Raw genomic sequence first — 48,433 nt, forward strand, 5'->3', positions numbered from 1 at the left:
CGGGCGCCCGGATGCGGGTCCGGCCGGGGTCAGGCGAGCGACCCCTCCCGGGTCCGCCGGACGAGCTCGGGCCGGGACCGGCGGGCCGGCGCGGCCGCCGCGACCAGGAGGGCCAGCTCCGCGACGGTGGGGGCGCGGAACAGGTCCTTGAGGGTGGGCTCGACCCCCAGCGCGGTGCGGATGCGGGCGGTGAGGCGGGCGGCGAGCAGGGAGTGCCCGCCCAGGTCGAAGAAGGAGTCGTCGATGGTCACCGACTCCAGCCCCAGGACCTCCGCGAACAGCCCGCACAGGGTCTTCTCCCGGTCGTCGCGCGGGGCACGCCCCTGCGACAGAGCACCGAAGTCCGGTTCCGGCAGCGCCCGCCGGTCCACCTTGCCGTTGGCGTTCAACGGCAGCGCCTCCAGGACCACCACCGCCGACGGCACCATGTGCTCGGGCAGGACGGCGGCCAGGGCGGCGCGCAGCGCGACGGGATCGGCCCGCCCCGCGTCGGCGGCGGGGACCGCGTAGGCGACCAGCCTCCGGTCGCCGGGGCGGTCCTCCCGGACGACGACGGTCCCGGCCGCGACCTCCGGCAGGCGGGTGAGCGCCTTGTCGACCTCGCCGGGCTCGATCCGGAAGCCGCGGATCTTGACCTGGTCGTCGGCCCGGCCGACCAGCACCAGTTCGCCGTCGCGGGTCCACCGCGCCAGGTCGCCGGTCCGGTACATGCGCTCGCCCGGCCCGCCGAAGGGGCCCGCGACGAACCTCTCGGCGGTGGCGCCGGGGCGGCCCGCGTACCCGTGGCCCAGGCCGACACCCGCCACGTACAGTTCGCCGGCCATGCCCACGGGCACGGGGCGCAGCCGTTCGTCCAGGACGAAGCAGCGCTTGTTGGCCAGCGGTCCGCCGACCGGGATCCGGCCCTCGGGGACCGCGGTGAGGGTCCGGGCGTGGGTGAAGATCATGGATTCGGCGGGTCCGTATCCGTGCACCAGCCGGACCTGCGGGAACCGCTCCAGGAACCGTTCCAGGTGCACCGCCGAGGGGGCTTCGCCGCCGGTCATCACCTGGCGGACCCCGGCGAACACGTCCGGGTGCTCGTCCAGCAGGAAGTTGAACAGCCCGGCCGACAGCCACAGGGTGGTCACCCCCTGGGCGGCCACCAGCTCCGCGATGCGCGCGGGCTCGGGCGAGCGCTCCGGCTGGAGCACGCAGGCCGCGCCCGAGAGCAGCGCGCCCCAGAACTCCAGCACGAACCCGTCCCACGACACCGGAGCGCACTGCAACCAGACATGGTCCGGTCCCAGGTCCACGTAGTCCTGGCCCAGGAACGTCCCCACCACCGCGCGGTGCGGGGCCAGCACCCCCTTGGGAGTACCGGTGGACCCCGACGTGAACATCACACACGCCACGTCGCCCGGGTCGACCTCCACCTCCGGGGGCGTGGCGGGCAGGGCCGCCACGTCCTCCGCCTCGGTGTCCACGCACACCACCGGCCCGGTGAGGGCGATCCGGTCCGCCCGGTCCTCGGTGGTGACCAGCGCACCCGCGGACGCCTCCCCGACCAGGGTGGCGAGCCGGTCGTCGGGGAAGCCCGGGTCCAGCAGCAGATAAGCGCCGCCCGCCTTCAGCACGGCCAGCACCGCCACCGCCAGCTCCACACCCCGGTCCAGCAACACACCCACCACGTCACCGCGCGCCACACCCGAGCCCGCCAGGTGCCGCGCCAGCCGGTCGGCCCGCGCCTCCAGCTCCCCGTAGGTCACCCGCTCGTCACCGAACACCACGGCCACCGCGCCGGGGGCGCGTTCGGCGTGCGCGGAGAAGGCCTGCGGGACGGTGAGGTCGGGCACCTCGCGGTCGGTCGCGTTCCACGCCTCAATCTGGAGCCGCCGGTCCCGCTCGTCGAGCAGGTCCACGGTGGAGAGCGCGGCCCGGGGGTCGGCGGCCATCCGACGCAGCACCCGGAGCAGGGCGTCGCCGATACCGCGCACGGTCTCCTCGTCGAAGAGCGCGGTGGCGTAGCCGATGCGGCCGCGCAGGTCCCCGTCGTCGGAGCGGCGCGCGAACGTCACGTCGAGGTCGAACTTGGCGGACGCGAACCCCGCCCCCAGTGCCGTTCCCACCCCGGCGCCGAACCGGCCGGCCGCGTGGAGGAGGTCGTGCTCCAGCCCGAGCACCACCTGGAAGAGGGGGTTGCGGCCCGCGGCGCGGGCGGGCCTGAGCACTTCGACAAGGTGGTCGAAGGGCACGTCCCGGTGTTCGAGGTCGGCGAGGGTGCGCTCGCGCACCCGCTCCAGCAGGTCGGCGAAGGTCGGGTCCCCGGAGGTGTCGGTGCGCAGCACCAGCGTGTTGACGAAGAACCCGACCAGGTCCGCCAGCGCCTCGTCGTCGCGCCCGGACACGGGGGCGCCCAGCGGGATGTCGGTGCCCGCGCCCATCCGGGTCAGCGTCGCGGCCAGCGCGGCCTGGAGCACCATGAACAGGGTGACGTGGTGGTCGCGCGCCAGCTCCAGGAGCGCCGCGTGCGTGGGGGCGTCCACCGTGAGCTCGACGGCCCCGCCGCCGGAGTCGGGCTGTGCGGGCCGGAGGCGGTCGTAGGGCAGGGGCAGCTCGTCGGGCAGTCCGGCCAGGGTCTCGCGCCAGTAGGAGGCCTGCCGGGTGATCGCCCCGTCCCCGTCCGGCCCGCCCTCCAGCAGCCGCCGCTGCCACAGGGTGTGGTCGGCGTACTGGACCGGCAGCGGCGCCCAGCCGGGCGCCTCGCCGCGCAGCCGCGCCTCATAGGCGTCGGAGAGGTCGCGCAGCAGCGGCGCCATCGACGCCCCGTCGCCCGCGATGTGGTGCACCACCAGGTGCAGCACCCCGCCGCCGTCGCCGTCCTCCACCAGGCGCGCCCGCAGCGGGAGGTCCCGGGTCAGGTCGAACCGGTGCTCGGCCAGGGACCCGTCCCCGTCCCGCCCGGCGCGCACGCGTTCCACCACCAGCGCGGCCCGCGCCCGGTCCGGCGCCACCACCGACTGCCACGGCTCCCCGCCCCGGGCGGGGAACACCGTGCGCAGCGCCTCGTGCCGCTCCACCACGTCGGCGAGCGCCGCGGCCAGCGCGTCGGCGTCCACGCCCGCCTCCAGGCGGATCGAGAGCGGGATGTTGTAGGCGGCGTTCGGGCCCTGCAACCGGTCCAGGAACCACAGCCCCCGCTGAGCGTGGGACAGCGGCGGCCGCTCCGGTCTCTCCACCGCCGCGGTGAGGGGGATCCGCTCGGTGCCGCCCGGGCCCTCGGCGGCGGCCAGGCGATCGGCCAGGCGGGCCGCCGTGGGCAGGGCGAAGAGGTCGCGCAGGGTGAGTTCGGCGCCGAAGACCGCCCCGATCCGGCCGAGCAGCCGGGCGGCGAGCAGGGAGTGACCGCCCAGGTCGAAGAAGGAGTCGTCGATCGTCACCGACTCCAGGCCCAGGACCTCCGCGAACAGCCCGCACAGGATCTCCTCGCGGGCATCACGCGGGGCACGGCCCTGCGACAGAGCGCCGAAGTCCGGCTCCGGCAGCGCCCGCCGGTCCACCTTGCCGTTGGCGTTCAACGGCAGCACGTCCAGGACCACCACCGCCGACGGCACCATGTGCTCGGGCAGCAGGTCCGCGGCCCCGTCGATCACCCCGCGGGGGGTGAGGTCGTGTCCCGCGACCGGGACGACGTGGCCGACCAGGCGGCGCTCACCGGCGGCGTCCCGGTGCACGGTCACGACCGCCCGGTCGACCCCGGGCACCGCGGCCAGCGCGTTCTCCACCTCGCCGGGCTCGATCCGGAAGCCGCGGATCTTGACCTGGTCGTCGGCCCGGCCGACCAGCACCAGTTCGCCGTCGCGGGTCCACCGCGCCAGGTCGCCGGTCCGGTACATGCGCTCGCCCGGCTCCCCGTACGGGTCCGGGAGGAAGCGCTCGGCGGTGGCGCCGGGGCGGCCCGCGTACCCGTGGCCCAGGCCGACACCCGCCACGTACAGCTCACCGACGGCACCGATCCCGACGGGCCGCAGCCGCGCGTCGAGGACGTAGCCCCGCTTGTTCGCGACCGGGCCGCCCACCGGGACGGGGCCGCCGCCCACGCCGTCCACGACGTGCGTGTGGGTGAAGATCATGGATTCGGCCGGCCCGTATCCGTGCACCAGCCGGACCCGGGGGAACGCCTCCCGGAACCGCTCCAGGTGGGCGACGGAGGGGGCCTCGCCGCCGGTCATCACCTGGCGCACTCCGGCGAACACGTCCGGGTGCTCGTCCAGCAGGAAGTTGAACAGCCCGGCCGACAGCCACAGGGTGGTCACCCCCTGGGCGGCCACCAGCTCCGCGATGCGCGCGGGCTCGGGCGAGCGCTCCGGCTGGAGCACGCAGGCCGCGCCCGAGAGCAGCGCGCCCCAGAACTCCAGCACGAACCCGTCCCACGACACCGGAGCGCACTGCAACCAGACATGGTCCGGTCCCAGGTCCACGTAGTCCTGGCCCAGGAACGTCCCCACCACCGCGCGGTGCGGGGCCAGCACCCCCTTGGGAGTACCGGTGGACCCCGACGTGAACATCACACACGCCACGTCGTCGGGGTGGGAGCGCACCCGCACCGGCGCCGCGCCGACGACGGGGGCGTCGTCGAGGTCGACCGTCCGGGCCGGGCCCCGCTCCCCCCAGGACACGGCCCGGGCCGCGCCCGCGCCCCGGGTGAGGACGGCGGCGGCCCCGGCCTCGCCGGTGAGGGTGGTCAGCCGGTCGTCGGGGAAGCCCGGGTCCAACAGCAGGTACGCACCCCCCGCCTTCAGCACGGCCAGCACCGCCACCGCCAGCTCCACACCCCGGTCCAGCAACACACCCACCACATCGCCGCGCGCCACACCCGAGTCCACCAGATGCCGCGCCGCGCGTTCCGCCCGCGCGTCCAGCTCCCCGTAGGTCACCCGCTCGTCACCGAACACCACGGCCACCGCGCCGGGGGTGAGGCGGGCGTGCTCGGCGAAGACCTCGTGCACGGTCAGCTCGGCCACCGGGGCGTAGGTGTCGTTCCAGTCCTCCACCACCAGCTCCCGCTCCGCCCCCGGCAGCGGGGAGACGCCGCCGACCGGTTCGCCTGTCCGCTCGCACAGGCCCTCCAACAGGGCGTCGAAGCGGTCGCGGTGCGCGTCCAGGTCCTCCTGGGAATACACGGCCGGGTTGCCGTCGAAGTGGATCTCCAGGGAACCGCCCGCGCTCTGCTGGAGGACGTTGACCCGCAGGTCCTCGACCTCCCCGCGGATGATCTGGCCGACCCGCCAGGGCAGCCCGGCGAAGGTCTCGCCGTGGTCGAACGACATGAGGTTGACGATGGGACCGAACTCGGCGCGCGCGTCCGCGGTCTGGCCCAGCAGGGGCCGGATACGGGCCACGGGGAAGCGCTGGTGGCGCAGGGCCTCGCGCATCCGGACCGATACGTGGGTGACCGTCTCGGCGAACGAGGCGTCCTCGGTGATCCGGCAGCGCAGCGGGACGATGTTCGACCGCATCCCGGGGACGGCGCGGCCCACCGCGGTGCGCCGGCCGGTCACGGGCAGAGTGAGCAGGACGTCCTCGCGGCCGGTGCAGCGCCCGGTGTAGACCGCGACGGTGGCGGTGAGCAGTTGCTGCCAGCCGGTGCGCAGGCCCCGGGCCGTGGCCGCGACACGGGTGGACCGCTCCCCGCCCACGTGCAGCACGCTGCGCAGGTGGGTGCGGGAGGCGGGGTGCCGCGTCCCGGTGAGCGTGGTGGACTCCGGCGCCCCGGCCAGCCGTTCCCGCCAGTACTCCTCGTCGGCGGCGCGGTCCTTCGACTCCAGGTAGGCGCGGTCGTCAGCGAGCAGGTCGTCGAAGGGCGGGAAGGGCGTGCCCTCGTCACCGCCGTCGCGCAGGGCCGCGTAGATGCGCTCGGTGCGGGCGGCCAGCAGGCTCACGGTGTAGCCGTCGGCGATGAGGTGGTGGACCCGGCGGTAGAGGACGTGGTGCCCGGGACCCAGGGCGATGAGGACGTTGCGCATGAGCTCGTCGGCCAGGACGTCCAGGGGGCGGGAGGCCTCCGCCTCCATCCACTCCAGGGCGGCCCGCCGGGGGTCGGCCGCCCCGGACAGGTCGAGCCGTTCCATGGGCGCTCCGGCGTCCGGGCGGACGTACTGGGCGGGGCCGTCCGGGGAGTGGACGAACCCCAGGCGCAGGGTCTGGGCCTCGGCCACCAGCCGGACGATCGCCTGTTCCAGGACGTCGGCGTCGAGGTCTCCCCGGAACTCGTAGAACTCCGCGTTGTTGAAAGCGGGGTCGGCCGGGTCCGCCTGCTGGGCGAACCAGATCCCGCTCTGCGCCTCGTTGAGCGGTCGGGTCTGGGCACTGCTGGGGGACATCGCACGGCTCCTCAGTTCGGGGTCACCTCGTCCGGGTTCGTGTGGAGAGCCTAGAAACGCGAAGGCCGCCGGACCGGCACGCGATCGCGGCAGCCCGGCGGCAGTTCGGGGGGAAGCGAGGGGGTCAGACCATCGGCGAGAAGAAGTAGGTGTCGCGGCGGTCGAAGCGGCCGTCGACGCCGGCACGGAAGAAGTCCGCGTAGCGCAGGTCGACGGAACGTCCGTCCTTGAGCACGCCGGTGAAGCGGCCCTGGACGGCGACCCGGCCGTCACCGTCCACCACGACCGAGTCGGGGACGTGGACGCCCTCCCTGATCACCCGGGCGGTGCGGTAGAAGCGCTCGAAGGCGTCGCGTCCCACGAGCGAGGGGTAGCCGGGGCGATCGTAGACGACGTCGTCGCTGAAGAGGTCGAGCAGGCCGTCGACGTCGCCCGCGTCGACGCGGGCGTAGACCTCGCGCACGCGGTCGCGCACGTCGGCGGGGGCGGCATGGGAGGTGCGGGTCTCGTCGATCACGGTCATGGCGGTGTCCTTCCGGTTCTCAGGGGGGTCGTGCGTCGGGTGGTCGTACGTCGGGGGGCCGTGTGCCGGGCGGGTCGTACACGGATGTCGGGGCGGGCCGTCAGGCGGGGAGCACCGTCCGGGTCCAGCCGCGGGGGTCGGGGGCGCGCCCCGTCTGGACGCCCAGCAGGGCGTCGCGCAGGGCCCGGGTCACCGGGCCGGGGACGCCGTCGCCGATCACCCAGTCGCCGTCGCGGTCGCACACCCGGGAGACCGGGGTGACCACGGCGGCCGTGCCGCAGGAGAACGCCTCGGTCATCTCGCCGGACGCGCACTCCTCCCGCCACCGCTCCAGGGACACCCGTTCCACGACGGGCTTGTGCCCCAGGTCCTCGGCCAGGTCGAGCACGCTGGCCCGGGTGATGGACGGCAGGACCGTGTCGGTGAGCTCGGGCGTCACCACCTGCGCGGCGTCGGGGCCGCCGCGCACGAAGAACAGGCTCATCGCCCCGGCCTCCTCCACCCAGCGGCGCTCCACCGGGTCGAGCCAGACCACCTGGTCGCAGCCGTGCTCCCGGGCCCGGAGCTGCGCCTGGTAGGTCGGCGCGTAGTTGCCCGCGACCTTGACGGCGCCGGTGCCGCCGGGCACGGCCCGGCTCTGGTCGTGGCAGACCCACACGCCGATCGAGTCGGCGTCGCCGAACAGGCCGCCGGTGGCGAAGGCCATGAGCAGGAAGGTGTACTCGCGGGCGGGCCGCAGCATGAGGTCGGGTTCGCTGGCGAACATCAGGGGCCGCAGGTAGAGGCTGCCGCCGTCCGCGGGTGCGAGGGCGCCGTCCGCGGCCACCAGGGCGTCGGCGGCGGCCAGGAAGAGGTCGTCGGGGAGTGCGGGCATGGCCAGCCGGGCGGCCGAGCGGCCGAACCGGCGGGCGTTCTCCTCCGGTCGGAAGAGCGCGACCGATCCGTCCAGCATCCGGTGGGCCTTGAGCCCTTCGAAGACGACCTGCCCGTAGTGGAGGCCGACCATGGCGGGGTGCATGGGGATGGGGGCGAAATCGGTGAGTTCGGGGGTCGTCCACCCGGTGTCGGGGGTCCAGCGGGCGGTGACCATGTGGGGGGTGAAGGCGTTGCCGTAGGCGGTGCTGCCCAGTCCCATGGGAGGCTCCTCGGTGTCGGGGGGTCAGCGGGCCACGGAATCGTAACGGCGCTCGACGTAGGACAGTGTCTCCAGGAGGTTCGCGGAGGTGACGGCGGAACGACGGGCGGGTGTACCGACGGCGGGCAGCGGGAGGCTCCCGGTGTCCGACCAGCGCAGCCGCCCCGTGTCGTCGATGTGGGAGCGGACCCGGCCGGCGTTGTCGGGGTGCAGGCAGTAGGGGATGTCCAGCAGGCCCCGGCGGAAGGCGCGGAGCAGGGCGGTACCCACGTCGTCGGACAGCTCCAGGACCGCGTCGACCAGGATGCGCGCCTCGCGGTAGGTCTCGCCCCCGTCGCCGGACGGCTCCGGCCGGGTCGCCCAGGCCGCGTCGGCCGCCGTCTCCAGGGCGCGCACGTTCTCCTCGATGGTGGGGATGCGGTGCGCCTCCGCCTCGGTCTTGACGATGACGCGGTCGGCCCCGGCGGCGACGGCGGTGTGCGCGGACCGGCGGAGCAGGGCGGAGGCCCCCGCGGGGGTCCGGGGGAACACGCCCATGTAGGTGTAGAGGACGACGTGCCAGTCCACCCCGGGCAGCAGCTCCCCGGCCAGGCGGCGCAGCGCCCGGACGGCCTCGCGGTCCTGCTCGGCGCTGGTCTGCTGGGCGTAACTCAGGGACAGGCTGGTGATGCCGTGGGCGGCGAAGAACATCCCCTCCAGGAGGGAGACGGCGATGAGCATGCTCGGCGGGCAGAGCTGGCCCAGCATGCACCCGCCGAAGCTCTCCAGGTGCGGGACCCGGCCGGGGCCGGCGCAGGAGGCGAGGATCTCGGTGCTCTCCCGCCAGTTCGCCAGGGAGCATTCCAGGGGGACCCGGCCGTAGGGCAGGCAGTAGGAGACGGGGCCGCCCTCGGTGGCGTCCAGGCCGACCTCGATCAGCGCCCGGAAGATGTCCTGCGGGGCGGCGGACCCGTGCCTGACCTGGACCGGGAAGTCGGGGGCGTGCAGGCCGCGCAGCAGCGCGCGGGTGTCGTCGCGGTCGCGGGCCACGATCGGGTAGCCGTTGAGGGCGGTGCCGCCCGCGGCGATGGCCCGGCGGGCCGACTCGTGGTCGCCGACGCGGGTGTAGCTGTCCAGGGTGAGCGTGCCGACCGTCGCGGCGCGGGCGGCGCGGGTGGCCGCCAGGCCCCGCCGCATGAGCGCCGGGTCGCCGAACCCCATGCGGGGCTGGACCACGAGTTCCCCGGCGGCGCGGGCGGCCGCGATGCGGGCGCCGAAGGGCGCGGGGGCGCTCACGACGCGACCCGGAGCTCGAAGCGGGACAGGTAGGAGACGAAGGCGTCGATGTCGGCGTCACCGAACACCGCGTCGAAGCCCGCGTCCGTCAGCTCCCGGACCCGGTCGGCGCCCAGGGGACCGTTCACCCCGAGCTTGCCCCCGATCACCACGGGGACCAGGGCCAGTTCCGGGCGGGAGCGCAGGGCCGTGACGGCCCGGAGCCCGTCCTGGTGGCCGTGCCCGTTGACGCTGCCCAGGACGATGAGCCGGGGGGACAGCTCCAGGGCCTCGTCGACGAGGAGCCGGTCGGGGACGCAGGGGCCGAGGTTGGCGACACGGTGCCCCGCCTCCTCCAGCAGCAGCTGGAGGAAGACGAGGTTCCACGTGTGCGCGTCGGACGAGGTTCCCGAGAGCAGGATCTCCGCTCGTTCGGGTACCGGGATGTCTCCCGTGATGGGGGATCTCATGACGTACCGCCAGGGTGTCGGGGTGTGTGTTCTCAACGGCTGTCGGAAAACTACGCCCGGCCCGGGTCCGGGGCCGGAAGTGTCGGGCGGAAGATGGGCGGCACCTCCGCGACGGGTCCGGGCCCGGCTCAGTCCGCGGGCACCGCCACCGGTTCCGGTCCGGCGGTGAGCACGGCCAGGGCGCCCGCGGCCTCCCGGGCCCGGGCGGCCGCCTCGGCGGCGTCGCGGCCGAGCGCGATGACGTGCCCGATCCGGTCGCGGAAGCTGTGGGTGATCTCGACGCGGTCGCCCTCCCGGGCGGTGATCACGGCGGACACGACCCCGGGCAGGTCGGCGGCGGCCCCGCTGAAGGCCGCCAGCACGGTGCCCGGTTCGGTGGCGAACAGGAAGCGGATGGCCGCCACCGCCGCCCGGTCCGGTGCGAGGTCGGGGCGGTGGCCGAGCACGCGGTCGATGACGGCCCCCACCAGGTCGACGCCGGTGGCGGCGCGGACCAGGGCGGGGATCATGCCGCCCGCCAGCCGGGGGTTGACCTCCACGATCACCGGGCCCGCCGCGGTCAGGCGGACCTCCACGTGGGCCGGGCCCCAGCCCAGTCCCAGCGCCGCCAGCGCGGCCAGGGCGGTCCCGGCCAGGGCCCGCTCACGGGCCGCGGGCAGCGGCGCCGGGTACTCGTGGCCGGTCTCCAGGAAGAGGGGGTGCGGACCCAGGTGTTTGGCGGTGATCCCGACGACCCGGTCGTCGAAGGTCTCCACCGAGTACTCCGACCCCTCCAGGTAGGACTCCACCAGGGCGCGGGCGCCGGTCCGGCCGCCCAGCAGGGGGGTGAGCGCGTGCTCCGCCTCCGCCGTGGAAGCGCACAGGCGCACGCCGTCGGAGCCGGAGCCCGACACGGGCTTGACCACCGCGCGGCCGGTCGCGGCGATGACCGCGCGGGCCGCCGCGACGCCCGCGGGCACCGAGTCCACCTCGTGGAAGGCGGGGACGGGGACCCCGGCGGCGGCCAGCGCCGCGCGCTGGCGGGCCTTGTCGCGGGTGCGGTCGATCGCGTCGGGGTCGGGGGCGGGCAGGTCCAGGGAGCGCGCCGCGGCGGCGGCGGTCGCCACAAAGTACTCGGAGCTGGAGGTCGCCCCGGCCACGGGGCCGGGCAGGCCGCGGCAGGCCCGCAGGACCGCCGCGAGGTCGGTGGTGTCGACGGTGATCGCGGTGACGCCGTCGCGGGCGACGTAGGGGTAGCGGTCGGGGTCGCGGGAGAGCAGGACCGGTTCGATGCCGCGGTCGCGGGCGGCGGCGCAGAACGCGCGCCCGGAGCCGGTGGTGTTGCTCTCGACCAGAACGAGGTGGGGGACGCCGGGACGGGGGATGTCGCGCATGGTGCTGCCTTCCTGGAGGGGTCTTCCTGGAGGAGGGGGTCAGGCGGGGACCGGGGGTGCGGGGGTGCCCAGGGCGCGCAGCGCCCCGTCGAGGCGGGCGCGGGCGGCGGTCCACCGCTCGGTGGCCCGGGCGTGCTCCCGGGCGCGGGCGCGCAGTTCGGCGCGCGCGGCGTCCAGGACGGGGGCGAGGGCGCCCGGACCGCCGCCGTAGGAGGTGGCGGCCACGGCCGCGGCCGGTGCGGACAGGTGGGCCGGGACGGGGAGGTCGACGCCGTCGACGGTGACCCGTTCCAGCAGCAGGCCGCCGCGGTCCAGGGTCTCGCGCACCGCGGCCCCGACGGCGTGGTGGGCGGCGCGGAACGCGGTGCCCTCGCGGACCAGGTGGTTGGCGACCGCGGTGGCGGTGGTGAACCCCTCGTCCGCGACGCGCGCCATGCGCCCGGGGACGGGGGCCGCGCCCAGCACCAGGACCTGGGCCAGGCGCAGGGCGTCGGCCGTCGCGTCCAGGCCCGGCTTGGAGACGGCGACGGCCTCGGTGCCCACCTCGATGGAGTTGGTGAACGGGGTGGAGGAGAGCGTCGTGGCGGTGGCGGTCCACGCCCCGATGACGGCGCCCGCCTTGGCCTTGAGGTGCTCCAGGAGGAACGCGTTGCGCTTCTGGGGCATGGCCGAGCTGCCGCCCACCAGGTGGTCGGGCATGTGGACGAACCCGAACTCACCGCTGCTCCACACCTGGAGGTCGGTGCCCAGGCGGCTCAGGGTGATGGCCAGGGAGGCGGCCGCGCCCAGGACGCGCAGCACGGCGTCGCGGGAGGCCACCGCGTCCACGGAGTGCCGGACCGGGCGGTCGAACCCCAGCAGGTCCGCGGTCAGGGCCGGGTCGATGGGCAGGTCGGTGCCGCCGACGGCCCCCGCGCCCAGGGGGCAGCGGTCCAGTCCGCGGGCGGCCGCCGCCAGGGCGTCGATGTCGCGCCCCAGCGCCTCCGCGATGCCGAGCAGGTAGTGGCCGTAGGTGATCGGCACCGCCGGCTGGAAGTGGGTGTGGACGGGCATCACGACGTCCGCGTGGGTGCGGGCCCGGCCCAGGAGCACGGCGTTGAGCCGCAGGGCCTGGGAGAGCAGGGCGGCGCAGCGGGAGCGCAGCCGCATCGCGGTGGTGGTGGCGTTGAGGTCGTTGCGGGAGCGGCCCGTGTGCAGGGCGCCGCCGACCTCGGGCCCCAGCACCCCGATGAGGTGTTCCTCGTAGGCCAGGTAGAGGCCGCGGGGCCGGGGGGCGTCGAGGAGGTCGGCGAACCCGTCGGCGCGCATCGCGCCGATCCGGTCGGCCAGGGCCGCCGCCCGGGCGCGGTCGACCAGGCCGGTGCGCTCCAGCATCACCAGGTGCGCCAGGTCGACCTCGCTGATGAGCAGCAGGTCGCCGGTCACGTCGGCGCCGGTCTCGAAGAGCATCCTGCGGGTACCGGGGTGCAGCCCGCGGGTGAGTCGTCCGGTGTCGCTCACAGCGCCATCTCCCGTCGCTCCTCGGTGCGGCCCTGGGTCCCGCGCACCGCGCGGACCAGGTTCAGGGCGTGGAAGCGGGACCGGGCGCCGTCCGGGAGGCGGCGGACCAGGCCGGCGGACACCAGGGACATCAGGGCCCGGCCGCAGTCGGCGAGGCCGAGCCCGGCGCGCTGGGCGAGCGTGTCCGCGGGCTCCCCGTCCGGGGTCTGGCACAGGACCTCCAGCACCGCCTCCTCGTGGGGGTCGCGGTCGGCCAGGGCGCGGCGGACGGCGGCCGCCAGGTCGTCGCCGCTCCCGGGGTCCAGCGGGGCCAGCAGGGGCAGCGGGTTCTCGCGCAGGCTCTCCAGGAGGGTGGCCGTCCCGTAGACGGCGGACCACGACGCCACCGTGCGCAGGGCGCCGGGCAGGTGGTCGAGCAGGGCGCAGATCCGGGCGGGGGCGGGGTCGCCGTCGGGGGTGTCGGCCCCGGCCGAGGCGAGGAGTCCGCGCAGCAGCTCCACGGCGTCCTCCTCCCGGAGCGGGTCGACGAGGAACACCTGCTCCCCGGGGACGCGGTGCGGGCGGTGCGCGGTGGACAGCACGCGCAGGCCCGGGCAGTCGGCGAGCAGTTCGGCCAGGGCCCGGGCGTCGGGCGCGGCCGGGCGGGGGGAGTCCAGGACCAGGAGCACCTCCCGGTCCCCGATGGCGCCGGTCAGGGCCCCCAGGTGTTCGCGGGCCTCCCGGCCGCCCGTCCCGTACAGGGCCTCCAGGACCGCGGGGTGCGCCGCGGTGGCGGCGCCGCCGGGGCCGCCGATCCACAGCACCGGCAGGTCCGAGCGGCGGTGCAGGCGGCCGGCGACCTCCATGGCCAGGGTGGTCTTGCCCGCCCCGGGGGCGCCGGTCAGGGTGACGACCCGGCGGCCCGCGGTGCCCAGGTCGGCGGTGAGGACGTCGGCCTCGTCGACCCGGCCGACCGGCACGGTGCCGGCCGGGGGCGGGACGGCCGCCCCGGGGGCGCCGATGCGCAGGTCGGTGCCGGCGGTCCGGCCGGCGGCCGCCTCCAGCCGGGCGCGGTCCCGGTCGTTGAGCCGCAGCGCGTCCGCGAGCAGGCGCACCGTGTCCCGCCGGGGCCGCTGCGCCCGGCCGTGTTCCAGGTCGCGGATGGCGCGAACGCTGATGGTGGAGAAATCGGCCAGTTCCTGCTGTGTCAGACCGGCTCTGGTCCGGTACCGCAGGACCAGGTGGTCGAAACCCCGGTCCTCTTCCAAGCCGTCCATCGGCGTTGTCCCTTCCGCTCCGCGCTGCTCTGCCGCCTACGAGAGCCATGGTGCGAAAGGGCGTTATCGCGGCCGTACCCGTGCGGCTAACCGGGTCGGGGACAGGGGATAGCGGCGTGATAGCGAGAGCAATCCGCGGGGATGCCGCCCGTTTCTAACTTCGGATTCATCGAAAGAACGGAACTTCCGGAGAGGACTCCCCCGATGAACACCATCCTCAAGAACCTGATCGCCGCCGCCGTCGCCGCCACCGCCCTGTTCGGCCCGATCGTCCTCACCGGCACCGCCGCCGCGGCCGAGACCACCCAGGCCACCGCCTGCGCGAGCACTCAGGCCGGCTGCACCGACAGCGACCCCTGGGACGCGTGACGATACGGATGGAACAACGGGGCCGCCTACGGGCGGCCCCGTTCCGCGTGTACGGGGATGAAGGCCGCCGCGCGCGCCTCCAGTTCGGCCGCCTGCTCGGTCTCCCCCAGGTCCGCCAGCAGCCGGGCCAGGTCCATGCTCACCTGGGCGCCGCCCTGGCGGTCCATGATCTGCTCGCGTACGGCCAGCGCCCGGCCCAGCATGCGGCGGGCCTCCTCGGTGCGGCCGAGCCGGGCGTTGGCCCGGCCCAGGTCGTGCAGGAGATAGCCCTCGCCGATCGGGTCGCCCAGGTCGCGCACCAGCTCGAACGCCTCGGTCAGGATGCGCAGCGCCCCGCGGTCGTCGCCGCGCGCCTGCGCCACCTGGCCCATCCGGCGCAGCACCTGGGCCCGGCTGCGGGGGTCGCCGGTCCGCTCGTACAGCTCCAGGGCGCGGGCCAGGTCGGCCTCCCCGGCGTCGACGGAGCCGGTGACCGTGTGGATGTGCCCGCTCAGGGTGAGGGCGCGCCCCATCCCCACCAGGTCGTCGATGGACTCGAAGTCGCGGAAGGCCCGCGCGCACAGGACGAGGGCGTTCTCGTAGGCCCCGTCGAACTGGTCCAGGTAGGCCAGTTCCCGGGTGCACTGGGCGCGGCCCTGCACGTCGCCCAGCTCCTCGAACGCGGCCAGCGCCTCCCGCATGGAGCGGCGGGCCTCGGCGAACTTGCGCTGGTCCAGGTAGAGGAAGCCGTAGGAGGAGGTCATCGCGGCGATCCCCGGGCGGTTGTCCGCGGCGCGGACCGCGGCCATGGCCCGCTCGTTGGTCCGCTCCCAGGCCTCGGAGTAGCCGCGCCGGTTGTACATCAGGACCAGGGCCATCGCCAGGTTCCAGCACAGCTCGTCCAGGCCGTGGTCGGCGGCCAGGCAGACGGCGGCGAACAGGTTGGTCTGCTCCGACTCCAGCCAGCCCATGGGGTCGCGCAGCATCGTCTCGGCCAGGGCCCCGGGAGGGTGCCAGCGCGGGCCGGTGCCGTGGTGGAAGAGGTGGTCGCCACCGCGGATGCGCAGGTTGGCGTCGTCCACCAGGGCCAGCCAGCCGCCGACCAGGCGGGCGGCCGCCGCGGTGCGCTCCGGCCCGGCCTCCTCCGCGGCCAGGCGTTCGCGGGCGAACAGGCGGATGACGTCGTGGAACCGGTAGCGGGGCTCGCCGCCAGCGTCGAACCCGGTGACGTCGAGCATCTGCACGTCGACCAGGGGCTCCAGCAGGTCCGAGGGGTAGCGCCGGCGGTCGTCCAGCAGGGCGCCGGCGATCCACCCCGGCTGGCTGGGGCCGTCGGCCAGGGCGAACAGGCGTAGCGCCCGGCGGGTGTCGGCGTCCATACCGTCGTAGCTCAGCGACAGGCTGGCGCGCACGGTGAGGTCGCCGTGGGACAGCTCGTCCAGGCGGTGGCGCTCGTCGGCGAGCCGGTTGACCATCGAGGCCAGGGACCAGTGGCGGCGGGCCGCCAGGCGGGCGGCGACGATCCGCAGGGCCAGGGGCAGCCGCCCCACGGTGCGCAGCAGCGCGGCGGCGGCCGCGGGCTCGGCGGCCATCCGCTCGGGTCCCACCACCCGGCGCAGCAGGTCCAGGGCCTGTTCCTCGGGGAGCACGTCCAGCTCGACCAGGTTGGCGCCGGGCACCCCGGTCAGCCGGGAGCGGCTGGTGACGACCAGCGCGCAGCCGGGCCCGCCGGGCAGCAGGTCGGTGACCTGCCGTTCCCCGGCGGCGTCGTCGAGGACGACCAGGACGCGCCGGTCGGAGAGCAGGCTGCGGTACATCTCGGCGCGCTCGTCGCGGTGCTCGGGGATCGTCTGGCCGGGGATGCCCAGGGCGCGCAGGAAGCGGGCGAGCACCTCGGCGCTGTCCAGCGGGTCGTCGCGGCTGCCGCGCAGGTCGCAGTAGAGCTGCCCGTCGGGGAAGTGGCTGTCCGCCAGCCGGTGGGCGATGTGGGTGGCCAGGGAGCTCTTGCCGACCCCGGGGCGGCCGACGATGACAGCGACGCCGACAGCGCGGCCCTGGTTGCCCGGCCGGGTGAGGGTGGTCTCCACGGAGGTGATCCACTCCTCGCGGCCCACGAAGTCCGCGGTGTCGGCGGGCAGTTGCCGGGGGCGGGTCTCCCTGGGTTCGGGTGGTGCCGGGGGTGACGCCGCGAGCGGCACCGTAGGGGTCCGCTCGGGTTCGGCGGCGGGCGCGGTCCGGGCGGGGGACGCGGGCGCGGGGTCGGGCCCCGGCGCGGAGAGGGGTTCCCCGGCCAGGATCGCGGCCTCCAGGGCGCGCAGCTCCTTGCCGGGTTCCAGCCCCAGTTCGTCGATGAGCAGCTCCCGGCCCCGCCGGTAGATCTCCAGGGCCTCGGCCTGGCGGCCGGAGCGGTAGAGGGCGAGCATGAGCTGCCCGCGCAGCCGCTCCCGGAGCGGGTGCTGGCGGACCAGGCCGTCGATCTCCCCGATGAGCCGGTCGTGGCGGCCCAGCCCCAGCTCCAGTTCCAGGTACGACTCGACGGCGGAGACCCGGTTCTCCTCCAGGCCAGCGGCCTTGGGGCTGAGCAGCGGGCTGGACAGGCCGCTCAGAGCGGGGCCGCGCCACAGCCCGGCGGCCCGGCGCAGCAGGGCGACGGCGTCCGCGCCGCGGCCCTGCGCGGCCGCCTGGTCGGCCCGGCCGACCAGGAGCCCGCACAGGTGGACGTCGACCTGTTCCCGGTCGGCCCGCAGGAGGTAGCCCGGGGGCGAGGTGACCAGGGCGACGTCGGTGGCGGCCAGGCTCTTGCGCAGCCGCGAGACGCAGATCTGGACCTGGGTGCGGGCGGTCTCGGGCGGGTCCTCGTCCCAGATGGCGTCGACGAGGTAGTCGGTGGAAACGATCCGGCCGGCTTCGAGGAGAAGCGCGGCGAGGATGACCTGTTGTCTGCCCGGGGGAATACGGACCTGTCCGGAATCCACCTCGACCTGGAGAGGTCCCAGTAGGCGGAAGAAGACGCGGGGGAAGTCGCCTCCGTCGCTCACGAGATTGTTCCGAGCCCTCCGTCGTCGGGTTCTGACATCAGGCCGATCCTAGGGGAGGCGCTTTCGGGCCGCCACACTCCGTGCACATCCGAAGAAAAGCGCGAATACGAATCCATATCAACCGGACACGCATAGTGAGGTGGGCGGAGAAAAATTCATCCGACGAATTCCCGTTCCCCGCCGCCGGGCCGAAAAACCGGCCCGGCCGACCTCAATGTTCATCCGCCCGCAATTTTCACGGTAAACCGGAGCACACGCGCACCACCGTGGAACGCGCTCCCCCACTGGCCGGTTCCGGCCACGCTCCCCGCCCCCCTGGACCGCGTTCAACTGGGACGTTGGGTAAAGTTCCGGGCACGGTCCCCGTCCTGACGGCCACCCTCCCCCGAGAGCCGCCGGGGACCCGGACGGACACCAAGGAGTGTGACCCGCGTGGGGCTGTTCCTCAGCACGGCCTTCGGCTTCCCGACCGTACTGCTCACCCCCATGCTCCTCGTGATCGTCGTCTACTGGATCGTGGTCGCCGTCGGCCTGGCCGACACCGAGATGCTCGACTCCGTGGACGCCGACGGCGATCCGGTGGGCGCGGGCGCCGTCCTGGGGCGGGTGGGGCTGGGCAGGGCGCCGGTGACCGTGGAGATCACCCTGCTGGTGCTCTCCGCCTGGTTCGTGAGCATGATGGGCGGGATCGTGACCAGTCTCCTCAACCCCGACGGCGCCCTGCTCTGGGCGCTGGGCGCGGTCGTCCTCGTCATCGCCGTCGTGGCGGCGTGGGCGTTCACCAGCGGCACGGTCATGGCCGTGCAGCGGTTCCTGCCCAAGCCCAAGGGCTCGTCCAGGAACGAACTGGTCGGCCGCACCTGCGTGATCCGGATCGGCGCGGCCGACGAGGGCTTCGGCCACGCGGAGATCACCACCGCGGGCGGGGCCGCCATCACCATCCCGGTGCGCACCATCGGCGGCGAGGTGCTGCCGCTGGGGAGCACCGCCCTGATCTTCGACCACAGCGACGAGCAGGACGTCTTCCTGGTCACCCGTTTCGACGCGGCCCTGGACCCCGGCCAGAACTGACCCGCCGCCCCCCGACCCGGGACGCGGGCCTCAGTACGGGGGACGGCCGTAGTACGCGGTGAAGATCTCCGCGTGCAGGCCGTCGGCGGCCTGGGAGCGCTCGTGGCCGGGACCCCAGCGGGCGTGCGCCTCGCGGCGCAGCCCGTCCAGGAAGGCGAGGGCCCCCGCCGCGTTGTAGAAGGAGATGGCGCGGGCCGCCTCGACCCGGTAGTAGTGCACGTCCTCCGGTTTGGAGCCGCGCAGCGCCTCCACGAGTTCCAGGTGGGCGCGCACCGCCTGGTCCGCGCGGGCGCCGTCGCCCGCCGCGGCGGCCACCAGCGTGTACACCTGGCTCTCGCGCAGCCGGATCGTGCCGTCGGGGTCCACCGCGGCCGGAGCCGGGTGGGCGAGCAGGTCCTGGGACTCCTCCAGCGCGTCGCGGTGCCGTCCGCGGTCCGAGGCCCCGGCGGCCCGGAGCAGGCGGCGCCACCGGGCGGCCTCGTGGTCCACGGGGAGCAGGACCCCGGCGGCGACGACCGCCAGGGCGCCCAGGCAGGAGACGAACCCGCCGACGGAGGGGCGCAGCCGCAGCTCCCCGCCCGCGGCGTCGGCGAACCGGCCGACCTCGGCGATGTCGACCGCCGACCAGGCCAGGACGAGCGCACCGAGCAGGATCAGGAACACCCGGTGCGCCGGGCGCGGCGGGCGGAACCGGCACAGCAGCGCCAGGAGTGCGGCGAGCAGGGCCGCGAAGGCCAGCAGCAGGCCGTCACCGCCCCGGCCGGCCCGGGAGCCGAGTTCGGTCACGCCGTCGGCGGTGATCCGGCTGCCCCGGACGACCTGGTCGGCGTCGGGTCCGCCCACCCAGGGCAGCAGCAGCCCGGCCAGGACGACCAGGGCGGCCCCGCCCAGCGCGAGCGGGAACCACAGGCCGCCGCCGGAGGCCAGTGCGCGCAGGAAGGACAGCGGGGACGGCGAGGGCGGCGGACCGGCCTGGGCCTGCGGCGGGAGCGGCGGGTTCACGACGGCAGCCTCACGATCGGTGCGATGAGCTGGGACGCGCAGGCCCACACGGTGATCGGCACCATGAGCAGGCCCAGGGGTGTGGTCACCCAGCGCAGCACCGCCAGGCGGGTGCCGCGCAGCAGGCGGGACAGGTACAGCGGCGGCCCGGCCAGGAGCAGCAGCGCCGTGCCGATGGACAGGGTGAACCGCACCGGGCCGTCACCCGGGGCCGGGAAGAGCGGTGAGAGCAGGCTCTCCGCCGCCAGCCAGGACACGAACCCGGCCAGCGAGCCGACCCCGGCGGTCGCCATGGAGAACACGAACGAGACCGCGAGGTAGATCGGCACGCCGATGGCCAGGGCCAGGAGCAGGCAGCCGTTCTCATCGTCCCGCTTGGCCTGCCCCTCGGCCTGCTCGATCTCCTCCATGATCCGCAGGCGCTTGGCCCCGGGAGTGCCGTGGTCGACCATCAGGCCCCCTGTGCCGTGCCGTGGATCCTGCGGGCGGCACTGCGCCGCAGCAGTGCGGTGACGAGCGCGACGGCCCCGGCGAGCAGGGCCGTGGCGACGATGGCCAGGCCGGGCGCGGAACCGGCGCCGCGCACCGGCTCGGCCACCACCAGCCGGGCGTCGTCCAGCGGCAGCTGCGACTCGACGTGGATGACGTGGTCACCGGCGGCGAGGTCGATCTCCGCCGTCCCGAAACCCCACACGGCCGTGCCGTCGACCTGGGTGGTGTAGTCCTCCAGCCCGGCCGGGTAGCGGACCGGGTCGCCGTCCGGCTCCGGGTCCAGCCAGATCGCGATCGGGCGCTGCCCGGAGGGCACCAGGTGCCAGGGGTGCTGCTCCTCCGTGTTCGGGAACTCCAGGTACAGGATCCGGGTGCCGGGCTCGTCCAGGGTCACCTCGACCGTGTGCGGCTCCTCGGCGGAGGCGCGCACCAGGTGGTCGGAGCGGAAGCCGTCCCCGTGGTCGGAGAACCCGGTCACGGCCAGCAGCCCGAAGCACGCGATCCACAGGCCGAGGGCCACCGTGTACCACCACCGGGGCGGCCCGGTGGGCGTGAAGTACGGCGGGCGGCGCGGCATCGTCCTCCCCAGGGTCGGTCGGGCGCGGCGGCCCGGTCCACTCGCGCGGGCGCGGTGGCCCACTCCGGCCAGTATTCCCCGCCGGGACCCGCATCGGCCCTCCCACCAGCCGAAAGATACAGTGGTGAGACCCTTCACCAACGGTCGCGGGACGCCCTCCGTCCGTGATTCCCGCGGGTACCCGGAACCGTTTCCCGGCCCTCGGCGTCCCACTGCCTGAGCCCTTCCCCACGGGAGCACCGCGGGCACCGCCCTCCCCCGCCGTCGCGCTCCCGCACGGCCATCGACCCCGCACGGTCATTCGCAGAAAGGCCCCCATACGTGTTGCTGAGCGCCCCATCCACCGGAGAGGCCGCCGACGCGGCGTTCCTCACCGTCGGCATCTCCCTGGCCGTAGCCCTCGTCGTCCTGCTCCTGCTGGTCATCTCCATCCTGAAGATGTTCAAGAAGGTCAAGCAGGGCGAGGCGCTGATCATCTCCAAGACGCGCGACGTCCACGTCACCTTCACCGGTGCCGTGATCCTGCCGGTCCTGCACAAGGGCGAGCGCATGGACATCTCGGTCAAGACCCTGGACCTGGACCGGCGCGGCCGTGACGGCCTGACCTGCAAGGACAACATCCGCGCCGACATCAGCGTCAAGTTCTTCATCCGGGTCAACGAGACCGCGGAGGACGTCAAGCGGGTCGCCAAGGCCATCGGCACCGAGCGCGCCAGCAACCCCGAGACCCTCCAGGAACTGTTCAACGCGAAGTTCGCCGAGGCCCTCAAGACCGTCGGCAAGCGCTTCGACTTCGAGGAGCTCTTCACCCACCGCGAGGAGTTCCGCCAGCAGATCGTCGAGGTCATCGGCTCGGACCTGAACGGCTACGTCCTGGAGGACGTCGCCATCGACTACCTGGAGCAGACCCCGCTGCACCAGCACGACGCCAACAACATCCTCGACGCGCAGGGCATCTCGAAGATCACCGAGCGCACCGCCACCGAGCACAAGCGCACCAACGCCTTCGAGAACGACCGCAAGAAGGAGATCGACCGCCAGAACACCGAGACCTCCGAGACCCTCGCCGAGCTGGAGAAGCGGCGCGAGGAGGCGGCGGCCAAGGCCAAGCGCGAGATCGAGATCATCAAGGCCCGCGAGGAGGCCGAGACCGCGCGCGTCCAGGCCGAGGAGCGCCTCAAGTCCGAGACCGCCAACATCCGGACCTCCGAGGCACTGGGCGTCCAGCACCAGAACCAGCAGCGTGAGATCGCGGTCGCCGAGAAGAACCGCGAGCGGGTCATCGCCATCGAGACCGAGCGCATCGAGAAGGACCGCCTGCTGGAGGTCATCGGCCGCGAGCGCGAGACCGAGCTGAGCCGGATCTCCAAGGACAAGGAGGTCGAGGCCGAGAAGCGCGAGGTCGCCGACGTCATCCGCGAGCGGGTCGCCGTGGACCGCACCGTCGCCGAGCAGGAAGAGGCGATCAAGCGCCTGCGCGCGGTCGAGGAGGCCGAGCGCCAGCGCCAGGCCATCATCATCCACGCCGAGGCCGAGGCCCAGGAGCGCCTGGTCAAGGACATCAAGGCCGCCGAGGCCGCCGAGGCCGCGGCCAAGCACAGGGCCGCCGAGGAACTGACCCTGGCCGAGGCCCGCCAGCAGGCCGCCGAGCTCGACACCCGCGCCAAGATCCGCCTCGCCGAGGGCATCCAGGCCGAGGCCGCCGCCCAGGGCCTGGCCGAGGTCCAGGTCCGCGAGCAGGACGCCGCGGCCATCGAGAAGGTCGGCTCCGCCGAGGCCGAGGTGTCCCGCCTCAAGGCCGAGGCCGACGCCCGGGCCGTGCAGGCGAAGATGCTCGCCGAGGCCGAGGGCATCGAGGCCAAGCTGCGCGCCGAGGCCGCGGGCCTCACCGACAAGGCCGGGGCCATGGCCGCCCTGGACCAGGTCAGCCGCGAGCACGAGGAGTACCGCCTGCGACTGGAGGCCGAGAAGGAGGTCCGCCTGGCCGGGATCGACGTCCACCGCCAGGTCGCGGAGGCCCAGGCCACCGTGCTGGCCACCGGCCTGGAGAACGCCGACATCAACATCGTCGGCGGCGACGGCGTGTTCTTCGACCGCATGGTCAACTCCATCGGCCTGGGCAAGGCCGTGGACGGCTTCATCGGCAACTCCGAGACGATGCAGGCGCTGGGCGGCAGCTGGCTGAACGGCGAGGGTGACTTCGTCCGCGACATCAAGAAGGTCGTGGCGTCGCTGGACACCGAGGACGTCAAGAACCTCACCGTGTCCGCCCTGCTGCTCAAGCTCATCAACGCCGACCGGGGTGACAGCGGCAAGCTCAACGGCCTGCTGACCACGGCCCGCTCCATGGGCCTGGACCAGCTGCCGGTGACCGCGCTCGCCCCCGCCGCGAACTCCGCCAACGCCGTGAAGCAGTGAGGTAGCCGTCCGTGACCGAGGTCCAGGAGACCGCAGGACCCGGGTCGGACACCGTCGACGAGCAGGCGCTGGACGCGGGCACCTACGAGGTGCTCCGCGCCCGGCTCCGCGAGCAGACCGGTGAGCTGGCCCGCCGTACAGAGGAATTGAACGCCCGCCGGCTGGAGGTGTTCGGCGGGACCGAGCTGACCCTGCTCGGCACCGAGCGGATCCGCACCGAGCACAACTGCACGCCGCGGGACATCGTCAGCGTGGGCGGCTCCGTCGGCGCCGGTGGGGCCGGTGGGGCCGGTGGCGACACCATCCTGTTCGGCTACAACGTCTTCATCGGCATGCAGCGGGAGACGCACGTCCCCGACGTGTTCTCGCTGCACCGCTACGAGCACGACGGTGACGGGTTCTCCTTCACCGACGCGCCGGAGGGGACCCTGCCGGGTCTGCTGGAGGACGCGCGGTTCCGGCAGGACTTCGGTCAGCTGTACCGCTACTACCGCGACGCCCGCCTCCTCCAGCTGCGCAAGGTCGAGGACCGGTTGCTCGCCGTGTTCCAGATCGGCCCGCAGACGGAGGACGTGCGGGTGCTGCGGTGGACGGTGGCGCCCACCGGCGAGATCGCCTACCTCGACGAGCGCGGCGAACGCGACCACGTGTTCCCGCCCTCGCACGAGTTCACGTGGGTGGAGACCACCCGCGAGGACCACGTGCTCGGCCGCCACCCGCACATTTCGATCCTCGACGAACTGTTCGTGGAGACGGTCGGCGGCGACCTCACCATCAAAATCGAGAACAACACCGAGGTCGGCGAGGGCATCTACAGCGAGCCCGTCGACGAGGCGTTGCAGAGCCTGGCCGACGCGTCGGTGTTCTACGCCGAGGTGGGCCCGCTCATCCTGCTGCGGGTCCGGCCCTACAACGAGACCGAGTGGCGGCACCTGGTCTTCAACCGGCACACCAAGGACGTCCTGCGCCTCGACGGGATCGGGCAGTCCTGCCAGCGGCTGCCCGACGACCAGGGCCTGATCTTCCCCGGCGGCTACTACCTGGCCACCGGGGTGGCGCGGACGTTCGACACCGACGTCACCGACCTGGAGTTCGAGCGGGTGGTGCGCTCGCCCAACGGCGAGGACGTGCTGTACGTCTTCCACTCGCGGGCGGACGGCCGCAGCCTGCTGCTGTCGTACAACACCATCCGCAAGGAGGTCGCGAACCCGATCGTCTGCCACGGGTACTCGCTGTTCGACGACGGCACCATGACGGTGTTCCGGGAGACGTCGGGCGAGCCCACCCGGGTCCACCCTATGCAGGTGTGGCAGACCCCGTTCGTGTCCGACGAGTACGCGGCCGCCCAGCCGGTGGGCAGCGGCCCGCTGGAGCGGGTCGGCAACGCCGAGCTGGTGCGGGGCGTGTCGGACTGCCTGTCCGTGGCGCGGATGGCGCAGGACATGCGGCCCTCCACCGAGGTGTTCGAGGCGCTCATCGCCGCCTGCCGCCGGGTGTCGGACCGGTTCCACTGGCTGGGCGAGGAGGAGCTGGGCGACCTGGCCGGGCCCCTCTCCCAGGTGCGCGCCACCGCCGAGCGGGTGCTGGAGGAGTTCGAGACCGTCCAGTCCCTCACCGCCCAGGCCGCCGAGGCGCTGGCTGCGGCGCAGGAGAGGGCGGCCGCGCTCATCCGCACCTCCCGGGGGGAGACCCCCCGGTCCGCGGAGGGCTGGATCACCCGGCTCACCGAGCTGCGCCGCGCCCAGGGGCAGGCGGCCACGCTGGCCGAGATGCGCTACGTGGACGCCGACCGGCTCGCCGGGCTCGACCGGTCCCTGGAGGAGGAGATCGGCTCCGTGGGCCGCCGCACCGTGGCGTTCCTGGAGCAGGAGGACGCCTTCGACGGCTACCACTCCGAGGTGGAGCGGCTGGTCGAGGAGGCCGAGACCATCGAGGCGGTGAGCGCCGCCACCGCCGTGGGCGAGCGCATCGCCGCACAGACCGAGGGGCTCCAGACGGTCACCGAGGTCATCGGGTCGCTGGAGATCGGCGACGCCCAGGTGCGCACCCGCATCCTGGAGCGGATCAGCGAGGTGCTGGCCGGGATCAACCGGGCCCGCGCCACGCTGGAGGCCCGGCGCAGGGAACTGCTGGCCCTGGAGGGCCGGGCCGAGTTCGCGGCCGAGTTCGCGCTGCTCGGGCAGGCCATCACGGGGGCGCTGGCCGCGGCCGACACCCCCGAGCGCTGCGACGAGCAGCTGGGGCGGATCATGCTCCAGCTGGAGAACCTGGAGTCGCGGTTCGCCGAGTTCGAGGACTTCCTCGGGGAGCTGTCGGACAAGCGCGAGGACGTGTACGAGGCGTTCTCCACCCGCAAGCAGGCGCTGGTGGACGAGCGGGCCCGCCGGGCCGACCGGCTGGCGGCCTCCGCCGACCGCGTCCTGGAGGGCGTGCACCGCCGGGTGGCGGGGCTGTCCACCCTGGAGGACGTCAACACCTACTTCGCGTCCGACGCGATGGTGGCGCGGCTGCGCCGCACCGCCGAGGAGATGCGCGAGCTCGGCGACACCGTGCGCGCCGAGGAGCTCCAGGGGCGCATCCTCGCCGCCCGCCAGGAGGCGGGGCGGGCGCTCCAGGACCGCACCGACCTGTACGACGGCGAGACCATCCGGCTGGGCAAGCACCGGTTCGCGATCAACTCCCAGCCGATCGACCTCACCCTCACCCCCTTCCAGGGGGAGATGGCGGTGGCGATCACCGGCACCGACTTCCGGGAGCGGGTCGCCGACCCGGAGTTCGCGCGGACGCGGCACCTGTGGGACCGGCTGCTGGTGTCGGAGAGCCCGGACGTGTACCGGGCCGAGTACCTGGCCACGTCGATGCTGGCCGCGGCCGAGGAGAGCGGGGACGGGCTGGCCCGGCTGCACGAGGCCGAGCTGCACGGCGAGAACGGGTCCTCGCTGAGCGGATCCTCGCAGAGCGGGGCCTCGCAGAGCGGGTCCTCGCTGCTCGCGCTGGTGCGCGAGGCCGCCGAGTCCCGGTACGACGAGGGGTACGAGCGGGGCGTGCACGACCACGACGCCGCCAAGATCCTGTCGTCGCTGCTGCGGCTGCACACCGGGGCCGGGCTGCTGCGCTACCCGGGGCGCACGCGTGCGGTCGCCCAGCTGTTCTGGGCGTTCGGCACCGAGGAGGGGCGGCGGACCGCCTGGGCGACCCGGGCGGCGTCGCTGGCCCGCGCACGGGCGGTGTTCGGGGCCCGGAGGTCGTCGGCGATCGACGCGCTGCGGACCGAGCTGGCCGGGGCGGTGGACGCGTTCCTCACCGACACCGGGCTGTACCAGGACGCGGACCTGGAGCTGGTCGGCGAGTACCTGTTCGAGGAGCTGGCCGCCGACGGGCCCGCCGAACGCGGCTTCGTGTCCGGGGCGGGCGCGCGCACGCTGCTGGACCGGTTCTCGCGGGCGCTGGGCAGCACCCGGGAGACCACCCGCAAGGCGTTCGAGGACGACCTGCGCACGCTCGGCGACGACCTGGCCGCCCGGCACCAGCTCATCGGCGCGTGGCTGGAGGCGTACGCGGCCACCCGCGACGACGTCGACCCCGGCGACCTGGGCGACCTGCCCGAGGCCGCCGCGATCGCGCTCGCCAAGGTGGACCGGTACGAATCCTCCGCGGCGGTACACGAGACCGTCACCGGGCTGCTCGGCTCGCACCCGCGGATCAAGGACCGGGCGTTGGAGGTGCGGCTGGACGAGATCCTGCCGCGCACCCGCCGGTTCCGGCTGGAGGAGGTGCCCGCCTACCGGGACTTCCAGAAGCGGCGCAACGCTCTGGTCGCCGCCGAGCGGGACCGGCTGCGGCTGGACGAGTACAAGCCCAAGGTGATGAGCGGGTTCGTCCGCAACAAGCTGCTCGACGAGGCGTACCTGCCGCTGATCGGCGACAACCTCGCCAAGCAGCTGGGCGCGGCGGGCGACGACAAGCGCACCGACCAGAGCGGCCTGCTGCTGCTCATCTCCCCGCCGGGGTACGGCAAGACCACGCTCATGGAGTACGTGGCGAGTCGGCTGGGATTGGTGTTCGTCAAGGTCAACGGGCCTGCGCTGGGTCACGGGGTCACCTCACTGGACCCGGCGGAGGCGCCCGACGCCACCTCCCGGCAGGAGGTCGAGAAGATCTCCTTCGCCCTGGAGATGGGCACCAACACGATGCTGTACCTGGACGACATCCAGCACACCGACCCGGAGCTGTTGCAGAAGTTCATCTCGCTCTGCGACGGGCAGCGCAAGATGGAAGGTGTGTGGAACGGGCGGACCCGTACTTATGACCTGCGCGGGAAGCGGTTCGCGGTGTGCATGGCCGGCAACCCGTACACCGAGCAGGGCAAGCGGTTCCGCATCCCGGACATGCTCGCCAACCGCGCCGACGTGTACAACCTGGGCGACGTGCTGTCGGGCAAGGAGGAGCTGTTCTCGCTGAGCTACATCGAGAACGCGCTCACCTCCAACCCGACGCTGGCGCCGCTGTCCACCCGGGACCGGGAGGACATCTACCGGTTCGTGCGGATGGCGCGGGGCGATGAGTCGGTGACCGTCGACCAGATGAGCCACCCGTACTCGGCGGTCGAGGTCGAGCGGATCGTGTCGGTGCTGCGCAAGCTGCTGCGGGTGCAGGAGGTGGTGCTGGCCAACAACCAGGCCTACATCGCCTCGGCGGCGCAGTCGGAGGACGCGCGGACCGAGCCGCCGTTCCGGCTCCAGGGGTCGTACCGGAACATGAACCGGCTCGCGGAGAAGATCGTGCCGGTCATGAACGACGCCGAGGTGGAGGCCGTCATCGACGACCACTACCTGGGGGAGGCGCAGACGCTGACCTCGGGGGCGGAGGCCAACCTGCTGAAGCTGGCGGAGCTGCGGGGGATCATGACGCCGGAGCAGAAGGACCGCTGGGCGCAGGTCAAGGCGGCGTTCCGGAGGAGCCGGGCCCTGGGCGGGGCGGAGGACGACCCGATGACCCGGGCGATCGGGGCTATCGGGTTGCTGGCGGACCGGGTGGGCGAGATCGGGAGTGCCCTGGACCGGGACTGACCCGGAGAATGACCGAACAGGGCTGTGGGGCCGGGCGGAGGCCCGGCCCCGCGGCGTATCCGGAAGATCCGGAGGAGGCGGCTGTGAGGGTGATCGTGGACCGGGAACCGGGAACCGGGAATCGGAGGACGGCGCGTCCCCCCGACGGTGGGAACTGCCCGGAGCCCGGGTGTACCGGGAGAACGGTGAGGTCGTGTGGGGCGGGCGGGTCGGGGCGGGCAGGCGGGTCATCCCCTGCGCGCTCGTCGCGTACCCGACCATCTGGCCCCTCGACACGGCGGTGGCGGCCGCCGAGGTGCGGGAGGTGGTCGCGCCGACCCCGATCGGTGAATACGTCTTCAGGGCCCGCTACCACGGCCGGGGCCGCCCGGTGCCCCTGGCCGACTACCGTGCGGGCATCCGCGACCGGAGATTTTGAATGCATAATGCCTTCACTGATGGCAGAATGCTTTCATGACTGCACTCACCATCCGGGACCTGCCAGACGAAGACGTCAAGGAGTTGAAGGTTCGCGCCGCCAAGGCCGGACAGTCCCTCCAGGCTTACGTTCGCACCATCATCGCCCGCGAGGTCTCCAAACCCACCTTGGCCGACGCCGTGGAGGCGGCCCGCCGCACCGCCCAGTCCGACGTCACCGTCTCCGATGTCCTGTCCGCCATCGATGAAGGGCGAGCCGGGCGTTGATCGTCATCGACAACTCGGCGCTCATCGAGATGTTGACGGCGGTCGGACCGGTCGGCTCGGCCGTGGCCGCGCGAGTATCCAAAGCCGACGCCCTCTGTGCTCCGCATCTTCTCGATACCGAGGTCATGTCGGCGCTCCTCGGCATGGCCCGAGGTGGAAAGATCACGTCGGACCAGGCAGATGCGGCGATGGCCTCCTATGACCGTCTGCCGATCGATCGCTATGACGCGCTTCCCCTGTGGCCCCGCGTCAAGACGCTCAGGGCGAACCTGTCCGCCTACGACGCCACCTACGTGGCGCTGGCCGAAACCCTGGGGGCCGCGCTGGTCACCAGTGATGCCCGCATAGCCCGCAGCGGCGCGGCCCGGTGCCCGGTGGAGGTCTTCGACTAGGCAGGGCAGCTAGGCAGGGCGGCGGGCGTGGCGGGTAGGCACGGCGGCGGGCGTGGCCACTCTCGGCCAGGTGTGGCAGAACACCTGTCGCCGCAGGGGGTGACGGCCGCACGAAACCTCCGGCCTCGGCTCCAGGGGGTGCCCCCGGCCTGGGGCCCTCGCCGCAGCCGGAGGGCGTTGTGCCTCCCCCGCCGCAGGGGGTGAGGACGGTAGGAGGCCTCCGGTCCCGGCTGCGGGGGGTTGTCCACTTTCCCGGGGCCTTGGCCACAGCCCATTTCCCTCCTGGGGCCCTCGCCACAGCCGGAGGGAGGACCACCTCCCCCGCCGCAGGGGGTGAGGACGGTAGGAGGCCTCCGGCCCCGGCCGCAGGGGGTGCCCCCGGTCTGGGGCCCTCGCCACAGCCGGAGGGCGTCGCGCTTCCCTCCGCCGCAGGGGGTGATGGCCGCAGGAGGCCTCTGGCCCCGGCCCCAGGGGGTGTCGGTAGAGCGGAACTGAACCCCGGCCCCGGGGGGTGAGACAGCAAGAGCAGGTTTCCAGGCGGCCCGCCATCTGCGGAGGGCGGTGTTCGGGAGAGCGCCCAATGGAACCGTTGGTCTCCTCCGGTCACCCCTTGGGAACGTACAGACCCGGGCTGGGCGCGGAGCCGTCCCCACGTACAACACTCGGCAGACCAAAAAGGCGTACGCGTTGCATGGGCGTCCCGGGTGGTGGGGGTTTTCTCCGGGGACGGGTCGGGGCACAGCGACCCCCTCAACCACACAGGTCCACGGATAGAATGGATCTGTCTGGAAACCCGCGGTTTTGTGAACCTCGCTTGAAAGCCCGATCGCCTGGCGTAGTAACCTCCGCCTCCACTGCCTTCCCCGGCCCGAGGGGGTGTCGGGAGGAAGAACCACGACCTCCGCCACAGAGGGTGACGGCCGCGGATACCCGCGGCCCCGGCCACAGCCCGGAGGAGGAACCGCGACCTCGCCACAGGGGGTGACGGCCGCGGTCACCCGCGGCATCAGCCCCGGAGCGGAGGGTGAACCGTGGCCTGCGCCGCCGGCAGTACGGGCGGGGGTTCGCCTCCTGGGGTCGGGCGGGGAGCGCCGGCGCGGCCCTCACCCCCTGCGGCGGAGGTCGTGGTTCTTCCTCCCGACACCCCCTGCGGCCGGGGCCGGAGGCCTTGTGCCGCCGTCACCCCCTGTGGTTGGGGAGGGCGATCGGGGCGGGGGTTACTACGCCAGGCGATGGGGCCTTTCAAGCGAGGTCTGAGCAACCGCGGGTTCACAGTCGGAGCGTTCTTTCCCTGGACCTGTGTGGCTGAGCGTGCCGCCGGGCCCCGACCCGTCCCCTAGAGCACCCCCACCACCCGGGACGTGCATCCAACGCGTACACCCGCTGGTCTGCCGAACCTTCTACGTGGGGACGGCTCCGCGCCCGGCCCGGGTCTGTACGTTCCCAAGCGGTGCCCGGAGGAGACCAACGGCTCCGAGACCGGTCTCCCGCACACCGCCCTCCGCAGATGGCCAATGTTTTGGAAACCTGCTCTTGCTGTCTCACCCCCTGGGTCTGAGGTGGAGTCCCGCCCTACCGACACCCCCTTCGGCCGGGCCCAGAGGCCTCCCGCGGCCGTCACCCCCTGCGGCGGGGGGAGGCACAACGCCCTCCGGCTGTGGCCAGGGCCCCAGGCAACTGGAAACCCCCCGGGGCCGGGTCCAGAGGCCTCATGCGGCCGTCACCCCCTGCGGCGGGGGCGGCCAGGGAAGTGACCGGGCTGTGGCCAAGGGCCCCAGGCGGGTGGGCAACCCCCTATGGCAAAGGCCCCGGGCAAGTGGCCGGGCTGGGGCTGAGGGCCCCGGTCGGGCACCTCAACCCCCTGGAGCGGGAGGAACCGTTCCACGCACAGCGGCCGGGCCTACGACCCGCGAACAGACCACTCCGCGCACCACAGCGTTAAAACATCACACACCCGCCCCCCGGCTGTGGCCACGGGCATGCGGGCTCCCCGGCGCGGCGCCGGGGAGCTCCGCTGTCTAGAGCGCGAAACTGGCCCAGGTGTGGTTGCCCAGGTCTCCGAAGGGGCAGACGGGCGAGTATCCCCAGGCTGTGGACAACTTCTCGACCATGAGCAGGCCGCGCTGGCCTTCGGCCGTGTCCCACTCGTCCGAGCTGCGTGCGCGGGGAATCTCCGGGACACTCCCGCCCAGGCCGTCGTCGGTGAACCCCAGGGTCAGCGAACGATCGTTCGCCGACCAGAGGGTCCGGACCACACCGCCGCCGGCGTGTCCCGAAGCCGAATACTTGACACAATTCGCAAAGAGCTCGCTGCCGCAGAGGATGAGCGTGTCGGCGAGGTCCTCGTCGAATTCGGCCAGGTCGGCGCGCAGGTCCCGGCGGACCCTGGAGAGCTGGGCCAGGTCGCCGGGGTAGAGGTGGTGGGCCCAGAGGCGCGTGGGGGTCATGCGCCCACCCCCGCCGGGCTCTTGTGGTCCTGCTGCTGGGCCTGCCAGCGGCGGACGGCGTCGGCGAGGTCGTCGAACGTCATGGGCGGCGGGGTGGGGGCGAGCAGGTCACCTTCCCCGGCTCGGGGTGCGGGAATGCACGGGGCGGTCCACTGCTGGAGGCGCGCGGTGGCGTCGGCCTGGATGCGGGCCTGTTCGTGGGCGGTGTAGTACGGCCTGACCAGGGCGATGTCGGCGGCGGGGAAGGTCTCGCGCGGCTCGGCCAGGCGCGGGGCCGCGGGAGGCAGGGGCCGGAGAGCGGGGCCGGGGTTCGCGTAGCGGCGGACCCGGGTGGAGCGGTGGCGGCGGGCGTGGCGGCCGCGGGGAGAGGAGAACAGCGCTCGCAGCAGGGCGAAAGCAGCCCCGAGGAGCGTGCCACTAAAGTGGTTCACGCTGGCATTCCTTGGTTAAGAGGGTGGATGCTGGCCACGACCCCGGGCGCTGGACAAGCGTCGCGGGGTCACGAGTTTTTCAGTTGTCGAGGCCACAATAGGGCAAGCCGAGGGCTGCGCGCACCTTTTTCGGACGGATTACCGAAGAAGATCCACACCCTCATGTTCCACCAGGTCAGAGCGATGACAATGGAGAAGTCGAGTGGCTTTTCCGGGGAAAAGAACCATAAGTTCAATTTGGTGGATTTGATGCAATCAGCGGCTTTTCAACCCCCGAGCGGTTCCGCACTCCACTCATGGCGAAGGCCCCGGGACGGAACGTCCCAGGGCCTTGCGCGGCTGTGGTTACTTCGCGGTCGCCAGGGCCGCGATCCACTCCGGGGAGGTGAAGGTGAGGTGCCCGGCGTCCCGGTTCTGGGTGTCGCGGACGTCCGCACCGGCAGCGTGTTCCCGGGCCTCCACGCAGTTCGCCCCTGTAGAGCTGTAGCTGCTCTTGTGCCAGTCGTTCATGCGAGGTCCTTCAGTTCTGCGAGTGAGTGCCGGGCGGGGAGGGTCATCGCCAACGCCTCCGTGACAAGTGCTTGCAGCCGCCCGTGTGAAGCGTCTCCGTGGATGACGTTACCGTCTGCGTGATCACTGCTGATAGCCAGTTCCCCGGAGTGCAAGCGGAACGCCAAGAGCGTGGAAGCGGGTTCCAGCAGGATCGACCCCGCCGGTATCAGGTGGACCGCCACCCGCCCGCCGTCGATCAGGTTCAGCAGGTGTTCGGCCTGCTCCTTCCGCACTTCTTCATCGAAGCTGGTCAGAGCGGTCACGGGGAACACGGCCGTGACCCGGAGGCGGGGAAGCTTTCCCAAGCGCTCCGTCCGCAGCTTGGTGAGCCGCGCGACCTCCTCATCCGACGCCAGCGGCCATCCCGACCGGAAGACCTGGGTGGCGTACGCGGCGCACTGGAGGTATCCGGGCACGAGCACGGGGGACACGATGTGGAGGGTGCGCGCCGCCTCCTCGATCCCGGACAGCGTCCTCGCCCATTCCGGAACGGTTACGCCGCTCGCCGCCACGCGCCACGAGGCCAACAGCTTTCCGTCGGCGTCCAGGACGGTGTCAAGCGTTTCCGCCATGGGGAGTTTTGGTAGCGAATGACCGTTTCTCCAGCGAGAAACCGAGGCAACGGACGAGGCCACACGAGCGGCAAGCTGTTTCTGGGAGAGTCCGCGCAGTTCCAGGAACCGGGCGAACGATTCAGGGAATGGGGGTTCCGTCATACGGATCAGATTACGCCCGGGTTCCATGCAGCATCAGGGTTTTCCTGGAAATCATCAGTTGATGGCGGTACCGGGGGAGCGCAAGTCACCTTGGTGCCATGGAACCTGTGGCACGGCAGACCCCGGCTTCACGAGGGCACGAGAGCGAAACGGCGGTGTTGGCGCTGCGCTCGGCGCTGCGCCGCCGAGGGGTGGCGGCGATGGACGGCGACCTGCCCGATTCGGTGCGGGCGGAGCACGAGGGGCGGCATATCACCGTCCGCCTGGTGGACCGGCAGTGGCGGCGACAAATGCCCGGCCAACCCGGCACCACCGTCACGCTCACCCGCCAGGGAGCCGAGGACCACCTCTCCCGCCAGCTCGTCTCCGAACTCCTGGGGCGGCTGTGAGCAGCGACGAACCCCTCACCTGGGCCGAGTTCATCCGCCTCACCCGACCCCGCACCCCACAGGTCCCCCGGCCCCGCCCGCCGGAACCGCCCCCGCTGCCCCGCCGCATCCGCACACCCGAAAGGACGACCACGATGCCCACCCAGCCCAACACCCCGGCCACCCGGTGCGGCCGACCCACCACCCGCCCTCAGCGGGAGAAGGCCGACGAACTCTTCGACCGCCTCTCCTCACTACTGCGCGAGGCCAACGACCCCACCGCCGACGCAGCCGCCCTGCTCCGCCAAGCCGACCGGGCCTTCGAGACCCTGCACCGCCACCTCAGCCGCGGCGGCGCTCTCCCCCAGCCCTGGCACCACGCCCGCCACTGATCCCGGGCCAGAGATAGGGCTCGGCTGCCGAGCTCATGTTTCCACGCCCCACGGGCTTTATAGGCCTGTGGAACCGGCGTGAGGCCTCTGACTGGCGGCCTCGTTACGTGTTTCCATGCCCTACGGGCTTTATAGGCCTGCGGAACTCGCGCTGGACGCACTCTTCATCGGAGTGCTCTTGTTTCCATGCCCTACAGGCTTTATAGGCCTGCGGAACCGTCACTTTCATGACGAGTCACTGCGGGATCGCAGTTTCCATGCCCTACGGGCTTTATAGGCCTGTAGAACCGGGCTGATGCTGGTCCTCTACGTGGCCATCTTCCATGGTTTCCATGCCCTACGGGCTTTATAGGCCTGGGGAACTCGTCGGCCTCACCAAGGCCAAGTCGTAGCGCCCCGAGTTTCCATGCCCTACGGGCTTTATAGGCCTGTGGAACCCTTCCCCTTTTTCAGGGGTCGCGACCTGCGGCGACGCAAGCTCTCTGCGCGCGATCACCCTTCCCAGCCCTTTCCGACCCGTGACGCAGGCCACTTTTTGCCTTGTCGATCCCCTGGCCAGCAAAAACACCCTGCACGCAACACGAGGCTTTCGGACCCGAACCAGATTCGGTGTACACGCACCCGCGACCCCTGCAACGGGAACACCTTCCAACACCCTTACCCGCCCCGCGCCCGCGCACCACCCCGGTTACCGGAAACGGCCACAGTTCCCCGTTTCCCAGACACACCACCACCAACGCTGCTACCGTGCCACCGCAAGAAGACGGCACGGCACCGCACCGCCTACACGACGCCCCACCACACCCGCTCCGGTCGACCTGCGCCACCTGCACACCCTCGCCCGCCGCCCGCTGGAGCAGTGTGGGTTGAAGAGTCCAAGGGCTACGGGATCGCGAGGTCTGCGCGGCATGTACACCGAATCCGGTTCTGGCTTGAAAACCCTGCGCTGCGTGCAGCACGTTTACGCTGATCAAAGGACCAGAAGGGCAAAAAGTGGCCTAGGACACAGGATAGAGAGTGCCCGGGAGGGCAGTCGCGCGCAAAGGGCTCGTATCGTTGCAGGTCACGACCCCTGAGAACAGGGAAGGGTTCCACAGGCCTATAAAGCCCGTAGGGCATGGAAACTCCGGAGGCACCTTGTAGGTGCACTCGTATGGGTCTGGCAGGCCCATAAAGCCAGCAGGGAATGGAAACCCTTATAGGCCTCGTCTACTTACCGGATAGGGGCTCCCCGGTCACCGGCACACTGTCAACGCCGGTAGGTTGGCCGCGGCCACCACCGACCCCCACGAGGAGACCCATGTACGCGACACCGCTGGGTGACGGCGCCGAGATGCGTCCGCTGGAGCCCTGGCGGGCCCAGGAGTTCCTGGAGCACATCGACCGCGGCCGGGAGTACATCGGCCGCTTCGTCGGCATGCCCGACCTGGTCACCGACCCCGAGTCGAGCCGGTCCTTCCTGCAACGGCACGCGGACAAGACCGCCGCGGACACCGGCCGCATCTGCGGGATCTGGCTGGAGGGCACCCTCGTCGGCGGGGTGATGCTGCCGAACCTGGACGCCGAGCAGGGCACCGCCGAGGCGGGCTGCTGGCTGGAGCCCGCGGCCTCCGGCCGAGGGCTGGTGACCCGGGCCGTCCGCCTGCTCATCGACTGGGCGTTCCAGGAGCGCGGGGTGCACCGCGTCGAGTGGCACACGGACACCGAGAACGCGGCGAGCATCGCGGTGGCGCGCCGCCTGGGCATGACCCGGGAGGGTGTGCTGCGCGGCAACTACCTCTACCGGGGCAGCCGCCGGGACACCGAGATCTGGTCCGTCCTCGCCCCGGAGTGGAAGCCGGACTCGGAGTAGAACCCCGCCCCCGGGGACGCCCCGGAAAGGGAGAACGCCCGACCGACGACGGCCTCCCGCCGAACCTCCCCACCACCTACGGTCTCGGGCGCCTCAGCGCCCTCGGCCACCTCGGGGGCCGTTGACCCGGTGCCTACCATGAGATATGGCCTTCAACGGTTCCCCCGTTCGGCAACCCGGTCCCCCCGTCCCGGAGCCGGCCTGGTCGTGGATCGGTCCGGCCCTGGCCGGTCTGATCGCCCTGGCGACCCTGGGTCTCATCACCCCCCTTCTGCTCTGGTACGCCTTCCTCCGGCTTCGGAACCTGCTCTCGTTCGCGGCCGCGCTCGTCGCCTCGGCGCTGGTGGTGGTCTTCGCTCTGCTGGAGCGGACGAACGACCTCAACCTGGTGGTCTTCCTCGTCCTGTGGCTGGGCGGGGCCGGTGCCTCCTTCTCCCTCTACCGCGACCTGGCGGTGCGGGGCGGCGACCCCGCAGCCGAGGAGCGGGGCCGGTGGCGCCGGGAGTTGCGCTCGGAGGCCCGGCGCATCGCCGCCCACGAGCGCCTGCACGCCATCGAACTGGGCATCGGCCGCCCCGACCTGGGCCGGGGCTTCGACGACGGCGGGCTGATCGACGTCAACCACGTCCCCGAGCCGTTCCTGGCCGGGCTGCCCCTGACCCCGGCGAACCTGCACCGGCTGTCGGAGCTGCGCGCGGCGGGCGTGGTCTTCTCCTCGGCCGAGGAGCTGGCCGCCGCGGTGGACGTCAATCCGCGCCGGGTGCCCGAGCTGGCGGAGTACGCGGTCTTCCTCTGAGCGCGGTGGGCCCGTGGGTGGCGACGCACACCACAGGAAACAATCCTTGGAATTTCATCCCCTTCGGGACCCCATACCGCACCGTTCACTCGACCGTTTCCCTTGTTACGGGCACGCGAACCTGAGGACACGCTCCGGAGAATGGTCGATACAACCTCTATCGACTTTCCTCTCCGCATGTTATTTTCATGCCGCCCGGGGGACCGTGCACGAAACGAACGAAGAGGCTGACCATGCCCGAATCCACGGCTCTGGACATCGACCTGCCCGAGCTGAACTTCGACGACATGGAGGTGATGAGCGTCCGCGAGGCCGTCGCCGTCCCCGAGACCGGCGCGACCAGCGGTTCCAGCAGCTGCACCTCCACCTCCTGCTGCGGCTCCAGCAGCTGCTGCTCCGGCGGTTCCTGCGGCTGACCCCGCACACCGCCGACAGGCCGGGGCCAGGCCCCGGTGTGTCACCGAGGGGTCGCTCCGCGTGCAACGCGACCCTTTTCCATCCCCCCATTCCCCGACATCCAAACCCCCCGTTCCATATTCGCGCTGCTTAAGCGATAAACCCGTTGACCGTTCCCGGCCTCTCCCTTCCCCGAGGGCGCTATCGCCCCCGGGAAAGCCCCACTGCCCAGATAGGGAAAAGCCGTGTCCGGTCGTCCGGTCAAAGCGTGGATGAACGGGTGATGTTTTCGTATCCTCCGCGAAAGGTGTCCCCCATGCAGGACTCCCCCTCCATCGAACTGCCCGACCTCGACTTCTCCGACATGGAGGTCATGAGCGTCCGCGAGGCCGTCGCCGTCCCCGAGACCGGCGCGACCAGCGGTTCCAGCAGCTGCACCTCCACCTCCTGCTGCGGCTCCAGCAGCTGCTGCTCCTCGGGCTCGTGCGGCTGATCCGGCCCTGATCCGGATCGGTCATCCGACTGTGAAACGGATCAGCTATCCGGTTGCGAACCGGACTGGTCATCCGGTCCCGATGTGGACCCGATGCGGATCGGCCATCCGGTTCTGATCCGGAGCAGCCGTCCGGCCACGACCCGGATCAGCTATCCGATTTCCCATGCGGATCAGTCATCCGGTTCTGGTTCGGATCGGCTATCCGGTCACGAAACGGATCTGTCATCCGGTTCTATCCGGATCAGCTATCCGGTTCTGATCCGGGCCACGCGCCCAGGGCGGTTCCCCACCGGTCGGGGAGCCGCCCCCACCCCGCGAACCCCAAGAGAACACCGAGGGCAGCACACGTGCACCGCAGCGACACCGGCGGCTCCGGCGACCCCGCGTCCGCCGCCGCCTCCACCGACCACGCCATCGAGGCCGTGGACATCACCAAGAACTACGGCAAGGGCGAGGTCCTCCACGGCGTCACCTACCGCGTCACCGCCGGCACCGTCTCCGCCCTGCTGGGCCCCAACGGCGCCGGCAAGACCACCCTCATCGAGATCCTGGAGGGGCACCGCGGCCGCACCTCCGGCCGACTGTCCGTCCTGGGGCTCGACCCCGGCGACCGCCGCGACTTCGCCCGGCTGCGCACCCGGATGAGCGTCGTCCTCCAGCAGTCCATGCTCGAACCCGGCCTGTCGGTCCGCGACATCCTGCGCCGCCACGCCTCCTACTACCCCGACCCGGTGGGCCTGGACGAGATCCTCGACCAGGTCGACCTCGCCGAGAAGCGCGGCGCCCTGGTCAAGTCCCTCTCCGGCGGCCAGCTACGCCGCCTCGACCTGGCGCTGGCCCTGACCGGCCGCCCCGAGCTGCTCTTCCTCGACGAGCCCACCACCGGCCTGGACCCGGTGTCGCGCCGCCGCATCCGCGGCCTGGTCGCGGGGCTGCGCGACAGCGGCACCACCGTCGTCCTCACCTCTCACGACCTCGCCGAGGTCCAGGAGCTGGCCGACCGGGTGCACGTCATCCGCGACGGTTCCTTCCTGGCCTCGGGCACCCCGGACGAGCTGGTCCGGGCCTCCTCGGCGTTCACCGTCGTGGAGTTCGCCGACCCGGGTGTGGACGCCGACCGCCTTCCCGAGGGGGCGAGCCTGGTCAACGGGCGCGTTCGCATCCACACCGACGACCAGGACGCCGTGGTCCGCGACGTCCAGGCCTGGGCGGAACAGGAGAAGACCACCATCAGCGGGTTGACCATCGTGCCGCCCACCCTCGACGACGCCTACCTGGCGATGCTCGACGCGGGCGCGGACGGGTCCGCCGCCGGCCGCCCCACCGCGGAGAAGTCCGCCTCCGGCGAGGCCGCCGCCGGGCAGGCCGCCGGCAGCACGGCCACCGCCGGCACAGCCACCGCTGAGAAGACCACCGCCGGAAACCCCGGCGCCGAGACCACCGCCGAGCAGACCACCACCGCCAAGACCGGCGCCGGGACGACCACCTCGGGGAAGGCCGAATGAGCACCACCGACACCACCCCCGCCGCCCCCTCCCCCGCCCCCCGCGCGGGGGCCCGCGCCAACGGGCTGCGCACCTTCCTCCTGCACGTGGACGGGGAGCTCAAGGAGTTCTGGCGCTCCCCGATCACGCTGGCGTTCATCGTGCTGATGCCGGTGATGTTCTACCTCGGCTTCGGGCTGGCGTTCCGCTCCCAGGCCGACAACGTCCTGGACCTGGGCGACTACTCCATCACCCAGGCCAACCTGAGCTTCGGCGGTGTGCTGGGCTTCGCCCTGATGTCGGTGGCGTTCGCGAACGTGGCGATCGGGCTGGCGATCCGCCGCCACCACGGGCTGTTCAAGCGCTTCCGCACCACCCCGGTCAAACCGATCACCGTGATGGGCGCCTACCTCGCCAACACCCTGCTGACCACGGTCATCGTGCTCGTGGTGATCGCCGGGATCGGCGCGTTCATGGGCGTGAGCGTCCCCCTGGACCGCGTCCCCCTGCTGCTGGCCGCGATCGCGCTCGGGTTCCTTTGCATGGCCCCGCTGGGCGCGGCGGCCTCCCTGCTGCCGCCCAACGCCGACGCCGCGGTGCCGATGGTCAACGGCATCTTCTTCCCCACCGCGTTCCTGGCGGGCGGGTTCATCATCCTGCCGCTGGGCGACACCCTGGGCGCGATCGTGGACGTGCTGCCCGGGCGTCCGCTGACGCTGCTGCTGCACGGGGCGCTGTCGGAGAGCGGGCCGCTGTGGGACTGGCCGTCGGTGTGGCTGCTGCTGGGCTGGTCGCTGGTGGGCACCGTGGTGGCGCTGCGCTGGTTCCGGTGGGCGTCGGAGCGCGAACCCCGCGGGTTCGGCTCCGGCAAGCGCAAGGCCACGGACGCGGGCACGGAGGGCGAGTGAGCACACCCGGTCCCGCCGACCGCTTCGGCCACGTGGAGGGCCCGTACCTGGTCTCCCGCGTGAACCTGTACCCCTACCGCCCGCTGCGTTCGGCCCGCGCCGACCTGGAGCGGGACCTGTTGCACACCCTCGTCGAGGAGGAGGCGCACCGCGAACGCATCCGCGACCACCTGACGCGGGCCCTGCACCTGCTCGCCCCGACCCTGGAGGACGAGGCCGACCGGCGGACCGCGCTGGCCGTCAAACGCGACGTCTTCAACCGGCGCCCGCCCCGCACACCCCTGGTGGGCAACCACCTGGCGTGGCGGATCGGGGCGCTGGGCGAGTGGGCCGACAGCTGGGAGCGGACCCGGTTGGCCACCGCCACCCTGGACGAGGCCCACCCGGCGGCGCTGGCCGAGGAACGCGCCGAGCTCGCCGCGTGGGCACGCGACCCGGCCACCGACCGCAGCACCGCGCTGTCCAGCCCGGACCTGCACCGGGCGGTGGCGGCGCGGGCGGCGGCCCCGGGCGACCGGAACCCGGACAAGCGGATGCGCAAGGCCGAGCCGGCCCTGGTGCGCTACCACTCCCGGTCCACGGTCAAGGTGAGCCCGTATTCGCTGTACACCGGGGTGTTCTTCGACGAGCTGGAGCACCCGTCCTCACCGACCCGCGACGGGGAGCCCCTGCGCTCCACCACGGTGACGGGGCTGCGCCGGCTGCTGGTGCGCCAGGCCGCGCGGGCGCTGGCCGCCGATCCGGCGGCGCGCCCGGAGCTGGAGTGGGTGCTCACCGGCGGGGCGCGCCGCGAGGGCGACCGGCTGCTGGTGCGGCGGCGCCGCTGGGCGCCGCCCTCCCCGGGCGCGCGGGCGGAGGCGTTCGGTGAGGAGGAGGTGCGCCTGCCCCTGGCCGGGGCCTGGGACACCCTGGTCACGTCGCTGGAACGCCGGGCCGCCCGGCCGGTGGTGCTGCGGGTGCTGACCGAGGGGCTGGCCGCGGATCTGGGGCAGTCTCCGGAGGCGCTGGGCGGCGTGCTCGCCAAGCTCATCGACGCCGGGGTGTTGGTGCCCTGGGCGCCCGCCGCCGAGCAGGACCCGGAGTACGACCGCCGCTGGCACGAGCTGGTGCGCCGGCTGCCGGGCCCGGTGGCGGCGCGGATGGCGGCGGCGTTCGAAGCCACCGAGGAGACCCTCAAGGGGTTCGCGGAGGCGGACGGCGCCGAACGCGCCCGCGCGGTGACGCACCTGTCGCGGCTGTGGTCGGCGGCGGTGACCCCGCCGGGGGCCGACCCGGCGCCCGCCGAGGTCGCGGCCTCCCCCCTGGTGGAGGACTGCCACGTGTCCCGGGGCGCCCCGGTGCCGCGGGCGTGGACCCGGGAGTGGACGGCGGACCTGCGGCGGATCATGCCGCTGCTGTTCGCCCTGGACGACCAGCGGATGCTGTCGGGCGCGCTGGAGAGCGTGTTCGTGTCCCGGTACGGCGCGGGCGGGCGCTGCGACGACCTGGACGGGTTCGCCGCGCACGCGCGGGCCGCGTTCCCGCTGACCCAGCGGTTGATGGCCGGGGACCTGGACGGCGTCCCGGACCCCGGCGAGGACCTGCGGCGCCTGGTGGCGGCCCGGCGCCGGGCCGTCGACCACCTGGCCGACCTGGCCCGGAGCACCGGCACCGGTACTGGCACCGGCACCGGCACCGGCACCGGCACCGATGAAGAGGTCGAGGTCGACCCGTCGGTGGTCGCCGAGATCGCCGACCTCCTCCCCGAGCGCGAGTTCACGGCGCGCCGCTCGCTGGCCGTGTTCGGCCAGCCCGACGGCGGCCGGCTCGTCCTCAACCACCTGTACGGCGGACGGGCCCGGTACTTCAGCCGGTTCCTGTCCGCTCTGCCGGAGCGGGCCCGCGACCGGGTCGCCGAGCACGTGCGGCGATCGGGCCCGCCCGGCACCCCCACCGTCCACATGCGGTCGGCGCTGGGGTTCAACGCGAACCTGGCGCCGCCGCTGGCCGACGAGGAACTGGCGCTGCGCGACGAACCGGTGCTGCTGCCCGGCCCCGCCACCGCCGACCTGGCGCTGGTGCACACCCCGGAGGGACTGCGGCTGGTCCGGCGCGGCGGCGCCGGCGGGGGCAGCGCCAGCGGCGAAGGCGACGGCGGCGAGACGGACCAGGAGATCGACCCGGTGTACACCGGCTTCCTGGTCCCGCACGCCCTGCCCTACGACGAGATGCTCGTGGCGATGGTCGCCGACTCGCCGTTCTTCTCCTTCGGCGACACGGTCATGGACCTGCACGCCCGCTGGGAGGCCGACGGGTTCTCGGGCGCGGTGCCGCGTATCCGGGCCGGGTCCGTCACCCTGTTCCGCCGCCGGTGGGCGCTGGAGACCGCGGAGCTGGCGGCGCGCCCCGGCGAGTCCCCCGCCGAACTGCACCGGCGGGTCAACACGCTGCGGCTGGCCCGCGGCATCCCCGACCAGGTGTTCGCGCGGCCGCTCCAGGGCTCCCGGCTGGGCCCGCTGGAGCGGGCGATGGCGCCCAAGCCCCAGCACCTGGACTTCCTGAGCAGGCTGCACACGGCGACGGCCGCCAAGCGGCTCGACCACCTGGGGCCGCTGCTGCTCGTGGAGGAGATGTCCCCGGACCCGGCGGACGCGGGGCTCAGCGGCCCGCGCGGCCGGCACGCCACCGAGGTGTTCCTCGAACTGGCCGTCGTCCCCACCGCCCCCGAGGCGGCCGATCCCCCAGGCGAAGTGAGGCTGGTCCCGTGACCGTCGGACTCCGAGTGACCTACTACGACAGCGACAAGGCGGCCCTGCTGGGCGAATGCCTGGTCCCGGCCGCCCGCGACGCGGCGGCCCGGCCGGGGATCACCGCGGCGTGGCTGCACCTGCACTGGCGGCTGGGGCCGCACTGCGTCCTGTACCTGGACGGCGAGGACGCGGCGGTCGCCGACACCGCGGCCGAGGCCGAGGCGTGGACGCGGTCGTTCCTGGAGCGGCGGCCGTCCACGGCGGCGCTGGACCCGGCGCGGTACACGGCGTTCTCCGAGCGCATGGGCCGCCTGGAGCTGGTGGAGCCCCCGTACACGCCGCTGGAACCGGACAACTCGGTGCTGCGGCTGGACGGCGACCCGGTGGACACGTTCCTGCGCGGGCCCGAGGCGATCGCGCTCAAGGGGCGGGTGCTCACCGACGGGCTGGGGCTGGTGGCCGACCGGGTGGACGGGACGGGTGTGTTCGCGCACGTGTTCTCGGGGATGGGGGCGATCGCGTCGCAGTACCCGGAGTGGGGGCTGCGGTCGGGGTACCAGGCGTTCCTGTCGCACTGGAAGGAGTACTTCCACTGGTCCGACCCGGACGGGACGGCGCAGGAGCGGCTGGCCGAGTCCTACCGGGCCCAGCGCGAGGAGCTGGTGGCGCTGCTGGCCCCGATCCACGGGGGGACGGCCGCCGACCCCTCGGCGGCGGGGTGGCTGGAGTGGACGCGGCGGTGGCTGCCGCGGGCCGTGGAGCTGGCGCGCAGGGACCACATCCTGCCCTACCCGCACCAGGACCGGCTGGCCACGGCGGCGCGGTTCGGCGACGACGTGCGGGTGCGGTGGAGCGGGTCGGACGAGCGGTCCTACAGCGACTTCCACCGGGAGTTCCGCAAGCTGGACTTCACGCGGCTGGGCGACGGGTACGGGTTCGCGGCGTTCCGGTTCCTCATCAACTGCTTCTTCGACCTGCTGCCGCTGATGGGGGTGACCCCGATCCAGCGGTACTCGATCGCGTACCTGTTCACCGGGGCCGCCCAGGAGGTGGTGGGCGAGACCTGGGAGGAGACGGTGCGCCGGGTGGTGGAGCACCAGCAGGGCGACCCGGGGCTCAAGCCGACCCTGCCGTGGACGGGTGGTGCCTGAGCCGATGCTGCGGTTGAAGAAGGCCGTGCGGGCCCGGTCGCTGGCCGCCGAGGGGGTCGCCGTCAGCATGGGCGCGACCGCGGTGGTGCTGCGCGGGGCCCCGGCGGACGCGGTGTGGCGGGCGCTGGAGCCGGTGCTGCGCTCGGGGTTCACCCGGGCGGCGCTGGTGGAGAGGTTCCCGGCCAAGGGGCGGGCGGTGCTGGTCGGCATCCTCGACCAGCTGGACGAACACGGGTTCCTGCGCGAGGCCGAGGAGGAGCACGGGCTCTCCGCGACGGAGCAGGCCGCCTACCCGCACCTGGAAGCTCTCACCGAACGACCGTTCGCCGCCCTGCGGGCGCTGGCGGGCACGGCCGTGCGGGTGCGCGCGGAGTCCGTCCCGGTGGAGGCGGCGGTGCGCCGGGCCCTGGGCCGGGCGGGGTTCCGCGACGTGTCCGCCGACACCGGGCCGCCGGAACCGGGGGTGCTGGCCACCGTCCGCTCATCGGTGCCGGGGCACCCGGAGGCCCTGCACGTGATCGTCGCCGAACACGGCGTGTGGGCGGCGGGGCCGCGCGACGCCTCCGCCTCCCCGGAGGCGCTCGCCGCGCTGCGCGCCTGGGCCGCCGCCCTGGACGAACCCGCGGGCGCCGACCCGGGCGCGCCGGAGTCGGAGGCCGCCCGCACCCTGGTGGCGGCGCAGCTGGCGCTGGCCGTGGTGGCGCACGTGGCCCGAGTGACAGGTGGGACCGCCGACGCCGCGAACCCGGAGTTCCTGGTGACCACCGACGAACTGGTCTCCGAGCCCCACCGGCTGCCGCTGCTGCCGCCGCTGGACGCCGAACGCACCGGGGACTTCCCCCCGGCGCCCGAACCCGCGCCGCTGCTCACCGACCGCCTCGACGCGCTCGCGCCCCTGTGGGACCGGGTGTTCGGGCCGGTCGGCGAGCCCGCGCCGGGCGACCTGCCCCAGCTCCCGGTGGGGCTGGCCCGCGCCGAGGCGGGCGGCTGCGGCGCCACCACCGCCGAGGCCCGGCTGGACGCCCTGATCGCCTCGCTGCACGCCGTGGCCTGGCGCGCCCCCGGCCCCGCCGGCCGCGGCCTGGGCTCGACACGCGCCGAGGCGGTCGGCGACGCCGTCGGCGACCTGGTGCTGCGCGCCACCGTCCCGTGGAAGGAGGTCGACCCCCCGGGACCGATGTCCGCGCCCGCCCGCCGCCTGTGGGCCGCGCTCACCCTCCGCGCGGGCGTCACCGCGACCGTCCGCTTCCACGAGCTCGAAGACGCGGGCCTCTGGCGCGCCGAAGTCCTCACCCCGGCCCCGCCCTCCCCCGACACGGCGGCCGCTCCGGACCCGGAGTCCACCGCCCCCGACACGGCGCCCCTCACCCCGGCAGCCGATACCGACCCGAGGGTGCTCGCCTCCAGCGCGGCCGCCGACCCCGACACGGCACTGCGCGAGGCCCTGCTCCGCGCCGTCGCCGCCGTCCAGGGCGAGGACCTGCCCGGCCTGGCGGCGCACGCCGCCCGCACCCCCGACGCCGCCGCGTCCCTCGCCGCCTGGGCCACCGCCACCGGCCGCGTCCGCGTCGCAGCCCCCGCGGGCGCCGCCCCCTGGGCCGCCCACGGCCTCCACACGGCGGTCGCCACATGGACCTGACGAGCGAGATCCCGTCGCCGGCGGGGGCGACGTTGGCCGAGCCCGTGGGCGTTCCGGTCGGTGAGGGGGTGCTGCACCTGGGGATGAGCGGCGCCCTGGCCGTGGTCGGGCCGTGGGTCGGCGACGGCACCGGCTGTTCGCGGTGCGCGGGGCTGTGGCGGCGCGACCTGGAGGGCGACACCTGCCCCGAGGGCGGCGAGCCCGACCTCCTCCTCCTGTGGGAGGACACCTGGACCGCGCTGGTCAGGGCGGCCGCGGCGGACCCCGACGCGATGCGGCGGGCGCTGTGGGCGCTGGACTGCCGCACCGGCGAGGTCACCCGGCACACGTTCGTCCCCCACCCGCGGTGCGGGCACTGCTTCCCCGGCGGGGAGGGGCTGGGCGTGCCCGGCGGCCTGGACCTGGACGCCCCGCGCCCGGTCGCCGGGGAGGCGCTGCGGGTGCGGCGGATGGACCGCGCGGACCTGCGCGAGCGGCTGCTCGACTTCCGCTTCGGCCCCGTCGCCCACCTGTACCGGGACGAGGAGTCCCCGCTGTCCCTGGTCACCTGCGAGACCGTCGCCCCCGGCCACACCCGGCGCGAGGGCGGCTACGGCCGCTCCACGAGGTTCACCGACAGCGAGGTCCCCGCCCTGCTGGAAGGCGTCGAACGCGTCACCGGCGGCCACCGCCACACCGGCGCGCCCCGCGTGTGGGGCTCCTACGCCGCGCTGGCCGACGACGCCGTCGACCCCGCCCGGCTCGGCCTGCACGAACCCGAGTGGCACGGCCACCCCGCGTTCGACCTGGTCCCCTACACCCCGCACACCCCCACCCACTGGGTCTGGGGCTGGTCCACCCGGGAGCGCCGCCCGGTGCTGGTGCCCGAACACGTGGCGTTCTGGCACGCGGGCACCGACGACACCCGCTTCCTGTACGAGTCCTCCAACGGCTGCGCCGTCGGCGGCGACCTCGCCGAGGCCGTCCTGTACGGGCTGTTCGAGGTGATCGAGCGCGACGCGTTCCTGCTCGCCTGGTACTCGCGCACCCGGCTGCGCGAGGTCGACACCGCGAACCACCCCGACCTGGTGCACCTGCTGGACCTGCTCACCGAGCGGGGCCTGCGGCTGCGGGTCCTGGACGCCACCTCCGACCTGGGCGTTCCCACCGCGCTGGCCACGGTGACCGCCCCCGAGGAGGCGGTGCGCGCCGGGCTGGCCCCCGCGATGAGCCTGGCCACCGGCACCCACCCCGACCCGCGCCGGGCGCTGATGGCGGCGGTGGAGGAGACCGCCACCAACGCGCTCATGTACCCCAAGTGGGTGCGCATGCGGGAGTCGGTGAGCGTGGAGCGGTGCCGCCCCATGCTGGACGACTTCACCCTGGTCGAGACGCTGGAGGACCACACCGGCATGCACGGGCTGTGGGAGGCCCGGCCGCACTGGGAGTTCCTGGAGCACCCGTCCGGGACGGTGTCGGCGGCGGAGTTCGCCGCCCGGGGGCCGTCCTCGTTCGCCGGGGCCGATGTGGGCGCGGTGCTGCGCGAACGCCTGGCGGCGCTGCACGCCCTGGGCCTGGACGTGGTCGTCGTGGACCAGAGCAGCGCCCCGTACACGGAGGCCGCCGGGGTGCGGTCGGTGAAGGTGATCGTGCCGGGGGCGCTGCCGATGACGTTCGGCCACACCCACCGCAGGACGCGCGGCCTGGAACGGCTGGGCCGGGCGTCCGACCTGTTCGAGGGAGGTGTCCCGTGGGAGCGACCCGGCCAGGTGTGCCCGGTCCCGCACCCGTTCCCGTGACGGGGGCGCTGGCGGCGTTCCACGCGCAGTCGCACGACAAGAACGTGGTGCCGGTGCGGACCCTGTTCTTCGGCCGCACGCTGGGCGACCCGGCGCTGCGGACGACGGCCGGGGTGCCGCTGCCGCCGTCGGCGCGGGAGGCGCTGGCCGCGCTGCGCGCGGCGGACGCCGCGGGCCCCGCGATCGGTGGCCCCTGGCCGCCGGGGGCGCGGCTGGCGGCGGCCTGCGCGGAGGCGGTGCGGGTGCGCCGGGTCTCCCCGGCCGACCGCTACCCGGTGCACCGCGCCTACCCGTCGCCGCGCGGGCTGTTCGGCGCCGACCTCTTCCTGCTGCCCGCCGAGGGGGAGGGCTGGTGTCTGCGGATGGATCCGCGGACCTGCGCCCTGCACCCCTGGGCGGGGTCGCCGCTGCCCGCCGATCTGGAATCCGCCCTGGCCGGGGCGCGGATCGTGGTGGCGGTGAACCACCGCCGCTACCCGCCCGAGTACGGGCGGCTGCGCCCGTCGCTGGCCCTGCTGGAGGGCGGACACCTCGCCGCCGCCCTGGGCCTGACCCTGACCCGTGCCGGTCTGGCCCCCCGCACCGCCTTCGCCCCCGAGGGGATTCCGGTCCCCGAGGGCTTCGCCCCCTGCGCCCTCCTCACCGCGCCCCCTGTGGCATACGGGACCCCTGGGACCGCAGTGGCCGTTGGGGCAGTGGGCACCGCCGCCGATCCGGGGCCGCGCGGCGCGGCCGGGACGCCCAGGACCGAGGTGACCACCGGGGCGGTAGAGGTCGCAGTGGCTGCCGGGACGGCAGAGGCTGGCCCGGAGGCGGCAACCACGGCGGCACGTGGGGCGGCCGAGACGCCTGGGGCCGCAGTGGCCGCTGGGACGGCGAGCATCGCCGCCGCGCCAGGGCCGCGGGGTACGGCCGGGGCGGCTGAGGCCGCCGGGGCCGTGGTGATAGGCGCCGCGGGGCTGGCCGAGGTGGCGGCCGTGGCCGCACGTCCGGCGGCCGGAACGGCGCTGCGGGGATGGCTGGACGCGCGGACCAGCGGGGTGTCCACCGCCAACCTGGTCACCAGCGCGTACGTGTCCCCCGAGGACGGCGCCGAGGTCACGGGCGCGCTGGTCGCAGCACTGGCGGCGGCGGTTCCGGCCGTTCCGGCCGGCACCCTGCGGCTGGACCGGATCGTGCTGGCCGGGGACCGGGTGGACGACCGGGTCGCCGTCGAGCTGCGCCCCGGCGGCGCCGGGCCCGACCGGCCGGTGCCGCGCACCGGGGACACCAACGCCTCCTCCTCGCTCGGCTTCACCCTGTCGGTGGACTTCGGCCCGTGGGCGCGGGCGTTC

At 73.5% G+C, this 48,433-nt stretch carries 36 protein-coding genes; 20 read left to right on the top strand and 16 right to left on the bottom strand.

Annotated elements, in window-relative coordinates:
* Nucleotides 1-29: 29 nt before the first annotated feature.
* The 8 genes from ACJOT3_RS05455 to ACJOT3_RS05490 all read right to left on the bottom strand — a co-directional run bounded on the left by ACJOT3_RS05455 (nt 30) and on the right by ACJOT3_RS05490 (nt 13,873).
* Nucleotides 30-6,362, bottom strand: coding sequence for a non-ribosomal peptide synthetase (locus ACJOT3_RS05455; protein ID WP_406969440.1), 6,333 nt, complete (start codon nt 6,360-6,362; stop codon nt 30-32).
* A gap of 124 nt (nt 6,363-6,486) precedes the next feature.
* Complete coding sequence (locus tag ACJOT3_RS05460) at nt 6,487-6,885, bottom strand: nuclear transport factor 2 family protein (protein ID WP_406969442.1); 399 nt, start codon at nt 6,883-6,885, stop codon at nt 6,487-6,489.
* Nucleotides 6,886-6,985: 100 nt separating this feature from the next.
* Nucleotides 6,986-8,020, bottom strand: a complete 1,035-nt coding sequence (locus tag ACJOT3_RS05465; protein ID WP_406969444.1) for a branched-chain amino acid aminotransferase — start codon at nt 8,018-8,020, stop codon at nt 6,986-6,988.
* 24 nt (nt 8,021-8,044) lie between these two features.
* A complete protein-coding gene (locus ACJOT3_RS05470) occupies nt 8,045-9,295 on the bottom strand; it encodes a methylaspartate mutase (RefSeq protein ID WP_406969446.1) in 1,251 nt (416 codons plus the stop codon).
* On the bottom strand, nt 9,292-9,744 hold the full coding sequence (locus tag ACJOT3_RS05475) for a cobalamin B12-binding domain-containing protein (RefSeq protein WP_406969448.1): 453 nt from the start codon (nt 9,742-9,744) through the stop codon (nt 9,292-9,294). The genes ACJOT3_RS05470 and ACJOT3_RS05475 overlap by 4 nt, the downstream gene beginning before the upstream one ends.
* Nucleotides 9,745-9,872: 128 nt before the next feature.
* The gene (locus tag ACJOT3_RS05480) at nt 9,873-11,117 is read right to left on the bottom strand and encodes an ATP-grasp domain-containing protein (protein ID WP_406969450.1); all 1,245 of its coding nucleotides are present in this window, start codon (nt 11,115-11,117) and stop codon (nt 9,873-9,875) included.
* A gap of 39 nt (nt 11,118-11,156) precedes the next feature.
* Nucleotides 11,157-12,617: an argininosuccinate lyase gene (gene argH, locus ACJOT3_RS05485; protein WP_406969452.1), complete on the bottom strand. Its 1,461-nt coding sequence runs from the start codon at nt 12,615-12,617 to the stop codon at nt 11,157-11,159.
* A complete protein-coding gene (locus tag ACJOT3_RS05490) occupies nt 12,614-13,873 on the bottom strand; it encodes a helix-turn-helix domain-containing protein (protein ID WP_406969454.1) in 1,260 nt (419 codons plus the stop codon). The genes argH and ACJOT3_RS05490 overlap by 4 nt, the downstream gene beginning before the upstream one ends.
* A 204-nt stretch (nt 13,874-14,077) precedes the next feature.
* On the opposite strand from ACJOT3_RS05490, the gene ACJOT3_RS05495 reads away from it, so the two are divergent.
* Nucleotides 14,078-14,242 carry a hypothetical protein gene (locus ACJOT3_RS05495; protein ID WP_406969456.1) on the top strand — a complete coding sequence of 55 codons (165 nt, stop codon included), beginning with the start codon at nt 14,078-14,080 and terminating at the stop codon, nt 14,240-14,242.
* Between the two features lie 26 nt (nt 14,243-14,268).
* Here the strand turns inward: ACJOT3_RS05495 and ACJOT3_RS05500 are convergent, their stop codons facing one another.
* On the bottom strand, nt 14,269-17,259 hold the full coding sequence (locus ACJOT3_RS05500; RefSeq protein WP_406969458.1) for an AfsR/SARP family transcriptional regulator: 2,991 nt from the start codon (nt 17,257-17,259) through the stop codon (nt 14,269-14,271).
* A 432-nt stretch (nt 17,260-17,691) separates the two neighbouring features.
* Here ACJOT3_RS05500 and ACJOT3_RS05505 point away from each other — a divergent pair, with 432 nt between their 5' ends.
* Nucleotides 17,692-18,330, top strand: a complete 639-nt coding sequence (locus ACJOT3_RS05505; protein ID WP_406969460.1) for a DUF1449 domain-containing protein — start codon at nt 17,692-17,694, stop codon at nt 18,328-18,330.
* A 30-nt stretch (nt 18,331-18,360) separates the two neighbouring features.
* On the opposite strand, the gene ACJOT3_RS05510 is transcribed toward ACJOT3_RS05505, so the two are convergent.
* The 3 genes from ACJOT3_RS05510 to ACJOT3_RS05520 are packed head-to-tail and all read right to left on the bottom strand — an operon-like array spanning nt 18,361 to nt 20,401.
* Nucleotides 18,361-19,332, bottom strand: a complete 972-nt coding sequence (locus tag ACJOT3_RS05510; protein WP_406969462.1) for a hypothetical protein — start codon at nt 19,330-19,332, stop codon at nt 18,361-18,363.
* Complete coding sequence (locus tag ACJOT3_RS05515) at nt 19,329-19,784, bottom strand: hypothetical protein (RefSeq protein ID WP_406969464.1); 456 nt, start codon at nt 19,782-19,784, stop codon at nt 19,329-19,331. Before ACJOT3_RS05515 ends, ACJOT3_RS05510 begins: the two co-directional genes overlap by 4 nt.
* Nucleotides 19,784-20,401, bottom strand: a complete 618-nt coding sequence (locus ACJOT3_RS05520; RefSeq protein WP_406969466.1) for an MDR/zinc-dependent alcohol dehydrogenase-like family protein — start codon at nt 20,399-20,401, stop codon at nt 19,784-19,786. The genes ACJOT3_RS05515 and ACJOT3_RS05520 overlap by 1 nt, the downstream gene beginning before the upstream one ends.
* A gap of 321 nt (nt 20,402-20,722) precedes the next feature.
* Between ACJOT3_RS05520 and ACJOT3_RS05525 the strand changes: the two genes are divergently transcribed.
* From ACJOT3_RS05525 to ACJOT3_RS05545, 5 genes are all read left to right on the top strand, one after another.
* Nucleotides 20,723-22,819 carry an SPFH domain-containing protein gene (locus tag ACJOT3_RS05525; RefSeq protein WP_406969468.1) on the top strand — a complete coding sequence of 699 codons (2,097 nt, stop codon included), beginning with the start codon at nt 20,723-20,725 and terminating at the stop codon, nt 22,817-22,819.
* A gap of 11 nt (nt 22,820-22,830) precedes the next feature.
* On the top strand, nt 22,831-27,888 hold the full coding sequence (locus ACJOT3_RS05530) for a DNA repair ATPase (protein ID WP_406969470.1): 5,058 nt from the start codon (nt 22,831-22,833) through the stop codon (nt 27,886-27,888).
* A gap of 169 nt (nt 27,889-28,057) precedes the next feature.
* Nucleotides 28,058-28,306: a hypothetical protein gene (locus ACJOT3_RS05535; RefSeq protein WP_406969472.1), complete on the top strand. Its 249-nt coding sequence runs from the start codon at nt 28,058-28,060 to the stop codon at nt 28,304-28,306.
* A 35-nt stretch (nt 28,307-28,341) separates the two neighbouring features.
* Nucleotides 28,342-28,572 carry a FitA-like ribbon-helix-helix domain-containing protein gene (locus ACJOT3_RS05540; protein WP_406969474.1) on the top strand — a complete coding sequence of 77 codons (231 nt, stop codon included), beginning with the start codon at nt 28,342-28,344 and terminating at the stop codon, nt 28,570-28,572.
* Nucleotides 28,569-28,964: a type II toxin-antitoxin system VapC family toxin gene (locus ACJOT3_RS05545; RefSeq protein ID WP_406969476.1), complete on the top strand. Its 396-nt coding sequence runs from the start codon at nt 28,569-28,571 to the stop codon at nt 28,962-28,964. The genes ACJOT3_RS05540 and ACJOT3_RS05545 overlap by 4 nt, the downstream gene beginning before the upstream one ends.
* Before the next feature lie 2,018 nt (nt 28,965-30,982).
* Here the strand turns inward: ACJOT3_RS05545 and ACJOT3_RS05550 are convergent.
* From ACJOT3_RS05550 to ACJOT3_RS05565, 4 genes are all read right to left on the bottom strand, one after another.
* The gene (locus ACJOT3_RS05550) at nt 30,983-31,411 is read right to left on the bottom strand and encodes an ATP-binding protein (protein ID WP_406969478.1); all 429 of its coding nucleotides are present in this window, start codon (nt 31,409-31,411) and stop codon (nt 30,983-30,985) included.
* Nucleotides 31,408-31,842 carry a hypothetical protein gene (locus tag ACJOT3_RS05555; RefSeq protein WP_406969480.1) on the bottom strand — a complete coding sequence of 145 codons (435 nt, stop codon included), beginning with the start codon at nt 31,840-31,842 and terminating at the stop codon, nt 31,408-31,410. Before ACJOT3_RS05555 ends, ACJOT3_RS05550 begins: the two co-directional genes overlap by 4 nt.
* A 345-nt stretch (nt 31,843-32,187) precedes the next feature.
* Entirely contained in the window at nt 32,188-32,352 is a 165-nt protein-coding gene (locus ACJOT3_RS05560) for a DUF397 domain-containing protein (RefSeq protein ID WP_406969482.1), read from the bottom strand.
* Nucleotides 32,349-33,137, bottom strand: a complete 789-nt coding sequence (locus tag ACJOT3_RS05565; protein WP_406969484.1) for a helix-turn-helix domain-containing protein — start codon at nt 33,135-33,137, stop codon at nt 32,349-32,351. The genes ACJOT3_RS05560 and ACJOT3_RS05565 overlap by 4 nt, the downstream gene beginning before the upstream one ends.
* Nucleotides 33,138-33,208: 71 nt before the next feature.
* Between ACJOT3_RS05565 and ACJOT3_RS05570 the strand changes: the two genes are divergently transcribed.
* From ACJOT3_RS05570 to ACJOT3_RS05630, 13 genes are all read left to right on the top strand, one after another.
* Complete coding sequence (locus ACJOT3_RS05570; protein WP_406969486.1) at nt 33,209-33,499, top strand: hypothetical protein; 291 nt, start codon at nt 33,209-33,211, stop codon at nt 33,497-33,499.
* Between the two features lie 134 nt (nt 33,500-33,633).
* Entirely contained in the window at nt 33,634-33,870 is a 237-nt protein-coding gene (locus ACJOT3_RS05575; RefSeq protein WP_406969488.1) for a hypothetical protein, read from the top strand.
* Between the two features lie 1,300 nt (nt 33,871-35,170).
* Nucleotides 35,171-35,722: a GNAT family N-acetyltransferase gene (locus tag ACJOT3_RS05580; protein ID WP_406969490.1), complete on the top strand. Its 552-nt coding sequence runs from the start codon at nt 35,171-35,173 to the stop codon at nt 35,720-35,722.
* 145 nt (nt 35,723-35,867) lie between these two features.
* Entirely contained in the window at nt 35,868-36,518 is a 651-nt protein-coding gene (locus ACJOT3_RS05585; RefSeq protein ID WP_406969492.1) for a hypothetical protein, read from the top strand.
* Nucleotides 36,519-36,751: 233 nt separating this feature from the next.
* The gene (locus ACJOT3_RS05590) at nt 36,752-36,934 is read left to right on the top strand and encodes a thiazolylpeptide-type bacteriocin (protein ID WP_220564355.1); all 183 of its coding nucleotides are present in this window, start codon (nt 36,752-36,754) and stop codon (nt 36,932-36,934) included.
* 296 nt (nt 36,935-37,230) lie between these two features.
* Complete coding sequence (locus tag ACJOT3_RS05595; protein ID WP_073380607.1) at nt 37,231-37,407, top strand: thiazolylpeptide-type bacteriocin; 177 nt, start codon at nt 37,231-37,233, stop codon at nt 37,405-37,407.
* 350 nt (nt 37,408-37,757) lie between these two features.
* Nucleotides 37,758-38,915 carry an ABC transporter ATP-binding protein gene (locus tag ACJOT3_RS05600; RefSeq protein ID WP_406969495.1) on the top strand — a complete coding sequence of 386 codons (1,158 nt, stop codon included), beginning with the start codon at nt 37,758-37,760 and terminating at the stop codon, nt 38,913-38,915.
* Nucleotides 38,912-39,802, top strand: coding sequence for an ABC transporter permease (locus tag ACJOT3_RS05605; RefSeq protein WP_406969497.1), 891 nt, complete (start codon nt 38,912-38,914; stop codon nt 39,800-39,802). The genes ACJOT3_RS05600 and ACJOT3_RS05605 overlap by 4 nt, the downstream gene beginning before the upstream one ends.
* Nucleotides 39,799-42,549 (top strand): lantibiotic dehydratase, encoded by a 2,751-nt coding sequence (locus ACJOT3_RS05610; RefSeq protein WP_406969499.1) that lies wholly within the window; start codon nt 39,799-39,801, stop codon nt 42,547-42,549. The genes ACJOT3_RS05605 and ACJOT3_RS05610 overlap by 4 nt, the downstream gene beginning before the upstream one ends.
* The gene (locus tag ACJOT3_RS05615) at nt 42,546-43,682 is read left to right on the top strand and encodes a hypothetical protein (protein ID WP_406969501.1); all 1,137 of its coding nucleotides are present in this window, start codon (nt 42,546-42,548) and stop codon (nt 43,680-43,682) included. The genes ACJOT3_RS05610 and ACJOT3_RS05615 overlap by 4 nt, the downstream gene beginning before the upstream one ends.
* Nucleotides 43,675-45,321: a serine/threonine-protein kinase gene (locus ACJOT3_RS05620; RefSeq protein ID WP_406969503.1), complete on the top strand. Its 1,647-nt coding sequence runs from the start codon at nt 43,675-43,677 to the stop codon at nt 45,319-45,321. Before ACJOT3_RS05615 ends, ACJOT3_RS05620 begins: the two co-directional genes overlap by 8 nt.
* Entirely contained in the window at nt 45,312-47,099 is a 1,788-nt protein-coding gene (locus ACJOT3_RS05625) for a TOMM precursor leader peptide-binding protein (RefSeq protein ID WP_406969505.1), read from the top strand. The genes ACJOT3_RS05620 and ACJOT3_RS05625 overlap by 10 nt, the downstream gene beginning before the upstream one ends.
* The coding region (locus ACJOT3_RS05630) for a nitroreductase family protein (RefSeq protein ID WP_406969507.1) at nt 47,051-48,433 on the top strand (1,383 nt) is incomplete at its 3' end. The genes ACJOT3_RS05625 and ACJOT3_RS05630, both read left to right, overlap by 49 nt.

This window comes from Nocardiopsis protaetiae, assembly GCF_045446735.1.
Lineage (GTDB): Bacteria > Actinomycetota > Actinomycetes > Streptosporangiales > Streptosporangiaceae > Nocardiopsis > Nocardiopsis protaetiae.

Excerpts from the sequence above, each read along its gene's own strand:
- ACJOT3_RS05475 (WP_406969448.1), bottom strand. The coding sequence starts at position 9,744 with ATGAGATCCCCCATCACGGGAGACATCCCGGTACCCGAACGAGCGGAG.
- ACJOT3_RS05580 (WP_406969490.1), top strand. The coding sequence starts at position 35,171 with ATGTACGCGACACCGCTGGGTGACGGCGCCGAGATGCGTCCGCTGGAG.
- ACJOT3_RS05565 (WP_406969484.1), bottom strand. The coding sequence starts at position 33,137 with ATGGAACCCGGGCGTAATCTGATCCGTATGACGGAACCCCCATTCCCT.
- ACJOT3_RS05585 (WP_406969492.1), top strand. The coding sequence starts at position 35,868 with ATGGCCTTCAACGGTTCCCCCGTTCGGCAACCCGGTCCCCCCGTCCCG.
- ACJOT3_RS05625 (WP_406969505.1), top strand. The coding sequence starts at position 45,312 with ATGGACCTGACGAGCGAGATCCCGTCGCCGGCGGGGGCGACGTTGGCC.
- ACJOT3_RS05605 (WP_406969497.1), top strand. The coding sequence starts at position 38,912 with ATGAGCACCACCGACACCACCCCCGCCGCCCCCTCCCCCGCCCCCCGC.
- ACJOT3_RS05570 (WP_406969486.1), top strand. The coding sequence starts at position 33,209 with ATGGAACCTGTGGCACGGCAGACCCCGGCTTCACGAGGGCACGAGAGC.
- ACJOT3_RS05560 (WP_406969482.1), bottom strand. The coding sequence starts at position 32,352 with ATGAACGACTGGCACAAGAGCAGCTACAGCTCTACAGGGGCGAACTGC.
- ACJOT3_RS05490 (WP_406969454.1), bottom strand. The coding sequence starts at position 13,873 with ATGGACGGCTTGGAAGAGGACCGGGGTTTCGACCACCTGGTCCTGCGG.
- ACJOT3_RS05480 (WP_406969450.1), bottom strand. The coding sequence starts at position 11,117 with ATGCGCGACATCCCCCGTCCCGGCGTCCCCCACCTCGTTCTGGTCGAG.
- ACJOT3_RS05455 (WP_406969440.1), bottom strand. The coding sequence starts at position 6,362 with ATGTCCCCCAGCAGTGCCCAGACCCGACCGCTCAACGAGGCGCAGAGC.
- ACJOT3_RS05575 (WP_406969488.1), top strand. The coding sequence starts at position 33,634 with ATGCCCACCCAGCCCAACACCCCGGCCACCCGGTGCGGCCGACCCACC.
- ACJOT3_RS05495 (WP_406969456.1), top strand. The coding sequence starts at position 14,078 with ATGAACACCATCCTCAAGAACCTGATCGCCGCCGCCGTCGCCGCCACC.
- ACJOT3_RS05595 (WP_073380607.1), top strand. The coding sequence starts at position 37,231 with ATGCAGGACTCCCCCTCCATCGAACTGCCCGACCTCGACTTCTCCGAC.
- ACJOT3_RS05550 (WP_406969478.1), bottom strand. The coding sequence starts at position 31,411 with ATGACCCCCACGCGCCTCTGGGCCCACCACCTCTACCCCGGCGACCTG.
- ACJOT3_RS05515 (WP_406969464.1), bottom strand. The coding sequence starts at position 19,784 with ATGGTCGACCACGGCACTCCCGGGGCCAAGCGCCTGCGGATCATGGAG.
- ACJOT3_RS05460 (WP_406969442.1), bottom strand. The coding sequence starts at position 6,885 with ATGACCGTGATCGACGAGACCCGCACCTCCCATGCCGCCCCCGCCGAC.
- ACJOT3_RS05520 (WP_406969466.1), bottom strand. The coding sequence starts at position 20,401 with ATGCCGCGCCGCCCGCCGTACTTCACGCCCACCGGGCCGCCCCGGTGG.
- ACJOT3_RS05540 (WP_406969474.1), top strand. The coding sequence starts at position 28,342 with ATGACTGCACTCACCATCCGGGACCTGCCAGACGAAGACGTCAAGGAG.
- ACJOT3_RS05465 (WP_406969444.1), bottom strand. The coding sequence starts at position 8,020 with ATGGGACTGGGCAGCACCGCCTACGGCAACGCCTTCACCCCCCACATG.
- ACJOT3_RS05590 (WP_220564355.1), top strand. The coding sequence starts at position 36,752 with ATGCCCGAATCCACGGCTCTGGACATCGACCTGCCCGAGCTGAACTTC.